Origin of the sequence: Thiothrix caldifontis (assembly GCF_900107695.1) — a bacterium.
Taxonomy (GTDB): Bacteria; Pseudomonadota; Gammaproteobacteria; order Thiotrichales; family Thiotrichaceae; genus Thiothrix; species Thiothrix caldifontis.
In genome coordinates this window covers 1-57,671 of the sequence record NZ_FNQP01000004.1, presented here as the reverse complement: position 1 = coordinate 57,671, position 57,671 = coordinate 1, and the positions used below count along the sequence as shown (strand labels likewise).

Below are 57,671 nucleotides of genomic sequence, written 5' to 3'. Positions count from 1 at the left end.
TATTGGACTCTGGTTTACAGTTTCCATTGAATGCTGCAATGCTCAAATTGTCAGGCGACATTCTCATTTACACCTGTAGCGACAACCTTGCGAAAATTACCCAGTTGGAAGCGGCAGGTGTTAGAATCCGCCGATTTTCCGGCGATAAACTCGTGCTTGCCAATGTCATGACTGCTTTGGTAGACGATGGCATTACCGAAGTTCATGTTGAAGCCGGAGCAACCCTCAGCGGTGCATTAGTGGAACAAGGCTTTGCTGACGAGCTGGTGATCTACCTTGCGCCGCATTTGATGGGGTCTGACGCCCGTGCTTTGTTTAACTTACCGCACCTTACCCAAATGCGTGAATGCATTCCGCTGGAAATTCGTGATATTCGCGCAGTCGGGCAAGATTGGCGTATGATTATCAGCCCCAAAACCAGAGGTTAACCTGCATGTTTACTGGCATTATCGAATCCATCGGCACCATCCGCGATATGCAGCCTATCGGTGGCGATATGCGCCTGACGATTGCTATCGGCAAATTGGATATGCGTGATGTTGCCCTTGGCGATAGCATTGCGGTGAATGGCGTGTGCCTGACCGCGATTGCTTTTGATAGCAGCAGTTTCAGCGCCGACGTTTCCCGCGAAACTTTATCCCTGACCAGCCTTGGTGAGTTGTCACGCGGTTCAAAAGTAAATCTGGAAAAAGCCCTGACCCTGCAAACCCGTTTGGGTGGGCATTTGGTCAGCGGTCACGTCGATGGTTTGGGTGAAATCATTAGCCGTCACGACGATGCGCGGTCGGTGCGTTTCAGCATTCGCGCCCCAGACCACCTTGCCAAATACATTTCGGCGAAAGGCTCAATCACCGTCGATGGTACAAGCCTCACCGTCAACAAGGTGGATGGCAGCACCTTTGAACTCAATATCGTCCCGCACACGCTGGAAGAAACCATCATTGCCGACTACCGCAGCGGCACACAGGTGAATCTGGAAGTCGATGTGATCGCCCGTTACCTCGAACGCCTGTTGCTAGGCGACGAAGCCGCGCATTCGAGCACCAGCGGCAGCAACATTACCGAAGCATTCCTCGCCGAACACGGCTTTATGAAGTGAGAAACCATGCAATTCAACACCACAGAAGAAATTCTTAAAGACCTCGCTGAAGGTAAAATGGTCGTCATCGTGGACGACGAAGACCGCGAAAACGAAGGCGACCTGTTAATGGTTGCCTCGTTAACACGCCCCGAAGACATTAATTTCATGGCGAAAGAAGGGCGTGGTCTGGTGTGCCTGACGCTGACCCGTGAACGCTGCAAGCAGTTAAATCTGCCGCTGATGATTTCCGGAACGGATGAGGCGCACACCACCAACTTCACCATTTCCATCGAAGCGGCAGAAGGCGTGACCACGGGTATTTCCGCGTATGACCGTGCGCACACCATTCGTACCGCTGTTGCACCGAATGCATTGCCTAGCGATATTGAGCAGCCGGGGCATATTTTCCCGCTAATGTCGCAACCAGGGGGGGTATTGACACGGGCAGGGCATACCGAAGCAGGTTGTGATTATGCGCGTTTAGCCGGTTTCGAGCCTGCGGCAACGATTGTAGAAATCCTCAATGAAGACGGCACAATGGCACGTCGCCCCGACCTAGAAATTTTCGCCGAGAAGCACGGCTTGAAAATGGGCAGCATCGAAGACTTAATCCGTTACCGGGTACAGCATGAAAAAAGTATCGAGCGCGTGTTTGAGAAAGACGTGCAAACCGAATACGGTGCGTTCCATCTGGTGGCTTACAAAGAATTAGCCAAACACGATATTCACCTAGCCTTGGTTAACGGTGAAATTGCCGCAGATGATACTGTGATGGTGCGGGTGCATTTGGAAAACGAGTTGTGTGACTTATTGGCCTTGAATGAACCGGGTTGTGGTTGGCCGTTACGCAGTGCCATGCAACGCATCCAAAAGGAAGGCAAGGGTGTTATCGTCATTCTGCGTGAGCCTATCCAAACACAAGATGTATTAAATCGTTTGAAAGGGTTTGAATCTCAGCCAGTTGTGCAGGACAATACTCGTTCATCTCCGGCTGAATTGAAAACCTATGGCATTGGTGCGCAAATCCTTTCGGATTTGGGTGTGCATCGGATGCGTGTCATGAGTGCACCACGCCGTTTACACGGCATTGCCGGTTTCGGGCTGGAAATTGTGGATTATGTTCAGGATTAAGTAACACCTCCCCCCAAGGTTTACCTAATTGTTCTTTAAGTGAGTTTAGGATAGTTCAATGAGTTTCAATGTCATCGAAGGTGATTTTGCCCCGCAAGAAGCCAAATACGGCATCGTGGTTGCGCGTTTCAACAGTTTTATCGTCGAAAGCCTGCTTTCCGGTGCGGTCGATGCGCTCAAGCGTCATGGCGGCGTGAAAGAGGAAGACATCGACGTCGTGCGTGTACCGGGTGCTTATGAACTGGCTTTAGTGGCACAGGCCATGGCGGCTAACGGTGATTACGATGCCATTATCGCATTGGGTGCGGTTATCCGTGGTAGTACGCCTCATTTTGATTATGTAGCGGGTGAAGCCTCCAAAGGGCTGGCGCACGTTGGCCTGACCCATGAGTTACCGGTTATTTTCGGTGTATTAACGACCGATACTATTGAACAATCTATCGAGCGGGCAGGCACTAAAGCAGGTAACAAAGGCGCTGAAGCCGCATTGTCAGCTATCGAAATGGTATCGTTGCTGCGTAAGATCAGGAAACCCGCATAACATGGCAGGACGCAAACCCCTCTCTGAGTCCCAGCAGTTAATTGCCCGTCGTCGCGTAGCGCGGCGGCTGGCGATGCAAGGTGCTTACCAGTGGTTGATCACCGGTAACAGCTTTCAGGACATCTACCTGTATTTTCAAGAAGAACTGGAATTAGCGGCAGATTTTCGCAAATCTGACCCGGCATTTTTCCATAAACTACTGCGCTGTGCGATTGAAGGCGGTGACGAGCTAAACAATCGCATTACCCCGCATCTTGACCGTAGTTTGGTACAAGTTGACCCGATTGAACACGCAGTATTGCGGGTGGCGACGTGTGAGTTATTAAACCACCTCGAAACCCCTTACAAGGTGGTGGTGAATGAGTACGTCAATCTAGCGAAAAAGTACGGTGCTGAACAAGCACACAAGTTTATCAACGGCGTATTAGACAAAGTGGCGACTGACATTCGTCCCTTAGAATCAGCCGCTAACCGCAAATAAGCGTTGCTGCAAAAACCTTCCATCGACTCTACACACTTTCTGCACATTTGCACGTTATGCTTATAAAAGTATTTAGTAATAATGATAAACAGGAGAGTGGCGCAACATGAGTCTTATAATAGAAACTGTCAAATACGATAATAAATCTCCCCTGCTGTTCCGGCAGGGGGGGCGTACTCGGCGCGTGGGATATGTTCCGCAGCTACAGCGTGGCGAACGGGTACAACGTTTTCAGCACCGGCTTGAGCGGTTGTTTGCACGGCAGGTGTATTGATCAAGAGGAAACTGAATACCCGCTACCAATCCGGCTGACCTGGGCTATAATGCAGCCATTCATAGCAACGCATAAGAAACACTAAACGGATGGACAATCGGGTATGATGGATGAATCTTTCCTCGACGGCGAGCACGCCCTTTTTCTTGAACAACTCTACGAGCAATACCAGCAAGATCCGGCAAGTATTGACCCGCAATGGCAAGCCTACTTTCAGCGCTTAGATGCTACATCTGTCTCCCATAAGCCAAGCAGCAGTGGCAACGGTAAAGTGTTGGCACAGCGTAGTGAACAATTACACGTTTCGCGCTTGATCAATGCGTACCGCTATTTGGGGCATCTGGAGGCCAATACTAATCCGTTAGGTGATTACGCCTATACCGTTGGTGTGCCACAGTTAATGCTGGAACATCATGGCTTAGAAAATGTCGACCCTGACACGGTATTTGATCCCGGTACTTTCAATATTATTGCCAAGCCGACTTTGGGCAATATTGTCCATGCGCTACGTGAGACCTATGTGCGGACTATCGGTTTTGAATACATGCATATCTTGGATGTGCAAGAAAAACGCTGGTTACAAAAACGTATCGAACCGGAAATGGGACGCGGCAAACTAACCCACCCTGAACGCCGTAAAATTCTCGAACAACTCACTGCCGCAGAAGGTTTTGAACAATACCTGCATCGCCGTTACGTCGGGCAAAAGCGCTTCGGGCTGGAAGGTGGCGAAAGCTTGATTCCGCTATTGCAAACCCTGATTCACGAAGGTGGCAAACAAGGCTTGCAGGAAATCGTTATCGGCATGGCACACAGGGGGCGTTTAAACGTGCTCACTAATGTGCTGTGCAAGCCAGCAGGCGATTTGTTTGGCGAGTTTGAAGGCAAAATCGACGAGACGTATACGGGTGACGTCAAGTACCACAAAGGTTTTTCTTGTGATGTTAGCACCGAAGGCGGCCCTATGCACTTGGTGTTGGCGTTCAATCCTTCGCATTTGGAAATTGTCAGTCCAGTGATGGAAGGTTCGGTACGCGCTCGCCAAGACCGGCGTGAAGACAAAGACGGCGACCAAGTATTAGGTATTTCCATTCACGGCGATGCGGCGTTTGCAGGGCAGGGCGTGGTGATGGAAACCTTCAATATGGCGCAAACCCGTGGCTACCGCACCCGTGGCACGATTCACATTGTCATCAATAACCAAATTGGTTTCACCACCAGCACGGTGTCGGATAGCCGTTCGACCTATTACCCGACTGACGTGGCGAAAATGATCAATGCGCCGATTTTCCACGTCAATGGCGATGACCCCGAAGCCGTGGTGTATGTCACGCAAGTAGCGCTTGAATACCGTCAGCTATTCCAGAAAGATGTGGTCATCGACTTGGTGTGTTACCGCCGCTTAGGGCATAACGAAGCGGATGAGCCGAACATGACCCAGCCGGTGATGTACAGCATTATCCGCAGTTTGCCCAGCACTCGCGCCAAATACGCGCTGCGGCTTGCCGAAGCGGGGGTGGTGAGTGAAGGTGGGGCAAAAGGCTTAATCGACGCTTACCGCACCAAGTTGTCGAACGGCGGCATTACCTGTTGCAATAGTCAAACGCGTACGGGTTTGCCAGCCGAATTGCAGACGCACTGGAAAGTGTATGTTGGACAACCTTGGCGACAACACATTGACACGACGTGCACCGCAGAACGCATTCAAAGCATTAGCGCTCGCTGGATCAGCAATATTCCCGCCGATTTTGTGGTGCATCCGCGTGTGCTCAAAGTGCTGGAAGCGCGGGCGGCAATGGGGCGCGGTGAACAACTGGCAGACTGGGGTTTCGGCGAAAATCTTGCCTATGCGACTTTGGTGGAGGAAGGTTTCGAGGTACGTTTGTCGGGGCAGGATTGCGGGCGTGGCACATTTTCACACCGTCACGCGGTATTGCATCACCAGCAGCGCCGCGAACAGTGGATTCCATTGCAGCATACTGCTGATTTCCAAGCTAAATTTACGGTGATCGACTCGGTGTTGTCGGAAGAAGCTGTATTGGCGTTTGAATACGGTTACGCTACGGCTGAACCGGATACGCTGGTGATTTGGGAGGCGCAATTCGGCGACTTCGTGAACGGAGCGCAGGTGGTAATTGACCAATTCATCAGTTCCGGCGAACAGAAATGGCAGCGTTTGTGCGGGCTGGTGATGTTCTTGCCACACGGTTTGGAAGGCCAAGGGCCGGAGCACTCGTCAGCACGTCTGGAACGCTTTGTGCAGTTGGCGGCACAGGAAAATATGCATATTTGCATTCCATCCAACCCCGCGCAGGTATTTCATATGCTGCGGCGGCAAATGATGCGCAAGTACCGCAAGCCGTTGATTGTGTTTACGCCGAAAAGTTTGTTGCGCCATCCTCTGGCGGTTAGTCCGCTGGAAGATTTCACGTTAGGACAATTTGAAGTGGTGCTGGATGATGTAGACATCACCGATGTGGACGCAAAAGAGCAGGTGAAGCGGGTGATTTTGTGCAGCGGCAAGGTGTTCTACGATTTGTTGGAAGAGCGCCGCAAACAGGCGTTGACGGATACTGCCATTATTCGCTTGGAACAGCTTTACCCGTTCCCTGCGCAAGAATTGGTGGATGTGATGGAGTATTACCCGAACGTTAAAACCGTGATTTGGTGTCAGGAAGAACCTGTTAATCAAGGCGCGTGGAATGGCATTAAACACCGTTTCGAGGCGTATGATTATACCGAAGTGGTGTGTGTGAGCCGCCCTGCGATGGCAGCGCCTGCGGTAGGGTCGTTGTATATGCACCAGCGCCAGCAGCAGGCGTTGGTGCGGGAAGCGCTGGGGTTGAATGGGGATTAATCACTCTATATGTTCCCTGTAGGAGCCTGCTTGGCTGGCTCCTACAAAAAGTTGTTGACTAACTTAAGCGTTCATTCCGCATCAACAACGCCTGAAAATACGTATCCACCGCCCGTGCCTGCCCCGCTGTACTATCCTGCGCATACATAGCCTGCCGGAACGCATTGCTGTCATGCAGCCCATTGGTATACCAAGCAATATGCTTGCGGGCGATACGACACCCCGAATATTCCCCGTAAAACTGATACAGCTCATCCAAATGTTCCAGCAATACCGCGTGGACTTCGGCAACAGTCGGCGGCGGCAATTCCTCGCCCGTTTGCAAATAATGCGCAATTTCTCGAAAAATCCACGGTCGCCCCTGCGCCGCCCGCCCGATCATAAGCGCATCCGCCCCGGTTGCCTCCAGCACCGCCTTAGCTTTTTGCGGGCTATCAATATCGCCATTGGCAATAATCGGCATAGTGACTTGGCGTTTCACTTCGCGAATCAGCTCATAACGTGCTTCACCTGTATACATTTGCTCACGAGTGCGCCCATGAATCGCCAGTGCCGCAATGCCCGCCTGTTGCGCCATGCCCGCGACCCGCAAAATATTTTCTGCTCCATTGGCATACCCCAAACGGGTTTTCAACGTCACTGGTACATCCACCGCCGACACCACCGCATCCAGAATTCGCTTAACCAAATCCTCATCTTGTAACAGCGCCGAACCCGCCAGCTTGCGGCAAACCTTGCGGGCAGGGCAGCCCATATTGATGTCCACAATCTGCGCCCCATTCGCCACCTGATACCGTGCCGCTTCCGCCAACATTTCCGGTTCAGATCCCGCAATCTGTGCAGAAATGGGGGCAAGTTCCCCATCAAAGTTGGCGCGGTACAGGGATTTTTTTTGTGCATACAAGGTCGCATCCACCGACATCATTTCGCTGACGGCATGACCTGCGCCAAAGTGTTTGCATAGGGTACGGAACGGGCGATCGGTCACGCCCGCCATCGGCGCAACAATCAGGTTGTTATCGAGGGTGTAAGAGCCAATTTTCATCGTGTTCAGAAACGTATCGTGGGTGTGCAGTTTAACACGGCAAAACAGTCCGGTTGTGCTAAAGTATCTGGCCTGTGAGAAACCACCTGTACGGAGATTTAGTGTGCGTTTAACCGTAGAACAATACCGCCAATGGGAACACAAAAAAGTCACGCTGCTGGGCATGTCTGGTGTTGGCAAAACCCATATTTCCAGCATGTTACGTGATCATAACTGGTTTCATTATTCCGGTGATTACCGTATTGGTACGTGCTACTTGGATGAAGACATTCTCGATTTGATCAAAGAACAGGCGATGAAAGTGCCGTTCCTACGCGAATTATTGCGCAATGATTGGATCTACATTCGTAACAATATCCGCGTGAATGATCTTGGGCCGGTGCTGTCATTCGTTGGCAAATTAGGCAATCCCGAACTTGGTGGCGTACCACTGGATGCGTTCATCCAGCGTCAGGCGCAATACCGCGAAGCTGAAATTGCCGCGATGCGTGATGTGCCGGAATTTATTCGTAAAGCGCAAATGATTTACGGCTATTCGCACTTCGTCAATGATGCAGGTGGCAGTTTGTGTGAGTTGGAAGAGCCGGGCGTATTTGATTTGTTGGCAGAAAATACCCTGATTTTGTACATCAAAGTCACCACCAAAGATGAAGAGCAAAAGCTCATCGACCGGGCGCGTAGCGACCCAAAACCACTGTATTACCGCCCGAATTTCCTACGCGAACATTTAGCGGTGTACCTGCAAGAGCAGGGGCTACAATACGCCGCCGAAATGATCCCGGATGATTTTACCCGCTGGGTGTTTCCGCGCTTGTTCCATTCACGTTTGCCGCGTTACGAAGCAATTGCACATGACTACGGCTACACAGTTACGTCTGAGGAAGCCGCACAAGTGCGTAACGAAGCCGATTTCAATGCCTTGATTGAAATGGCAATTGCGCGTCATGCATAAGATTGCCGGGTAAGGGGAGGGATTCCTATGCCATTAGTTGCACATACTGCATTACCGACTTTTGAACGCCTGCGTCAAGAAGGTCAAACAATCCTGAGCGAAGATTATGCTTTTAATCAGGATATTCGCGAGTTGCACATCGGTTTTCTGAACATGATGCCGGATGCAGCATTGGCAGCGACCGAGCGCCAGTTTTTCCGACTGGTGGGCGAATCCAATTTGATTGCTCAATTCCATATCCACCCGTTTACACTGGACAGTTTGCCGCGCAGTGCCAAAGCGCAAGCCTACCTCGACCAGTATTACGAAAAGTTTGCCGATTTGCAGGAACAAGGCTTGGATGCGCTGATCATTACCGGGGCAAACCCGACCGCGCAACATTTGGAAGACGAACCGTTTTGGGATGGTTTGTGCGAGGTGGTGGCTTGGGCGCAGGAAAATGTCACCTCTACGTTGTGTTCATGTTTAGCAAGCCATGCGCTGGTGCAACATTTGTGGGGGATCCGCCGCCGCCCGTTGGGATTTAAGCGTTGGGGCGTGTATAGCCATGCTGTTACCATGCCGGAACATCCGCTGGTCAATGATTTGAATACGCGCTTTGATGTGCCACATTCGCGTTTCAATCAGATTGACCGCGCAGAGCTGGAAGCTGTCGGTGTGCAAATATTGGTGGAAAGTCAAGAGGCGGGCGTGCACATGGCGGTCAGCCCTGATCTGTTTCGCATGATTTTTATGCAAGGCCATCCCGAATACGATCAGGTGAGTTTGTTGAAAGAATACCGCCGCGAAACCATGCGGTGGTTTGACGGGACGCGGGAAGATTACCCGCCCTTTCCCGAAAACTATTTGCGTCCCAAAGCCAAAGCGATTCTCACCGAATACCGCTTGGTACAGGAAGCAGCAAAACGCCAAGGCAAGCCCTTGCCGGAGTTCCCCGAAACGCTGTTGCTACCGATGTTGCACAATACTTGGCGGGATACGGCAAAAGTGTTTTACAGCAACTGGATTGGTAAGGTGTACCAAATTACGAATAACGACCGACGCAAGCCTTTTATGGAGGGTGTTGACCCCAATGACCCGTTGGGGCTGCGTCAAGTGTTGGGAATGGGCTAGACTCAGATGATGAGATTCTGGAATGTTAGTTTGCTACTTGTATCGGTACTGCTGTTAGCTGGTAGTGTTAAGGCATTGCTGGATTATTGGCAATACGACGAAATGGCGGCAGATGTGGCACAGTTAATGCTGCACCAAGTCAGTAGCGAAGCAGTGCAGCAACAAGTGCAGGAAGCGATTGCCAATAACAATCCGGCGGATGCACGGATGTACCTAAGCCTCGCCAACACGTTTGGTTACAATCTTGACCCAGCAGTGTTTGAAGCAGAGTTACAACGCTTGGAATCTCCCCTTAACACGGCGCGTCGTACTGTGAATGATTTCGCTAGTGGTTTTTTAGAGGGTGAAGCCAGCAGTGGTGCTGGGGTGGCGGGTGCACTGACGGCTGATTTTACGGTGGTGGGCGATGCACGGGATTTATGGGAGCAGTACCAACTGTATGCGAAAGGTGAGCCTGTTAACGAACTAATTGTGACGTTAGCAGGCGTTGGCGTTGGTTTGACAGCTGCTACGGTCGCGAGTGCTGGAACCGCCTCAGCCGCCAAAGGGGGGATTTCCACCACAAAATTAGCGGCTCGCAGTGGCAGGTTAACGCCTAGTTTTCAGAGATTTCTGCTCAGGCAGGGTTCAGAGGTGTTCGACTATAAAGGGTTTTTATTGTTGGCGCGTGCTGAAAACAATCTGGATGGCATCAGTAAAGCAGCCCTGAAAGCTTATAATCCACAGGCGCTACGTGCGCTTAAGCAAACGGCTGAGAAGGTGAATACAATTCGTAAGTCCAGTTCTACTGCTGATGTTGTGCAAGTCTTGAAGTATGTCGAACAAGGTGAAGATTTGATTAGACTGGAGAAAATCAGTTTAAAATATGGTACGCAAACCAAAGGAATCATGAAGTTACTGGGAAAAAGTGCCTTAGGTACTATAAGGGTATTACGTAAAACGACTGAACTTGTGCTCAGTATTATTGCCTCACTTGTATCGTTTATCGTGTTTTTGATTTCGCTTAGCGGTATGAAGATTGAAAAACAATCTCATTAATCTACTGTTAAGGATGAAATTTAAGCTAAACTTAGCACCCAGTTACGTTACTATTAATATTATTTTTAGCGCAGTAAAGTCATGGGATTACTTGCTTTTAAAGATGCGGCTCATCTTGTTTCTCGCACCGGTTTAGGTGCGGAATGGGATGTTATTAAGCAGTTAGAAGGCCGCTCTAAGCAGGAAGCTGTTGAATGGGTGTTAAACCCTAAACTGAGTACCTTAAAGTCTGCACCTCCTATGACGCCGTGGTTAAAACTTGAACCTATGCGTTTGACTGACATGAAAAGCCGTAATTCAGCTTGGGCTATTTCACAACGTGAAGGGAAACGCTTACAAGCATGGTGGGTGGAGCAGATGCTGGCAACACGTACCCCTTTTCTCGAACGTATGACTTTATTTTGGCATAACCACTTTACTTCTTCTATTCAGAAAACTTTGCAACCCAGCTTGTTATACCAACAAAATCTGTTGCTGCGTCGCCATGCACTCGGTAGTTTTGCAGAATTACTGCAAGCGATTGCCCGCGATCCCGCCATGTTGGTGTATTTGGATGGTCATCAAAACAGTAAAGATAAACCTAACGAAAACTTCGCCCGTGAATTGCTGGAATTATTCACTATTGGGCGAGGGTATTACCGTGAACCGGATGTGAAAGCGGCTACACAAGCCTTCACCGGTTGGCGTGTTGACTATCAAACAGGCAAGTTTGTGATTCGCCCAGCCGAACATGCAGGAGGGCAACATACTTTTCTGGGGAAAACGGGGAGTTTTACTGGTGATGCCATTATTAAAATATTGTTGGAACATCCCCGTACTGCCGAAAATCTTACCGAAAAGTTTTGGTTAGCGTTTGTCAGTAATCGTCCAGATCAGGTATTGATTCGTACTTGGGCACAACAATTGCGGCAATCGAGTTATGACATCAAAGGCTTAATGCGTACGGTGTTGAACAGTGATGCTTTTTGGATGCCTGCTAATCGGGGGACGTTGGTAAAGTCTCCCGTGGAATTGGTTATCGGTACGGTACGGATGTTGCCTTACCCGCGTGAATCCACTCAAGAAATGCTGAATCTGTGCCGCCTGTTGGGGCAAGAGCTGTTTGACCCGCCAAACGTAAAAGGTTGGAAAGGTGGAGAACACTGGATCAGTACCCAAACCCTGCTGGTACGTAATGCCTTCCTTTCTAAGTTGTCGCGAGGCAATTTAAATGAAAAAGTGGCTAGTGGTGTTGCCATTCCCGATGTGCCAGCAGAACAACTAGTGGAATGGCTATTGCCGGTTAAACCCTTAAAACCGTTGCCAGAAACACCGGGAGCACGCCGTTTAGTGCGCTCTTTATTGCTTGATCCAGCGTTTCAAGTCACCTGATACACTTTATGCGGATGTTGATTACATGAACCGTCGCGAATTTATGGGAATGGCAGCATTGTTGCCGTGGTTGGGGGGTTTTCCCGGAGAAGTGTTGGCAGTGCCTGCGCGTCCACAGCAGCGTATTTTGGTGTTAGTGAAGTTAGCAGGGGGGAATGATGGGTTAAATACCCTGATTCCGCATGCTGACCCGCTGTATTACCAATACCGCCCAAGCATTGGTGTTCCCAAGCATCGAGTGTTGAATATTGGCGAAAACCAGGGTTTAAATCCTTACCTGAAAGCGCTCAAACCTTGGTGGGACAAAGGCAGCATGGCTTGGGTACAAGGTGTTGGGTATCCGCATGGAACGCTGTCTCATTTCCGTTCCAGTGATATTTGGGAAACTGCCGTGGATGCGAGTCAATATACCGATACTGGCTGGTTAGGTGCTTTACTGCCCGAGTGTAAGCCCGGTTTGCACGGGATTGCTATTGGTGAGAATAGCGGCCCGATGGCAGGGAAAAATTGCAATACCATTGCGATGCAAAGCCCGCAATCATTTCTCAGCCAAATCAGTTTATTGGAAGATATTCAGCCAGTTGCCACGAATTCAGTACTGGCGCATGTGACTAATGTGCATCACCAGTTGTATGCGGCAGGTGAACAGTTAAGTAATAAATTACAGCGTCCGGTGACGTTGGGAATCCCTTTTTCCACCAGTAAGTTAGGGCGTGATTTGGAAGCGGTTGCTAAAATGATCCTTACTGGGGTTGATGCCGCTGTGTATATGGTGACTTTGGATGGCTTTGATACGCACAGTAACCAAAATGCGGTACAAAGTAACTTGTTACATCAATTGGCGGGGGCACTGGATTCGTTTGCACAAGCGATGCAACGCGGCGGGCGCTGGAATGATGTCATGCTGATGACTTACTCAGAGTTTGGGCGTCGCGTGCAGGAAAACCACGGTAAAGGTACTGATCACGGTACTGCTGGGGTGCAATTGGTCATGGGAGGCAAGGTTCGTGGTGGTTTGTATGGTGAGCCGCTGGATCTCAGCCATTTAGATAGTGATGGCAATCCGCAACACACGGTTGATTTCCGCACAGTTTATGGTACGGTAGCCCAACGTTGGTTAGGTCAGCCTAACCCATGGAGTCAGTTTGGTACGTTGCCGTTTGTTTAAGTCTGACCGGCTTTCCGGCATAATCCGCCTTCCTAAGTATCATAGAAAGGCATCCTCATGTGGTTCAAAAACCTGTATCTGCTGCGTTTGAGCAGTGATTTTACCCTCACGCCCGAAGCACTACACGAAGCCCTTGAAAGTAAACCCTTTCTAGGGTGTGGTAATGAATTACGGGAAGCCAGCGGTTGGGTATCGCCGTTTGGGCGTAACAGTGAGCAACTGGTACTCGCGGCGAACGATTGTATGCTGCTGACTTTGGCGCATCAGGAAAAGCTGCTTCCGGCTTCGGTGGTGCGTGAAGAACTCGATGCTGTCGTTGCTGAAATTGAGGAAAAGGAATCCCGCAAGATGGGTAAGCGCGAAAAGCAGGATTTACGTGATGAGATTGAGTTTGAGCTATTACCGAAAGCTTTCACGCGCACGAAAAAAATGGATGCCTGGCTTGATCTACCCAATGGTTGGATGATTATTAATAGCTCATCTAATACGCCAGCCGAACGTTTGACGCATTTATTGCGCAATACCTTAGGGAGTTTGCCAGTTACGCCACCGAAAACCGATATGAGTCCAGCCGTGCTCATGACGCAATGGTTAGCCGATGATCATACATTACCCGCACCGTTTACCTTGGGTGAAGAGTGTGAGTTGAAGGGAGCGGGCGAGGAAAAAAGCGTGGCAGTGTTTAAACGTCATGAACTCATGTCTGAAGAGGTGCAGGCGAATCTGGCGGCGGGCAAAACTGTTTCTAAGTTAGGGTTGGTGTGGGCTGACAAAATCAGTTTCATGCTAACTGAGGATCTTGGCGTGCGGCGGGTGCGTTTCCTGGATGTGCTGGTCGACAACCTGAAGGATGCTGACCCGCAATCTCACGCTGAAAAACTGGACATAGAATTCACTCTCATGACTGGGGAAGTCACCCAGTTGTTGGCTGACTTAATGCAGTGCTTTACGACTGTTACAGAAGTTGCAGAGCCTGCTTAACAGTCTCGATCCGCGCTGTCTGGTTTGCCAGTGCAGTCGCGGGCATCCCTCCCAAGGCATACCATTGTTTTAATACGGATAGCGCATGAGTGTTGGGGGCGTGATTATCTTTACGACTGCTCATGATTTCTGCAAGTTGTGACACTTGGTACTTTAAGCGTGCAGCCTGAAATTCGGTGGGGGTTTCTAGCCCTAAGAGAATTTCTAGTTGCAAACAGAGTAACTCACCCGTGCTGCGGTTGCTAATCTGTTCATCAGCACTGGTATCTGCCTGTTTAGTGTGGGTAGATTGTACGGCAAGTGCTTCCAGTTCTGCGCGTTGCTGTTGGTGACGTTCCAGTTCGTATTGACGTTGTTCTTCTATCTGGCGCGCTGTTTCAGCAAGTTGGGCATTACGTTCTTGCTGTTGCTGCTGGCGTTCTTCACGGGCACGAGCAAATAACCTATCCATCGGTTCGCGGAATTGTTTCCACAAGCGTTGTTCATCGGCAGGGCGTGAACTGAGCGTAATGTGCCATTGGGTTTGTAAAACTTTGGCTTGCTCAATGGCTTGGGAGGTATTAGGTGAGTCTAGCAGGGCTTTGGCTTGTTCAACCAATTGGGTGCGTTCCTGCCAGTTACGGTTACGTTCTACTTTGAAGTGTGCTTCGAGTGCATCCATCGCGTTATTAAAGCGTTCGTTGACGCTTTTCCAATCTTTGTGACTGACCGTCCCTGCTACTTTCCATTGTTTGCGACACTCATTCAACGCGGTTTGCAGTGCCCGCCAGTCTGCGTGTTCCCAGTCAGTTGCAGCGTTTAGCGCTTCTAGTTGAGTGCAGATAGTGTTGCGTTGCTCCAGATTGGCGGTACGTTGCTGCGCTTGTTCGGCAAAGTATTGTTTGCTGGGTTCATAGGCAGCCGTGGCGTTGGCATCAAACGCTTTCCAAAGGGTATGTTGTTGACCGGGTTCAAGCTGTGAGAGCTTGCGCCATTCTTCACGCAGGGAATGAATTTTTTTGGCACGTTCTTGCGGGTCAAGTGCATCGTCAGCACGCAAATGTTCAGCAGTTTCGATCAGTTGTTTACGTACTTGGTCGGTACCCCAGCGCCGCCAGTCTTGTATCTCACGTAGGCAAGGTGCCAGCGCTTGCAGACGTCGTTGGAAAAATGCTTGTTCTTTACTGGGGAGGTGCGCGGCATTTTTGAGGTTTTCCCTGAGTGATTTATGCACCTCAATGGCTTCACTGTATTGTTCACTCTCTAGGTGAGCTTCCAGCGTTTTTAATGTGTTATGTAATATCTGTAACGCTTGTTGTTGTTGAGTCTGTTGTTGCTGACGCTGATTACGTGCTGCGGCTTCGCGCTGTTGTTCGCGCTCTCGTTGTTCTTGAACGGCTTGTGCGCGGGCTTCTGCTTGTTGTTGGGCTTCCGCTATGAGGCGGGCTTGTTCAGCAGCTTGTTCGGTAAGTTGTTGTTGTTGCTGGGCTTGTAGCGTTTCCCATGTTTGCAGGCGTTGCTGAAAGTTTGCCAATGCCTGTTGGAAACGTTGTTGTTGAGCCTCGTCAGTGGTTTTACTGAGTTTTTGCCAACGTTGCTCAAGTACTTTTGCGTGTGTTTTGTCTTGTAGCCAGCGTTCGGTTTGACCGAGGTTTTCTGCTTCAACACACAGTGATTCTATGTTGGCTTGTTGTTGCTGGAAACGCTGTGCAGCATCTTCACGCTCTTTAAGGTGTTGACGTAAGCGCTTGTTTTGCTTGCCGTGAATTTTCTCCAAGGTTTTAAGTTTTTCGAGATCGTTGATTTGTGTAGAGGCGATGTACTGGATTTCTTTAGAGGTATCGTTACTGGCAATCGCGAACAATAAATCCTGATCATCAAGCTTAGCAATGGCTTGGTGGCGTAGTTTAATTCCCCGTAATTGGTCACGGGCAATGCTACGCAGTAGTGCTGGATTTTGTAGCCATGCGAATACCTCTGTTAGCAGATGATCATGATGATGATCTGTTGCCGCTAAAGCAATCACGCGTTGGCGGGATCGTTCACCAATAGAGCCAGAAGTATGCCCCAGTTGCACCAATGTCGGGAGGTGCTGTAACCGGGTAATCGCTTCCATGCGTACATCGTTATCAGGATCGCTCTGCGCAATCTTGATTAGTTCCACACTGTTACCTGCAAGGCTGCTCAGTGATTTTAAGCGAACATTGGCATCATGATGTTGCCATTTAGGTTTAAAGAACTTCCCTAACATAATGTTTAATGTCGTCTTATTGTTTGCGTTATTTTACGCGCATTCCAAGTTCTGCACCTGTGTCGGGTGTCAGGATGAATAGATCTTTGCCACCGGGGCCTGCTGCCAATACCATCCCTTCGGAAACGCCAAACCGCATTTTGCGTGGCGCGAGATTAGCAACCATGACGGTGTAGCGGCCTTCCAAGTCGACTGGGTCGTAAGCTGATTTTATCCCAGCAAAGACATTGCGGGTTTCGCCGCCTAGATCAAGGGTCAATTGTACCAGTTTGTCTGCGCCTTTGACGTGCTCTGCTTTAACGATTTTGGCAATGCGTAAGTCAATTTTAGCAAAATCATCGTAGTCAATCGTGGGGCTGATGGGATCAGCGCTTAGATGTTTGCTGTCGCTCCCTTCGGCTTCGCTCAGGGAGCTGCTTTGGTTGCTGAGCGTAGCCGAAGCATTGTCTTCGAGCATCGCCGTGACCATCGCCGGTTCAACGCGGGTCATCAGGGCTTTGAATGTCGTGATTTCGCAGCTAGTCAGGGGAGTAGCCACACTTGCCCAGGTCAGTTCGCCCGCATTAAGGAAGCTTTCTGCGTCGATAGCCAGTTGTGGCAGCACTGGCTTGAGGTAGCCAACAATCGCACGGAACATATTGATGCCTTGGGTGCAAACGCTTTGTACGTCAGCAAGGCGTGCTGGGTCTTTGGCGAGTACCCACGGTTTTTGTTCGTCAACGTATTGGTTGGCTTTGTCGGCTAAGGCCATGATTTCGCGCATGGCTTGACCGTAGCGGCGGGTTTCGTAAAGTTCAGCGATGCGTTCAGAGGCATCGCTGAATTCCTGATATAACGCGGTGTCGGGCAGCGTATCAGCCAGTTTGTTGTCAAAACGCTTGTTGATAAAACCCGCGCAACGTGAAGCAATGTTAACCACTTTACCGACTAAATCGCTGTTCACCCGTGCCACGAAATCTTCGAGGTTAAGGTCGATGTCATCCACGCCATTGCTGAGTTTGCTGGCGAAATAGTAGCGTAACCATTCTGGGTTTAAGTGCTTGAGGTAGCTTTCCGCTTGGATAAATGTGCCGCGTGATTTGGACATTTTCGCGCCATTTACCGTCAAAAAGCCGTGGCAATGTACGGCACTGGGGGTACGGAAGCCCGCACCGTGCAACAGGGCAGGCCAAAACAGCGTATGGAAATAGGCGATGTCTTTACCAATGAAGTGGTACACCTCGGCGGTGGATTCGGGTTTCCAGAAGCTATCGAAATTCAGCCCAATGCGGTCACACAGGTTCTTGAAACTGGCTAAATAACCAATCGGTGCATCCAGCCATACATAAAAATATTTATCGTCGGTATCGGGGATTTTAAAGCCCCAATAAGGTGCATCGCGGGAAACATCCCAATCACTTAGTCCTTGATCGGATTCAAACCATTCCATTTGCTTGTTGGCAATTTCTTTTTGTACCGCGCCACTGGCGAGGAATTCGCGTAAGAACGTTTCAAAATGCCCCAGCTTAAAGAAATAATGTTCAGTTTCTTTTTCAATCGGTGTCGTACCTGAAATCGCTGAAACTGCGTTTTTCAGGTCGGTAGGCGAATAGGTGGCTCCACAGGCTTCGCAGTTATCACCGTATTGGTCTGCTGCACCGCAGCGAGGGCATTCACCTTTGATAAAACGATCGGGCAGGAACATCTGTGCTTGCGAATCATAAGCTTGTTTTATGATTCGCTTTTCAATATGACCGTTATCACGCGCTGCTTTGTAGATGAATTCGGCAAAGTGGCGGTTTTCATCTGAATGCGTGGTGTAGTAGTTGTCAAAGGCAATAGTGAAACCTGCAAAATCACGTTGGTGTTCTGCACCGATGCGGGTAATTAGTTGTTCTGGGGTAATGCCTTCCTGCTGGGCTCGCAGCATGATCGGTGTGCCGTGGGTGTCATCAGCACACACATAGTGGCATTCGTTGCCCCGCAGGCGTTGGAAGCGTGCCCAAATATCAGTCTGAATGTATTCAACCATGTGACCAATATGGATGGGGCCGTTGGCATAGGGCAGGGCGCTGGTGATCAGTATTTTTCTTGGTTGCATGGCTGTCTTTGGCTAGTTCTGATTGGGACGCAATAAAGTAGCAGGTTGTGGGGGTTTGTGCTACTACCGAACCGGATACCCGGTCAATCTAGCCATTAATATATTTGATTAATGTTTTACCCATTAATTGAATATAATATTTGATTGATATCATAAACCAAGATTAATCACTTATATGGAATAAGCCATGGATATGAAGAGAGTGTTGACCGGTGTCGTCATACTATCCGTTTTAACAGGATGTGGCGGTGGAGGTGGTGGATTATCAGCAGAAGATCAAGCTGCACAAGCCGCTGCTGCCGCGCAAACCATTGCTTCTGCTAAAGAGATCATCAGTACGACTGTCCCCAAGGTAACTAAAAGTGCCAGTGACGCGAAAACCGCTAGTATCGCAGTAGCAGCCCTAGCCACACCTGTGGAACAACAAGCCACCACTTATCAAGATCAGGGTGTCATGACTGCGCTGAACGCCTTGAAAGGCTATGTTGCACAAGCGGCTGAAAGTGCTGCACAGGCAGAGACACAGCAAGCCTTGGTCACTAAGTTGCAAGCTGATACACAAGCCTCTCAAGACTTGGCCTTGCTTCAACAAGCGGCGCAGCAAGTACAGCAGGCAGCCTCTTTAGCAGAACAAGCACGTATAACCGCAGAAAAAGCCTTGCAGGATGCACAAACGGCGCTTGCCAGTCTAACAAGTGCGATCAAAGAGGCTGAAGCTGCTAGACGTTACACCAAATTGGATGCCGGTGGTAATACATTGCCAGCATCCGCCCCATCTTGGGCTTGCGTAAAAGACAATACCACCGGTTTAATTTGGGAAATGAAAACCGATGATGGTGGCGCTCGTGATAAGGATTGGCGCTATAAACACATGCATAATTCTGGTGGTTACGCCATTACAACGGATTTATACGGGAAACTGCTTTGCAATGGTGTATTTTCCTGTGACCCCTACAGCTACATTGACATGATGAATCAGCAGGTTGGGCTATGTGGTAAGAATAACTGGCGTCTACCTAAAATGGGCGAATTGGGTTCTATTGCCCAGATTAATGCAGATGAACGCCCACCGCATATTGAAAGAAGTATTTTCAAAGACCTTCCTGATGCGAAAGCGGCTTATTGTTCTGAAAACATGATTACTGATCCAAATCAGTGTGGATACACCTCACTTCCTAACCCTGTCCCCCGTAATCCCGATGGGCGCATCGAGTGTAACTACCAAGGTGTGGATTTTGGTAACGAATTTTTACCAAATCTGCCACATGACCGACCTCACCTCGAACTCAGTATTGCTGTGGCATTACGTCACTACGGTGAAGTGGCTGATGGGAAGGATTATGCTTATGGGGCTGCTAACTGGCTTTGCAGCACTCGGTTGGTGACCCAGTAAATTTGTATACTGTCACTGTAAGGGCGGCCTGTTAACGGGTCGCCCTTTTCATTTTGATTCTGTGCCGTATAGCGGCTCAAACCCGCCAATTAATAAAATTAATGTATTAGTAATAATAAATTTAAATGAAAATGTTGATCGCTAACACATATTAAACCATCTATTGATGATTTAATTATTTCTATCAGAGAAGGTTCTGACCACATAGCCTTGGCTATTTTACCCCAAAGTTTCATTGTTCATCGAGGGATAGCGTAATGAACACAAACCCATTGGTTGTTAATCTATTTAACAGCACGCACCGCAAGCATAGTGTGTTGTTGATGACTAGTATTCTGACTGTATCACTGTTAACAGGTTGCGGAGGAGGTGGTGGTACTTCAACGCAAGCACAAGAAGCAACGCAGTCAACTACCCAAGTTGCAGCTAACGCTTCCACGACTACTGAAACATCTGCTCAGACTGCTGCTAATCAGACGGCAGCAGCGGAGCAAGTAGCCGCAGCACAAGCAGCCGCAGCACAAGCAGCGAATCTGGCTAAGGCTCAGGAGTCGCTTAGTGAAGTCGTTACTAAGGCAGTGAGTGAGGCACAAGCGGCTAAAGAAGCCAATGTTGCCATTACAAATTTGGCTCAACAAGCAGAAACTGCTGCTGCGTCTTATCCGGCAATAGCACAATCGCAGCCAATGACCAATATTAAAAGCTATGTTACGCAAGCTGCTAAGGAAGTGACTAACGCAACCACCCAGCAAACCATCGCTGAGCAAGAAAAAGCTAAGGTGCAAAATTCACAGGATCTGGCTGCCATAGAGCAGGCGACTACAAACGCTGAAGCTGCTGCCACCAAAGCAAAAACGGCTAGACTGGCTACGGAAACAGTTTTGAATAATACATGGGCAGCGGTGTATCAGATAAAAGCAGCCATTGATCTTGAGTCATCCATGGCGACTATTCCTGTAATACCTGCTAATGCTGAGAAGGTGGCAGGGCGTTATGTTAAGTTGGATAATACCGGCAAGCCTCTGGCAGCGACCGCTACGAACTATTCATGCGTTAAAGACACACAAACCAATTTAGTCTGGGAAATCAAAACCAATGACGGTGGTTTGCGGGATAAAGATTGGCGTTATCGGCACTTTCATAACTATAGCGGCTATTGGGGAACCGTGAGCGGTTATGATGGTTCCACATTATGTGCAGTGCTAGGCTCTTGTGATGCGTACAGCTATATGGAAACGATCAATAGCCAAGGTATCTGTGGCAGGAAAGGTACTTGGCGTTTACCCGTGAATGGTGAGTTGGGAAGTATTGCGCAAATCAATACAGGTGGTACTCCCCCGCATATTAATTTGTCAGTTTTTTCTGATACGGCTCAGATTGCCAGAAAGTCAGCTTACTGTTCCATGAATACGAATACTGGTGTGGATGCTGAACATAATTATCAAGGGGTTGATTTCACAATGCCACTGATAGATGGCGTTCAAACGCGCCCTAATCTGGAAAATAGCATTTTAGTTGCCTTAAGGTTGCACGGTGAAGTGCAGGATGGTTTATCCATCTATCCAACTGCAAACTGGGTTTGTTATACCCGTTTGGTGAGTGATAAGTAAGAACACTTCGCTAGGCGCATGAAAAAAGGGCGATTCGTACATTAACGAACCGCCCTTTTTTACGTTAGGTGCAGCGTATTACTGCAATCCACCTTTCACAATGTAATTAGCGGCAAACCCGGTATTGAGTGGGTGTAACAGAATATTGCCCACCAACAAGCTGGTATCGTTACCGGGGCCTGTGAATAGCGTTTTGCCATCAAAGTTTAAGTCAGTAGCCAGATAACCGGACAAAATGTGGTTGGTGTTGCCTTGGAGGTTATCCATACTGGTAATCACCCCACTTAACAGGCTAGTGACATCGTTGCCGGGGCCATTAGCCGTTAGGGTATGGCTACCATTAATGTCACCCGCCCACATCCATGCCAGTTTGCCACTGACGAAGCGTGACTCTTCGCCTCTGACAACGGTTGAGCTGGCAGCAAAGTCGAGCATTTTCGCACTGTTGTCCAAACTGACCGGGCTGGCACTGACAACACCTAAGTGGTTACGGTGGCGCACACTAACGTAGTAGTTACCTGCTTTGATGTTAGCGAAGTGCAGGTTAGGTGAGCCTGTTTGAGCGTCAACCAAATCGCCGTCCCGTTGCAGGATAACAGCACGGCTGGCTACCACACTGCCCGGACTTGTGCGCAATTCAACCAATGCCCAATCCACTACCGCATTATTGCCGGTTGTTTCCTTCAGCATGGTACTGAGGGTTTCAGCCCCCGCATGACCGAATGCTTGGTAGGGGTGTTTGTTCGGTAGTAAGCCGAGAGTGTTCAAGTTTGCTGACATGAGCGCTGTTTTGTTGTCGTAAGGCCCTTGTAATAAGGCACGGACATTAATCACTACGCCATCGTCAGCCGTGTTGTTCACAATCCTGATTTGGAACAGTTTTTTGCTACTCAAGCCACCTTTGTCAGTCACGGTGATTTCTATTTCATAGGTATTGTCACGATTGGCGTCCATCGGCGCATCATAGTCAGGGATAGCACGGAAGCGCAGAATCCCAGTGGTGGCGTTAATCTCAAAATGACTGCTATCCGCACCGCTGCTAATACGGTAAGTTAGTTTGTCACCCACATCAGGGTCTTGCGCTTGAACCATCATGACATCCGCATTACTGTCCTCATTGGTAAGTACCAGTGATGCAGAGGTGATGCTAGGGGCTTCGTTAATATCCATGACGCGTACATTGAGATCACGCACGTATTTCTTGCCATCCGCAGTGGTTGCGGTAATTTGCAATTCATAGACGTTATCCTGATCCTTATCCAGCGGCAACTCATAGTTCCCAGCAGGTGGTAAAGTCCCCGGTAGGGTTGCACGTGCTTCAGCTTCGTTATTATCGCGGGCTGACTTGGTAATAATGACATTGCTGGTCAGGAACTTCACGGTTGCACAATCCAGCGTTGCACCGGGCGTCGGGTTGACTATGGTGAAGAAGTTACCGTCTGCACCGCCACTAATAACGTAAGTAATTGGGTTGCCATTGCTATCTTTGGCTTCTAATAATTGAATAATAGTTGCAGTGTTAGTCTCATCAATCACTATATTGCCCGCCGTGCCGGTAATCAGGCTATCGCACACCTGTGTGGTGATGCCATCTTGGATGCCGGAAAACTCTGAGGTTGAGCCGAACGTGGTAGCGTTGCTTTTCTGTGTGAGTGTCGCACTGATAAATGTGCCTTTGGCAACTGTCATATTGGCATTGAACGTACCTTTGAAATTCAGTGACTCGGTTCCGGGGTGACTGATGTCCTTGCTACCGATAAAGGTTTGCCCTTCACCATGGCCTGAATCATCCTTGTCTGCACTGACGAAGAATTCGAGACGGTAATCACCGGCTGGCACATCTAGGTTAAAGTCGTAGGTCACGATCTTCGTACCATTAACACCGAAGGAATTGACTTTAACCTCAGGGTAGTTAAGCAGGTGATTGGGCCCCTCATCGATATCTTTAGTGTCATTCGTTGTGACACTGCCAATTTCAGTGCCGCCAACCAAATCAATCCCCAGCCCACCGTTGGCGTAGATGCTGTTGCCTAGAATGCTGTTCAGCAGGGTATCTGCTTTTGAGCCTGCAATCGTAATGCCGTTACCGGTGTTGTTGGCAATGATATTGCCATCACCGTTGATAGTACTGCCAATTTTATTAGCGCTGGCGGTATCCAGACGAATCCCTGAACCCGTATTACCGCGTGGAATCCCTGCTGGGGTAATACCGATATAATTGGCGAGTAGGTAATTATTGTCGCTGCCGTTTAAGTAAATACCCGCGCCGCTAAAACCGTTGATTGCCAGTTTGCGCAGGGTGCTGCTGCTGGCTCCAGCACTCAAGGCAAGACCGTTAGCAGCACCACCGGCATTCGTGCCGTTTAGCTCCAATGTTGGGTTGCTGTTAGATCCCTGTGGCAGTGCACCATCGAGTACAATCGGTGCAGTAATTGGGGGCAAAGCACTTTGCAGAGGAATGCTCCAATAACCTGTGTTGTAATTCGGATCGTCGGTAGTGGAGAGTTCCAGAATCGCATTTTCTTTACCTGCGGTGCGCCCGACTTGTGCCAATGAACTATCATCACCCAACACATTGGCGTTGAGGATAAACTGGCGCAAAGAACCTGCTCCACTGTCATTGGTGTTGGTTATGGTGTCGAAGTTGAAGCCGAAACTGACATTGCTGAGGTTGGCATTACTTAACGTAATGGCTTGGCTGAATGCCGTACTCGCGGTACTCACATTGTTCACGCCGTCAGTACGGTAGGTGATCACCCCGCGTTCGGAACCGTTTGAGCCGGAGCGGGTCGAGCGCACGCTGGCATTCACCACTTGCACACTGTATACACCCACTGGAATGTTGGTGAAGGTATAGCTACCGTCGGCTGTCGACGTGGTGGTGGCGAATACGTTATTGCTGGCATCGCGTAGCTCGACGCTGGCACCACTGATACCCGTCATGCCAGCCGTTGCCGCATTGAACGCCCGCCCATTGCCGCCACCGTAATTCACGTCTTCGTAGATTTTACCGGCAACATTGTACGCTTCCAGCAGCAGAACAGTGGGGGAGAATTCTGAAGTGCCGGAATTGCTGAGTGTGGCGGTGGCGGTCATGCTGTCACCCGTTACAAACCCTGCCGGAGTTGGAATGGTGACAGTGAAGGCGTTCATGCCGGTGTGGTTGTTGCCATCCGTGTCGGTGGCAATGGCGCACGTTGCGGTGTCGGTATCGCTGGCGCTGCCTTCCTCAAAGCTGGCAAGGTAGGTTTGGCCTTCGCCGTAATCTTTGGATTTACCGAATTTGTTATCGCCCGGCGTGGCTTTACCGCCAGCACTGACATCGGCTTCAAACAGCTCAATGGTTGCTCCCGCAGGCGCACACCCTTTGAGGGTGAGGCTGCCACCACTTTCAGTGATAGTAGCGAGTATGGGGAAGTTGATCAGGTCGTTAGTACCGGTGTCTGCATCATTGGCATCGTTCACGGTAATACCGTTACCACCGAGGTCAATGCCTAATTTGCCGTTGGCGTAGATCTTGTTGCCTAACATGCTGGTCGCTTTAGTGCCATCTGTGCCGCCGACTTTGATGCCATCCCCGCCGTTGTAGGCAATCAGATTGCCAGCACTACTGCTACCGCCGATTAAGTTTGGTCCTAAGGGGCTAATAACGGTGATGCCGCTATCGCCATTGCCCCGGTTGATAGCACCTGTTGGGTCAGTACCGATGTAGTTTGAGGCAATCAGGTTGTTTTTAGATTGCACCACTTGGATACCCGCCATTTTAAAGCGGTTGATCGCGAAGTATTTCACCGTGCTGCCATTGGTCGCGCCATTTAATGCAAGACCATTGGTGTAGTCTCCGGCGTTGCTGCCATTCAATTCAATGACGGGGCGGTTGGCGAAGGTGAATGTGGGGGCAGTCGTCCGCGCCGGTTGGGTAGAGGCATCGAGGATAATGTCATTACCCAGCGCGGGCAGGGCGCTTTGTACCGCAATGCTCCAGTATTGGTTGGCGGCATTGTAGTTAAGGTCGCTGGTGGATAATTCCAAAATGGCATTGTCTTTGCCAGCGGTGCGCCCGGTTTGTGCCAGTGTGCTGTCGTTGCCTAGCAGGTTGGCGTTGAGGATGAACTGGCGTAATGAACCTTGCCCGCTGTCATTGGTGTTGACCACGGTGTTGAAGTTGAAGCCGAAGTTCGCGCCGGTAATGTCAGTGCTTGCGATCGTTATCGGTTGGACGGATTGTGCCTGACCACCACCAGAGAGGACGAAGGTAGCAGGGTTTAGCGTCTGGTTAGTGGTATTCGCTGTGGCATCAACCAGTGCAGGTTTACGTCCGCCGACTTCATTGTTTACGTCGGTTGTGCCGTCGCTGCGGTGAGTTTGAATGGCGCGTTCTGCCGCCGTAGAACCTGCACGAGTAGAGCGAACGGTGTCATTGACGACACGCACGTAATAATTACCGGCAGCAACATTAGTAAAGCTGTACGGGCCACCATCAGCCGTGGTGGTGCTGGTAACAAATGCCCCGGTTGAATCGTAGAGTTCTACGCGAACGCCTAGAATACCAGCAATACCGGGTGTACTGAGTGGACGCCCTACGCCGCCACCGTAGTTTTTGTCTTCAAACACTTTCCCCGAAATGCTTCTATTGCCCGCAAGATCAAACCCAAAGTTCTGGTTTGCCAAAGTACTGCCTGCTGTTACTGTTTTGTTAGTCAGCGGGTTGGTTGTGCCGATCGTAGAGCCTGCGGGCAGTTCAGTATCGGTCTCATCTACTTGAATCTTGTAAGTCAAGGCAGGATTTACGCTGGCGAAACTGTAAGAACCGTCCGCTGCCGTACTAGTGGTGGCAACACTACTGTTATTTGCTGCATTCAGTAAAGTCACGGTTATAGAAGCAATACCGGACTCTGTGGCAGTATCAAAAGCATCATTATTATTACTATCGGCGTAGACTGTGCCTGAAATAGAACTGACCAATTCATGACAAGAAATACCATCATGTTTTGCAGTATTGTCACTGGTAATAATTTTAGTCTGTACCCCGGTTGTTAAATTAACCCGGAATAAATCACCGCTATCGTTTTTGTAAACATAGAAGTTCCCCTGTTTGTCAAACCATTGCGCACCATAGTTACCTATAAAAGTTGCAGCACCAAAGGAGGTTGACTCGCCTGTTACGGTATTAATCCGCATTAATTTGTCGCTGTTATGGTCAATGGTATACAACATTCCATCTGCTTTATTGTATGCCCAATCAGCAGTGCGTGGAGTACCGCTTGCTGGTGTTAGTGTTTGAGCAATTTGAAGTGGATTGGAAGTTAAGTCGATAACGTATATCGGTTTGTCATTTTCTTTATCTTTAAATAGCATTTTCCCGTTTGGTAAGACTTCACCTGTATTGTAATCACCTATAGGTAAACCACTTACCTGACCAAGGTCAATAAATACACCGTCCGCACCAATTTTAAACATATGCTTATTGGCTTCAAACGAAAGTCCATAGATATGACCGTCAATTGGGTTATATCCATATGATCCATTCTTGTCTCCCAAAGTTTCTGCAATTGTCAGAATAGAAGCAGTGTTACTAGATGGAGTTATTTTCCGTAAAAAGGTTTTGTCGCCTGTTCCATCAACAATGATCTGAAATAGACTATCATCCGTGCTACAACTGAAACTACTCGATCCACTAGGTTTATACCCAAAATCCAGCCCATGGTTGTTCTGCCCGCTATTGCCTGCTGTAAAATTGATGACGGCATTGCCACCACTTACTGTTGCATCCGAATCCCGAATATCCGTTTGGTAATTATTATCGGTTTTGCTGTCAGCGTTTTGTGTGGTTAGAGTGTAAGTATTGAGGCTGGTTTGCGTATTGTTGACGCTCAAGCTACAGCTTTCACCGCTGCCCATGAAGGTGGCATTGCCGCCCGCTTTATTCGAGAAGTAGTATTCGCCTTGTGCATTGGTCGTGGTCGTAGCGTTATCCGTGCCGCAAGTCAGTGTGACGTTGACATTGGCTATGCCTGCTTCGTCTGCGCCTTGAAGGCCGTCTTTATCCGCATCCAGCCATACGCGGTTGCCCACTTCAACAGGGGAAGGATCACACAGCACTTCCAATTCACCCATGCCGGTACTTTTGCCGAGGGTTGACCATGACAGATGATAACTGTTGTCCTTGGCTCCAGTAACATTGTTTAACCACACAATGCCGTTAGAACCCCAGCTATTCGCGTCATAGGACGAAGCTAATACATGCTCCTTACCCGGTGCGAGTGCCAGACCACCAGCCGCAATCTCATTCATGCTCTCCCAAGCATTGTTTGAGGGGCCTAAATCTCCCCAGTAATATTCGTCCGTTGTTTTACTGTTTGCGGGAATGGCAGTAGTACAACCCGGTTCGGAATCACTCAAATAGCCAGTGTCAGTTTTACACAAGCGCAATACATCCCCCATGGTATCGGCGTAATCAATAGTGGGGTCATCACACACGGGTTCGTCATAAGCATTCGTGCCTTTTTGCAGACCTGCACGGTCAATAATGCCCACAATGATTGAACCATCGGTATCAAATTCGAGGTTGCCGACGATGGGGGAATGGAATTGTGGGCGCACGTTCACGGCATCTGCCTGCGGCAACCAGCCTGACCATTCGCTGGCGTTATAGCCATAGCCACTGCGGGGTTGATTGATCGCAAAGTCTTTGACGTGGCTGAAACCAGCCGTTGTATTGGCAGGGTTAAAACGCAGTACATAACCTCTGACTTTACTCAAGTTGTAAGGGTCATTGGCAGCATCACACACACCACCTACGTACACATAACCTCGGTGGTATTTCACTGCCCAAGGGCGGAATGTCCCCGATGTACAAGTGTAAGGGGATGGCAAGTTTATGGCGTAACCACCCAGTACATTTGCCGCAGTAGGGCTTGTGGTTGGGCTAACATTGCTAATGCCATAGAGCTTGCGGTCATTCAGGTTGACCAGCCACAAACGGTTATTGGGTTCGTCGTAGTCGATGTCACCCACGCCAACTTTGCCGACCTTATCCCATGCTGCCACATCACGTGAAGGCGACCAGAGACCAGTAGCAAGATTATTACAACTGTCAGCCGTTACCCGCACATCGTTGCCGGTGTCGATACCAATGGTGCGCAGGTCAACATAAGTGGTTGTTCCCGTATAAGCGGCATTCGGGTAAGTCATATCAACTTTGTAAATACCGCCCGTGCCTAGCGCACCAAAGCCACTGAAACGCCGCATCGTAGCGGAGGCATACAAGGTTTTGGTAGTTTTCTGGTAAGCCAGTCCCCACAAAGCCCCTGTTTGGCTAGTATTCGCTTTAGTGACAGGTAAAGGAGTCTGATTATACGCACCGCCTGTTGCATCGTAAGGGAAGGTAAACAGGCTTGCGTAATTGCCTACCGCTGTAACGTTTGGATTACCATTTACAAAGGTAAACGCTGCAACCGGTGGGACGGCTTGGCAATACTCAATAGGGTCACTGATACCGAAGTTCGCCGCGCAACTGCCACTGACAGTGACAAAACGTACCGTACTGGCCGTATCTGTGCCTGCTGCGCCGGGGTAAAGCCCGCTGGGTAAATTGGTGTATTCCAGCCGGTATTGCGTGCCATTTGTCAGCCCGCTCAAGGTATACCAACCGCGTGCATCCGTGGTGGCAGTAGCCGCTACCGCATTCGCACTGTTGTAAGCCGTTACCGTGATACCCGCAATTCCTTCCTCCTGAGGTTCGCGCATTCCGTTTTGGTTGTAATCGCGGAAAGCGATCCCACCGAACTGACCTGCACTGGCATTACACGCCAAATCAAACCCGAAATTCTGGTTGGCGAGTGCGCTGCCAGCGCTAACAACGAGATCAGCTAATGGATTAGGCGTGCCAATCACCGCACTGGCAGGAAGATCAGCATCGCGGGAATCGACTTCAACCCGATAACGCAGTGTCGGGCTGATACTGGCAAAACTGTAAGCGCCATTGGCGGCGGTACTCGTGGTTGCCATCAAGTTGTCATCGCTGGTCGTAGCGGTTGTACCATTGTTGTCATACAGCGAAACACTGATATTCGCCAAACCGGTTTCCGTTGCCCCGTCGAAAGCATTGTTGCCGTTAGTGTCGGTATACACCGTGCCGGAAATACCGCTAGTGGGGCAGGCGGATGCCAGAGCTATAGTGACATCATCAATGATTAGCTCATTGCCTTTTTTACCCGTTGGGAAACCACCTACCGTACACCAGGGCCCGGAAATGACGGAGTTGGGATCACACCAGCCGCCATCTGTGCCAATATGCCCGTAGTTGACAAAACGAATTGTGGATGATGCACCTGTTGCAGTAAATTCGATGCGGTATTTCTGGATTCCTTCATCTTTGCCCGGTGCTTTGAAGTGTACCGAACCGCTAGGGGTATCCACCCGCATAATGCCGGAATTCCAGTCACCGCCTTCAGGGATGGCGGAGAAGTACAAACGGTAACGTTGCCCCGCCGTTGACGCAAAGGTACGCGATAGCGTGACGGGTTCTGGGCCCCAATGAGATTCATGAATATTGACACCGGGGCTGACATCATCAACATTATCACGCAGTTCTACCGCATCCGGTGGGCTGAGCATTCTACCGTTGCCATCAAATGCCAATACGCCACCGGTATCGGGGTAAAACCGGCGCATCATGCCATTACCAAAGTAAATCGAGCGGCCCTGCGTTGCAGCAAACGGGGAAACTTCCACGGTACGCGCATAGGTATCACTACCACCACCAGTGGCTGTCCAGTTGCGGATCACAAACGGTGTGGCAGACGTATTTGCGCCGAAATATTGTTCGCTGGCTAAATCATCGAAGTTGTCGGTGAAAATGGTGCTGCTACAGGTTTGGTCGTCACCGCGCACGATGGTGACATCGGGGCTATCCGGCGGCACGTCTATTGCCACCGCAATCGGAAAGTCTTCCACTTCACCATTATTGGCATTGTTGGCTGGTGTGCTGGTGGTAACGGCTGGATCAGTCGTCAGGCGCAAGCGGATAAATGTTGTACCCAGCTTAATATCCGTTGGAATACTGTTCCAGGTTAGTGTCACCGTGCCATTGGTGTTATTAGCGACGTTGGCGGAAGCTGCTTCATCCGCATCAAATGTGCCATTCTTGTCAAAATCTATCCAGCCATACAGTTTGCCTGCTGAGCCAGTGGTGTTGGTTGTTCTAATGTCAACACTGTAGCTGGTAGCGGTCATTTTTAAAATCGGGAACAGTGTGATAGTAGGATTATTGTATTGTTTGGGTGCGCCATCCTCATCCACACCATCGCCGCTGGCGTTGTAGGTGTGTTGACCAGTGAGTTCGGCATCTGGACGGTTGTCTCCCAAGAAAATACTGTTCACGATGGTGTGACGGGGGTTGCCATAGCTAGCAGGTGCGTCCCCGAAATCATAGAAAGGTCCAGAAGAAATCGTTAATTTGTGGTCTTCGACTTCACCACTGGTCGCTGCACCAATCGGTGATTCTGCCTCGGCTCTGGTTTGGCTCAAACGCAAGCGTGCATAGGTTGTGCCTGCCGTTGTGCCTGCCGGTACGGTGAATGTCGATTGAACATAACCGTTCCAATAAACGTGTTGGGTATCGGCTTTTTCACCAGCATCAAGAAAATCGCCATCACGGTTAAAGTCGATATAAGCTGTGAGGTAGGCGGTTGAACCGGTCTCGTTTTTGACGTAAGTCGTTAGGGTGTACGTTTGCCCCTGAGTGGTAGGAATAATTGCCGGATTATGCAAGCCATCTTCATCATCCGTGCTGCCATTGTTGTCATCGCCATCCGCATTAACGCTGTGCAGCGCTCCACTCTCGGTATCAACGTGATTGCCAATCATCAGGTTGGGTGTGATGACATGGCTGGGGTTGCCGTATGAGGCAGGCGCATCACCGTAGTCTTGCGTACTGGTCGATACACAAGCAGATTCTAACGCCACCACGACGTTATCAATCATGGGTTCGCTGGTTTTCGGTGTCGTGCTTAAACCATCAACTGTACACCATGCTGTTGTCAGGGGATCACACCAGTTGTCGTCAATCGCTAAGCGGCTGTAGTTGACAAAGCTGATGGTTGAGGTCGCTGCATTGGCAGTGAAATCCACTTGATAGAGGTAAGGACTGCCAGTGCCTGCGGGGGTTTGCAAGTGTACGGAACCGCTGGGCGTATCGACCCGCAGCATCCCGTTACGCCAGCCATTGCCATCATTTTCTGGCAATAATTCGAAATACAACCGATAGCGCTGCCCCACCGTCGTGTTGAGGGTGCGCGAGAGGCTGGGTGGGAATGGGCCCCAGTGTGAATCACCACTGGTTGTGTTGGGTGTTAAGTCATCGGCAATATCGCGCAATTCAAGCGCTGTTGGGGGGGCAGTAATCACGCCGTTACTGTCGACACTGGGCGTATCGGATATGGCTGGAAAAATACGCCGAATGGCTCCGCTATCCATGTAAATAGACGTGCCATGAGTGGCGTTGTGCATGTTATCGGTACGATTGCGGGTGTCTGCCCCACCGCCACTGGCTATCCAGTTACGTATCGGGGTAGCGCCCGGACGGTTTTCTGCAAAATACTGTCCGCCGGTCAAATCATTAAAGTTGTCGCTAAAGACGGTGGTGGTGCACGAGGTCGGTGTTGTACCTTTGGTAACACTGACGCTGGAGCTATTGGGGGGCAGGTTTAATGCAATCGCAATGGGGAAATCTTCCACTTCACCATTGCTGGCACTGCCGGTTGGGGTGCTGGTTGTTACCGCCGTATCCGTGGTCAGGCGCAAGCGGATAAAGCTTGTACCGGGTTTAATATCCGCAGGGATGCTGCTCCAGTTGAGGGTAACGCTGCTGTTGTTAGCGCCGGTGGGAACATTGACCGAAGTGGCCTCATCCGCTTCAAACGTGCCGTTTTTATCGAAGTCGATCCAACCGTAGAGTTTACCTGCGGTTCCCGTGGTATTGGTGACGGCAAACGTGCTGCTGTAGCTGGTATCGGTTTGTTTTAGCAACGGAAAGCGTGTAATGCTGCTATTGGATGGCGCTTTGGGTGCGCCATCTTCATCAGCGCCATCACCACTGGCGTTGTGGGTGGGTTGACTGGCACTTTCTGAATCTGGCGCATTCGTGCCTAATTTAATTCCGGTGACAAGGCTATGGCTGGCATTGCCGTAAGTGGCGGGCGCATCCCCAAAGTCGCTACTGGTTGGTGTGTTAATACAGACCTGTGAATAGGCAACCCCGTCTACCCAGAACAAACTGGCTACCCTTAAAAACCTGACATAACGAACGCCGCCAGCGGGTACAGTGACGGTTATTCGTGCAAGTTTATCCAGAGTGGCAGAACTTCCCAATGTACCGCTTGCGCCATAAGTACCCACTGAGGTAAAGGTGGTGTTGTCCGCTGAAAATAGGATACTGACTTTGCTGGTCGACGTATCTTGGGCGAGTGAAAGTATTAGGCTGGAATTGGCAGGAATCGTTTGACCTAAATCCAGCGTAATGTGTGCGCCGTTTGTGCTTGGTATTTTCGCCGAGTTTGTCGTGGTGGATGCTGTGGTATTGGCGGCCGTTAGTGCGCCAGTCGCTAAGTTGGGTGAAGTGATCGTACCGCTGCTGCTTTTTACTGTTGCCGCATTGCCGGGTACGTCGCTGACGGATTGACCGGGGATTGGACACAAAGGTGCTGCAAAATTTTTGTAACTGGTCGAGCAAGCAGACGGCGCGTCTAACACGATTGGGCGAGCAAATGCGATGCGCTCAATATTGGTTGGTAGCGGCGATTGAACGTCAAAAAATTGCGAACCCGTTTGGGTTTCATCATAAAAATTGATTTTGTCGCTGGCGCTGTTGCCGGTAAAAGCACCTTGATTGCGGGTGTCCCCCGAAAAAATCATCGCGCCGCCACCGGTAAAGGTGCTGTTATTGAAAAAGTCTTTACCTGCAATTTTGGCACTGGAACCGTTGTGGAATGGCTGGTTATTTTGCCATACGCCAGTGGGTGTGCCGGTTGCGGTAGTGATGAGAATAGTGCCCAGATTGTCCATCAGCGGGCTGTTGTTGTTGAATCCACCGTTAGAAACCAAGGCGCAATAGTTACTGACATCCGAATTCGCGTTAATATTCATGAACGCCGTCGCATACACGCGCCCGTAGTTATCGAACTTACCATCGGGGTTGAAGTTACCGTTGACTTCCATGCGGTAATTATTCGTTAACGTTGTACCGTTTTGGGTATTAAAGTCTTGCGATGTGGTGAGCAAACCGTCGTTAATAAACGTAGAGTTATTGCCCAGTTGAAAACTGTTTGCCATCGTCATGGTGGCATTGGCGCGGTTGCGGAATGCCGTTGCGCCGTTGGTATTCAGGCCGCCAGTAAAACTGAGCGTGCCGTAGTTGTCGATAACCGTGCCGCTGTTATAGGAAAATGTCTGTAAATTGGCAGTACCGTAGTTGGTTAAGGTGCCTGCCACATTGTTGAGATTGCCGGGCGTGAACGTCGCCCCTGTTTCCACGCAAATGCTGGCACCGCTGCCGAATTCTACCGTGCCGGTATACGTACCGCTGGCGATTTTGAGTGATTGCCCCGACGTTAGGGTGTAATTGCTGCTGCCGCCCGTACTGGTTTGCGTGTATGTCGCCGTGCAGTTGGCAGCAAATGCTTGCCCTGTCAGCACAGTCAGTAACAATAATGCGAACAAGATTTGTAAGGAAAAACCAAGCGATCCATTGGCATAGCGACGTTTAGGCATTGAAATGTTCATTATTCTAGTTCCGTTATCATTATGATTTTTCGGCTTTAATTGGTTTTTCTAACATAATTTTTATTATTACTTATATTTATTGTAACACCACCATAGTTTTAATCAATAATGATGGTGGCATTTGATGCATCTTTAGGTCTTCCGCGTTTGTTGCATCCCCACTTGCACCCAAGCCAGCATCCCGCTAGATTGCACAGCAACTCAAAAAGGTATTTGAAACCCGATGAAAACTGTCCTGATTTTGTATTACAGCCGTCACGGTGGCGTTTCCAGCATGGCGCAACAACTGGCGCGTGGTGTCGAAAGTATCACCGCCACCCAAGCGCTATTACGCACCGTGCCGGAAATCTCTGAAGTGTGCGAAGCGGTTGCAGACACCATCCCCGCCAGCGGCGCACCCTACGTGACGCTGGAGGATTTGAAGCAGTGCGATGCACTCGCGCTCGGTAGCCCCGGTCGTTTTGGCAATATGGCGGCTCCGTTGAAATATTTCCTCGAAAAAACCAGCAGCTTGTGGTTGTCTGGCACACTCACGGGCAAGCCTGCTGGGGTTTTCACGTCCACTTCCAGCTTGCACGGCGGTCAGGAAAGCACGTTGTTGTCGATGATGTTGCCGCTCTTGCATCACGGAATGCTCATCACTGGGTTGCCGTATTCTGAATCGGATTTAATCAGCACGCAAAGCGGTGGTACGCCGTATGGCCCGACGCATGTGTCCGGCAGTGACAGCAATCGCCCATTGACGGATGAAGAGAAACGCCTGTGCTTTGCCCTTGGCAAGCGTTTGGCGCAACTGGCACACAAACTATGAATAAACTTCCCTTGTGGCGTAATCTGACCTTATTCAGCCTGTTGGGGTTAATCGGTTTGATTGTGGTGTGGAATGGCCTGCTTGCCAGCGTGCAACACGTACCGTTGTGGTTGGAAATTCCGCTGTTACTTGCCCCGTTAGCATTGCTGGTGCGCGGTATTGTGCAGGGCAACGCGCAAACCCATGTATTCGCCGTGTTAATGTCGTTGCTGTATCTGCTGCTGGGCATTTGGGTGGTGTTAGACCCGCAAGAACGCTTGTACGGTTACGCGCTGATTTTCCTCAGCATTGGTTTATACGCGGGGGCATTCATGAGCGCGAAAATTCTCGGCAAACGCAATAAAGGTGAAGTCGCATGATGCGCATTGGGCATGGCTACGATGTACACGCCTTCACGACAGGCGATCATCTGGTGCTGGGCGGCGTCAAGATTCCGCATACGCACGCTTTCAAAGCGCATTCGGATGGGGATGTGTTGTTGCACGCGATTTGTGATGCCTTATTGGGGGCGCTGGCGTTGGGTGATATTGGGCAACATTTCCCCGATACCGCCGCCGAATACGCTAACATTGATAGCCGAATTTTGTTGCGTCACGTCGTCGGACTGGTGCGCAGTCAAGGCTATGGCGTGATCAATCTTGATAGCACGATTATTGCGCAATCGCCCAAAATGGCACCGCATATTTTGACCATGCGCGAACACCTTGCGGCTGATTTGGGCTGTGCGCTGAATCAAGTCAATGTGAAAGCAACGACCACTGAAAAATTAGGTTTTACCGGGCGTAAGGAAGGCATCGCTGCCCATGCCGTGGTGTTATTAGGAGCAAACCATGATTGAAAAATTAAACGATGAAGCGCTGGCAGTTATTTTGGAAGGTTTGCCGGGTTGGGTATTGCGTGACAGCAAGTTACACCGTGTGCTGACCTTTGCCGATTTTGTCGAAGCGTTTGGTTTTATGTCGCAAGTGGCGCTAGTCGCGGAGCGCATGAACCATCACCCGGAATGGTGCAATGTGTACAAAACCTTAGCTATCAGCCTGACCACGCACGATGCTGGCGGCATTACCCACCGCGATATTGAACTGGCGCAAACCATCAATCGCTTGGCGGGCTATCCGGTGTAAGGGTTGCCAATGCATCAGCGGCAACGTCGCGCACCTCGGCTGCCTGATCGTGCAGACGCGCTTGTAAAAATGGCATTGCACGGGCATCGCCACTTAATCCCAAGTAATGACAAGCATCCGAACGAATCGTGACATCGGGGTGTTGGCTTAATTCCCCCAGTGTCGCTACAGCGCTTTTGAGCAATGCTGACCCCGCAAGGTCTTCCATGACCACACCAATGCCGATGCGGGTGCTCAATGCCGTGCTAGGGTTTCCCAGCAATGCCAATACGACTTGCAGCGTGGCGGGTTCGCGTTGGATGCGGGCAGTCACTTCTGCGGCGCGTCCGGTAGCGAGTTGTGCATTAAATTGCAGTTCGATTTCATGCTCTTCAAGCATCCAACGGGGAAAGGTGCGCCAGTGATTGTTTGCCATGTTTATGCCTGTGAAGGTTTGAGGTAATGCATATCCCAATGTGCGATTGCCCAACCCCAACACGCGCTGAGGCTGGAAAACTCGCAAGCATCGGGGCAGGGTTGTTGGAGAAACCGGAGTGCGGCTACCAATGTTTGCAAGCGTTCGCTGGTGTTGAGTGCGGGAGCAAGGTTTTGTTTACTCAGTTTTTGCCCGAATTCGTTTAACACCAATGGCACATGCGCGTAATTCGGTTGCGGTAAACCCAGTAATTGTTGCAGCCAAATTTGCCGGGGGGTGTTATCCAGCAAATCAGCCCCGCGTACCACTTGATTCACCCCCTGAAAAGCATCATCGACTACTACGGCTAATTGGTAAGCAAATAAGCCATCAGCGCGTAGCAACACAAAATCGCCCACATCGCGGCTTAGGCGCTGGCAATAGTTGCCTTGAATGTTGTCAGTGAAGCAAATGGGATCATCCGGCGTGCGCACGCGGATAGCGGGCAAGGTCGGTAAGCCTTTGCGTGAACGGGTGCAGGGGTAAGTGTGTGTTTGCAAGGCGGCAAGTGAGGCACGGTAAGCATCTTGGCGTTGGCTTTGGTAGAGGATGTCGCCATCCCATTCAAACCCATAAGAGCCTAGGGTTTGGATAATGGCATTCGCAGCACCGGATTGTTCTCGGGGTTTATCGATGTCTTCGATACGCAGCAACCATTTCCCTTGCGCCTGCCGTGCCGCCAGATAACTGGCGGTAGCGGCAACCAGTGAGCCAAAATGCAATGGCCCAGTGGGTGAGGGGGCAAATCGGCCAATCGTCAGCAAGGTTTGTAGTGCCTTTAGACAGCCATCTGCTTTTCTTTGATTTCTTGTGTGGTTTTGCAGTCGATGCAAAGTTCAGCAGTGGGGCGAACTTCCAGACGCTGCAAACCAATTTCAACCCCACACGCGTCACAGTAGCCATAATCATCATCGTCCAGACGTGCAATGGTTTTTTCGATTTTACGGATCAGTTTACGTTCGCGATCACGCGCCCGCAGTTCTAAGGCGAACTCTTCTTCCTGAGTAGCACGATCGGCTGGATCAGAAAAGTTAGTGGCGTCTTCTTTCATGTGATCGACCGTGCGATCGACTTCTTCCATCAGGGATTTTTTCCACGCGACGAGAATGTTACGAAAATGCGCGAGTTGCTTTTCGTTCATGTACTCTTCGCCCGGTTCAGGGATATAAGGCTCGATACCATCAACGGGTAGCGCAGCTTTTCTTGTTAGATAGGTTACATTATCAGTTGCCATTGTTATCTCCAACAGTGAGTGGCGATGGTTAGTGGTTTTTGTTGTAGCACTTATCGTTCTAACACTAACCTGCAATTTACGCGGGGCGGATTATAGCGGAATTGATCAGAATAAACAGAAATTTCGTTGATCGTTTAGCTGTTTATTAAAAAAATTATGGTCAAGTGTCCTATTTTTTATTCACATGAAGCGAAATTGAAAACGTACTGCTGTTTCACCGGGGTCAGTAATATTTAGCAATAGCTCATCAGGAACACCAATTTGCATAAGTTCTCCATTAAAATCTTGAATGTACTCTTCTGGTGAAAAGCGGCGCAATGCTAGTACTGCATTATTTTGATCTAAAAAACTGATTTCAATTAATGGGTACGGTTGCGGGAACGCTGCATCATTCTGGATGGCTGCACTGATCGTGAGTACTTTAGGGGTATTAGGGTGTGAATAGATATTTCGGCTCAACAGATTGATTTTGCGTATATCACGCGGTGGAGTGATGGTACAACCCAATAGTTCACAGATTTGGCGAGTTAATGTGGTTGTCACTGGCTGTCTTGCTAACCAATGACGGCTGCTATAGAGCGCTTGTAATAGTAATAAAAGTGCTAGAACGACTACTCCAATGCGCAATAAATAATATCCTAGCGGATGCTGTAACGTTAGGTGTGGTAAACGGATTGTGGGGCGGCGGATGGGTTGGCTTGAGGTATTACTCATTACATCGCTTAAGTCCACGGATACTGCAGTACCTAATTTGGCAAAGCGACGCTCTTCAGGGAGTGTTTGGCTTAGACTTTTCATGGCGTCGAAAATATTGTCACACTCACCGCAACGCAGCAGGCCTTGTGCTGCTGTCAATTCTTTCATGGTGACGCGAAAAATCGCGTTGCAGTGGTTACACTGTGTATACATGACTCCGCGCCATTTGAATAATCGCTTTATTCTAGTTGTTATCGGGCAAAAATGCTTAGCTTAGGCGCTAAAAAGTAACATTTAGTTTGCTGCTGCACAAAAAGTACAGATTAACGGTAAATACCGCTGACACGAATCCAGTCATCTTTTTGTACAATGGAAAAATCCGTGAGGCTGGGTTGGTAAGCGCTTTTGATAGCCTCTGCCTGCTCAGCAAGAATGCCTGAGAGAACTAATTGACCACCGGGGCGTAAGACGCTTAACAATGCTGGTGCAAGCTCTACCAAAGGGCCTGCAAGGATATTCGCCATAACAATATCCCACGTTTGCTGTGGGAGTTTTTCCGGGTAACAAGTCTGTAATTGTGCAGGATTAATGCTGTTACGTTCGGCATTATCGTGCGTTGCTTGCAAAGCTTGCGGGTCTATGTCCGTACCAACCGCCTGCTTTGCGCCTAGTTTGAGCGCAGCAATGGCCAACACGCCAGAACCACAACCGTAATCCAACACTTCTTTGCCAACCATGTCCTGACTATCCAGCCATTCTAGGCAGAGAGCGGTGGTGGGGTGTGTGCCTGTTCCAAACGCAAGGCCTGGGTCGAGAAGCAATTTCACGCTGTCATCATTGGGAATTTCAAACCAGCTTGGGTAAATCCATAGGCGTTTTCCAAAGCACATGGGCTGGAAACTGTCCATCCAAGCACGTTCCCAAGGTTGATCCTCGACAATTTCCAATTGTACCGATGTAATATCCCACGCGCTCTTTTGTGTTTCCAGCAACAAGAGTAGCGCACTGAGATCAGTTTCTTCATTGTACAGCGCAGTGACAACCAGATTGTTCCACAGGCGCATCTCGCCGGGGCGTGGTTCAAGGATGGGGTCATCTTCTGCATCTTGCCAAGTGATGGAAACGGCATCAGCAGCTTCCATCGACTCTACAACTGCTTCTTGATGTTGTGACGTCGTTTGGCAAAGCAGTTGTTGCCAGCTCATTGGTGCATTCCCAACATTTTTTCAAGGTAGTGAATATCAGCACCACCAGCGCGGAAAGCAGGATCTTCCATAATTCGGGTTTGCAGCGGGATATTGGTTTTAATGCCTTCGATGACCATTTCACTGAGTGCGCCGTGCATCCGGTTGATCGCGGTTGCGCGGTCTTGCCCGTGGACAATCAGCTTGCCGATCATGGAGTCGTAGTACGGTGGCACGCTGTAATCCGCGTAAATATGCGAATCCACGCGCACACCTAGGCCCCCCGGTACATGGTAACGGGTGATTTTGCCGGGCGATGGTGCAAACGTTTGTGGATCTTCTGCATTGATACGGCATTCAATGGCGTGACCATTCGGTTTGATGTCTTCCTGACGCAAGGCAAGCACTTCACCGGAAGCAATCAGCAATTGCTGTTTGACCAGATCAACACCGGTAATCAGTTCGGTAACAGGGTGTTCGACCTGTAAGCGGGTATTCATTTCGATGAAATAGAATTCGCCGTCTTCGTACAGAAACTCAAACGTACCTGCGCCACGGTAGCCGATTTTGCGGCAAGCTTCGGCAACACGGTTGCCAATGCGGGCGCGTTGTTCTTCGGTAATGAACGGGGCAGGGGCTTCTTCCACTACTTTTTGGTTACGGCGTTGCATCGAGCAATCGCGCTCGCACAGGTGAATCGCGTTGCCGTGGGAATCCGCCAATACTTGCAGTTCGATGTGACGTGGGCGTTGCAGGAATTTTTCCATGAACACTACATCATTGCCAAAGGCTGCTTTGGCTTCGGCTCGAGTGAGGGTAACGGCTGCTACCAGTTCGTCAGCGGAGTGCACCACACGCATCCCGCGTCCACCACCCCCGCCGGTTGCTTTGACAATCAGGGGATAGCCAATGCGTGTACCCATTTTGAGAATTTCTTCGGGATCTTCGGGTGTGCCGCCTTCTGAGCCGGGTACGCAAGGGACGCCTGCTGCAATCATGGCATCCTTCGCTGAAATTTTGTCACCCATCAAGCGGATGGTTTCAGCGCGAGGGCCGATGAAGATGAAACCACTGGATTCAACCCGTTCGGCAAAATCCGCATTTTCTGACAAAAAGCCGTAGCCGGGGTGAATGGCATCGGCGCCGGTCACTTCTGCTGCACTGATGATGGCAGGGACATTTAGGTAGCTATCAATAGAGCGCGGCGGGCCAATGCACACCGATTCATCTGCTAAACGCACGTGTTTAAGGTCGCGGTCAGCAGTGGAATGTACCGCCACGGTTTTTATGCCAAGTTCACGGCAGGCACGCAAAATACGCAGAGCGATTTCGCCCCGGTTTGCGATTAGTACTTTATTTAACATGTTGTCACCTCGAAGGTGTTAGCCAATCGCAACGATTATTCAATGATGAACAGCGGCTGCCCGAATTCGACAGGTTGTTCATTCTCAACCAGAATGGCTTTGATGACACCAGATGCGTCGGATTGAATCTGGTTAAGCATTTTCATGGCTTCGATAATGCACAAAGTGTCACCGACTTTCACACTTTGCCCGACTTCGGCAAAGGCTTTGGCCGTTGGTGAAGAGGCTCGGTAGAACGTACCGACCATTGGTGATTCGACAACATGACCTGAAGGTGTTGAGGCAGCAACAGGTTCAGCCGCTGCCAGTGCAGGTGCAGCAACCGGTGCTGTCATCATCGGTGCTGGATGTGGTGCATAGTGTTGCAGTGGTGCACTGGCTAAGGTCATGCCAGAATTGACACGGCTGATGCGTACCGAGTCTTCGCCTTCTTTGATTTCGATTTCGGCGACATCGCTGCCTTCCAGCAAGCTGATTAGTTTTTGTATTTTACGAACGTCCATCATGGGTTAATGCTCTGTCGTGTTTGTTGAGTTTCTGTATAGCGGCATACAGTGCGAGTTCATAGCCCAATGTACCCAAACCTAAAATGACGCCTTCGGCTATATCAGACAGATAAGAGTGATGGCGAAAAGGTTCACGGCGATGCACATTGGATAAGTGTATTTCGATAAAGGGAATGGCAACACCCAGCAAGGCATCCCGTAGGGCTATGCTGGTATGGGTGTAAGCGCCGGGGTTGATTAGAATGAAATCAATCTGTTCATCCAATGCTTGGTGAATACGGTCAACCAAAGCCCCTTCAGCATTATGTTGGTAGCACAGCAAGGTTTGTTGTTGCTGATGAGCCAGTGCAGTTAGGCGTGCTTCAATATCGGGCAAGCTCATGCTGCCATAGTGTCCTGGTTCACGTTTGCCTAGCAGGTTTAAGTTTGGCCCATTGAGCAGAAGAATGCTTGCCATTAGAATCTGCCTTTGCTCTCAAATACCGTAAAAGTACGGCATTCTACACCGAAATGTGCCGATATGCAGCAATCCGGTGTGAAAATGCCAGCGTTTTACCTACGATTACTCAGCGCCCTTTAAACAAGGAGCCGAGTAGACCGCGCACGATTTGCGTTCCTATGCGTCGCCCTGCGCTGGAAGTAGCCGCTTTCACCGCATTTTTCACGAACGCTTCTCCAAGCCCGCCGAGTAAGCTTTCAGGTTCTGGGTTAGCACGTCGACTGGAACTGCTAGTGCGGCGAGCGGCTTTTTGTGCGGCAGCTTCTGCTTCCATAGCCGCAGCTTCCTCAGCAGCGGTTTCCGCACGTTTTTGTAGCATCTCGTAAGCCGATTCGCGGTCAATTGTCGTATCGTAACGACCTGCAAAGGGGCTGGTGCGTAACAGTTCGGCGCGTTCAGCGTCAGTGAGTGGACCAATACGTGATTGTGGGGGGCGAATTAAGGTGTGTTGTACAATAGTCGGCGTACCCTTGTCATCGAGTACCGATACTAACGCTTCACCCACGCCCATGTGCATGATGGTTTCAGCAGTATTGATCGTAGGGTTTTGCCGGAAGGTTTCGGCAGCGGTACGCACGGCTTTTTGATCACGCGGTGTAAAGGCACGTAAGGCGTGTTGAATGCGGTTGCCGAGTTGCCCCAACACGGATTCGGGTACATCCAGCGGGGTTTGGGTGATGAAGTAAATACCAACGCCTTTGGAACGAATCAATTTGACGACTTGTTCAACTTTTTCCACCAAGGCTTTAGGTGCGCCATTGAATAATAAATGGGCTTCGTCAAAGAAAAAGACGAGGCGAGGTTTATCGAGGTCGCCGACTTCAGGTAGATCTTCAAACAGTTCAGAGAGCAGCCACAGCAGGAAAGTAGAATACAGGCGCGGGGTATTGATCAGGCGGTCTGCGGCGAGAATGTTGACGTTACCATAGCCACCTGTACCGGTGCGCATGAAGTCCCATAAATCCAGTGCTGGTTCACCGAAAAACTGGTCAGCACCTTGTTGTTCCAATACCAGCAATTGCCGTTGAATCGCACCGATAGAAGCGGAGCTGACATTGCCGTAAGCATTGCTAAATTCTCTGCTATTTTCACCTAGGTATTGAAGTATCGAGCGTAAGTCTTTGAGATCAAGCAATAACATGCCTTGATCATCCGCAAACTTAAACGCAATATTCAACACGCCTTCCTGAGTATCATTCAGATCAAGCAGACGTGCCAGCAGTAGTGGGCCCATGTCAGAAATGGTGGCACGCACTGGATGCCCGCGTTCGCCGGATAAATCCCAGATAACCGTCGGGCAACCTTCAAACTGGAAATTGTCGATGCCGATCTTGGCAACACGCTCGTCTACTTTAGGGTGAGGTTTGCCGGGGGTGCTGATACCGGTCAGATCACCTTTTACGTCCGCCATGAAGACAGGTACACCAATTCGTGAGAATCCTTCCGCTAACACTTGCAGGGAAATGGTTTTACCCGTGCCAGTAGCACCTGCAATAAGGCCATGGCGGTTAGCAAAACGCGGATTCAGGAAAACCTGATGTTCGCCTTTGCCGATCAGGATTCCGCTCTGTTCTGACATGATGACTCCTTGATTCTAGTATTTTTAAATTCGCCACAGTTTAGCAGGAAACTCGCGCAAGTCTCTATTGAAGCTGCAATTTTTGCAGTGTCTCTAGGGTGATAGCACCGCTGGCAAGATTGTTATCTTCCTGAAAGCGCGTCAGTGCTGTACGGGTTTTAGTGCCGAGTTCTCCATCGGGAGTTTCTGGGTAATACCCCCGTTGTTGCAGAGAGGTTTGTAAGCGTTGGATGGTTTCTGGGGAAATTGCTGCCTCACAGAGTGCAGGCATAGTGACTAGGCGCTCTGGGCGCAGAGTTTGCTGTATCGGAATGCTTTGTGTTTTGGCGGTTTGTTGGGATGTGGTGATTTTGGCAGGCTGTTCGACCCGCGCAATTTTTATGGTCGTGTAAACAGCAGGAATTTCCTTACGCACAATTTTTGCTGGTTCTAACAAGACTTTACGGGTGATGGTTTCGGTACGTGCAGGAATAACTTTTTTAACCGTGCGAGCAGGTGTATCAATGACCTCGCGGGTAACATTAGTGTATTCCGCAGGGACTTCTAGCAAGCAATTTTCCGGTAAATTACCTTGTTCAGCTAAGAAAGCTGGGCAGTTAGGGTTCCAACGCTTGGTGGCCTCTTTTATTTTGAGGCGCTTGGTTTCAGTGCGGTAAGTGGCAGGTAGCGTTTCAATTTCAACCCGTTCACGTTCAACTTCAATAGTTTCGGTGACTTCACCGAATTTAGCGGGAATGATGGTGTATTCTAGGTAAGCGTCCGCTACTTTTACTTTGCTTTCTCCATAGCCCATCTGGAGGGGGGTAGTAGTGTAGCGGGTACTGGGTTCGTGAACGATGACATTTTCACTGCTAGGGCGAAATTGCGCCGGTGACAATACTTGTGACTGGCAGACAGCATCTGTTTGGGCTGCGGCTGTCTGCGTGATGAGACCCACTGACAAGGTCAATACCGCCAAAAAATGAGAACAATAAGTGATTTTCATGGGTTTAGTTTGTGTGTGAGCAAGCACTTGGGTTAATTTAAGCGGCGATTCTAAACAAAAATCACCTAAAAAGCCTAATATGCTAGTATTTTTCTTTTGACTCTATTGAATAATACCTATGCAAGTTCGCGCTGAACAGATTGAAGATCATCTTCGCCATACGCTAGCCCCCGTTTACTTGATTAGCGGGGATGAACCGCTGCAAGTGATGGAAACCGCTGATGCTATCCGTAAAGCGGCGGCAGGAAGAGGATTTAGTGAACGAGATGTGCTGATGGTGGATGCGCAATTTGATTGGGGAACGTTATACGATGCCGCAGGAGCGCTGTCATTGTTTGCGGATAAAAAATTGCTGGATGTGCGGATGTCTACCTGTAAAGCAGGACAGTCAGGTACTAAAGCCTTACAGCATTACCTTGATTACCTGCCCGCTGACAGAGTACTGCTGCTTCAGACCGGACGCTTAGATAAAGCGTGTAAAAGTACCGCATGGGTCAAAAAAGTTGAGCAATTGGGGGTGAGTGTGCAAGTGTGGGATTTATCCCCTGCACAAACCTTAGCGTGGATCGCCCGGCGTATGAAGCAGGCTGGATTGCAGCCCGATAATGAAGCGGTACGTTATCTGACCGAACGGGTAGAAGGTAATTTATTAGCGGCAGTGCAGGAAATTGGCAAGCTGGTGTTACTTTACGGTAGCCGCCCCATGACAGCTGCGAGCATCATGGCAGTCGTGGAAGACAACTCTCGGTTTAGCGTATTTGATCTTGCTGAGGCAATACTTTCCGAAGATGCCCGCCGCATTCGTCATATTATGTTGGTATTGCAGGAAGAGGATACCGCAACCCCGTTATTGGTTTGGGCGTTAGCCGATCTACTTCGCCAGCTTTATGCGGGGTGTGAAAACATCCGCAATAATGTCTCTAACCAAGCCTTGTTGCTGCGAATGCCTAAAGCTCGCCAAGGCTTATTTCAAACGGCATTGCGGCGCATGTTAGCCGCAGATTGGCAGCGTTTGTTTGCACTGGCTGCGCGACTAGACCAGCATAGCAAAGGGGTAGGACAAGATGTATCGCGTCACCCGCAACGGCTGTGGGATGAAATGCTGGAATTCGCTTTATTGTTAGGGGGGCGGGAATTATCAGTCTGATACGGGGGTATCATTCCACGGTCACTCCGTGACTGGCATACCAACTCCGGTCAATTTCCCATTCAACGTCTTTGATTCCGGGTTGTGCTTTGGCAATTTCGGCTGCTTTTTCCTGTACTTGTGCCAGTTCTTTTTGTGCAGCAATCATTGTTGGGCTATCAGGGTTGTCGGTATCCAGATGCGGTTTGACTATCTGCAAGAATTGCAATACTGAGACTTGTGGCGAGCGTGGGCTAGTAAGGGTGGCAACACCGTTTTCAATTTTGATGGTACGGAACGTATAAGGGTAGGTTTGTAAAACCGTGTCGCTTTTCAGAGCAGTATTGAGATGGTTTAAAGCGGGGTCTTGCTTGAGAAACCAGAGTAAAACTAACCCACAGAGTAGGGCGATAACGATAACAAGTTGTTGTTTGTTGGACATTCAATAAAAACCTCTTGACAATTACCTTGCTTTGTTGTGATATGTGTATTAGTATTTAGTTATATTCTAATCATTAAAATATATGAATATTATTATGAACCAATATTCCTTCAATAGCGACCAACTAGTTACCTCGTCAGAATGATATAAGCAGCACTTTATGTCTTAAACAGGTGATGGTTATATCCTCCTAGCGGTTGGGCATCCTTCGGGATGCCCTTTTTTATGCCCGACTCATGCCTAACTGTACAGCAAGTTGAATGGCTTCACGTAAACTGCCCGTTTCAGCTTTGCCTGTGCCTGCCAAATCCAGTGCAGTACCATGATCGACAGAGGTGCGAATAATCGGCAATCCTAAGGTAATATTGATAGCTTTCCCAAAACCAGCGTATTTGAGCACCGGTAAGCCTTGATCGTGATACATAGCGAGTACGGCATCGGCTCCTTGTAAGTGCCGAGGAGTGAATAAGGTGTCAGCCGGTAATGGCCCGGTCAATTTCATGCCTTGTTGCTGCAAGCGTTGGATGGCAGGCGTGATCACTTCAATTTCTTCCATGCCTAAATGCCCGCCTTCACCCGCATGAGGGTTTAAGCCGCAAACAAGAATATGTGGGTTGGCAATGCCGAATTGCGTTTGCAAATCGTGATGCAGGATAGTTAGTACTTCTTCCAGTAATGCTTGCGTAATCAAGAAACTCACCATGCTCAGCGGAACATGGGTTGTTGCCAATGCTACCCGCAATGTGCCAGCGGTTAGCATCATGACCGGTAACGCAGCATCAGTCAGTTCTGCTAAGAACTCGGTATGTCCTGTAAAGGGGATTCCTGCATCATTAATCACACCTTTGTGTAAGGGAGCGGTGACCATTGCAGCAAACTCGCCCGTCAGACAACCCGTGACCGCCCGACGCAGGGTTTGCAGCACGTACTCTGCATTCGCCGGATTGAGAACACCCGTCGTGACAGGTGCTGCACAGGCAACAGGTAAAATGAAACACTCACCCGCTACGCAAGGGCGTTGTATTTCATCAGGTGCATAAGGGCGTAGACGTAGTTGAATTCCTAGTTGTTGAGCGCGTTCGCGTAATACCGCCGGGTCGGCAATGACAATTAAATCAGCCGCCCACTGCTGTTGTTGCAAGAGAGTCAGAATAATGTCAGGGCCGATGCCCGCCGGTTCACCAGCAGTGATCGCGATACGTAGCTTGTTGGTTGTCATCGTGTTTGCCTATTGTAGCGTCAGGCCGCTACGTTCCACCGGAATGCGGTATTCCACGTAAGCTTCGTTGCGCAATTCTTGTAACCATGCCTGAAATTGCTCCTCTGCTTGCGTGCCAGCGGCTTCGGCGGACGTGGCTTGTACCCGACGTTCTACTTCACGTTTACGTAAAGCGTCTGCCATCAATTTGCGACGTGTTTGTTCGCGGAATTCTGCATAGTCGATGCCTTCTTGTTGCAGAGCTTGTTGAAAAGCGGGCAGACTCAGTTGGTTACGTTGGGCGATACCGGCAATGGTTTTGTTCAGGGTGACATCATCGATCTGGATACCAGCCGCATCGGCTTGCTGAATTTGCAGTTTTTCAAGGATCAGGTTGTCGACTGCTTGTTTCAGGAGGACGGGTGCTGCAAGGCTTGCCGCCGCTTGACTGGAAGAGCGCAGGATTTGGGCGCGTTGCTGGGCTTCGCTCATCATGACGACATCACTGTTGACGACTGCCGCAATTTGGTCAAGTGGGGTTGCGGTGTTATCAGCTTGGACGGGGTGGACGGTGAGTAGCAAAGCCAAGGCCGTCGCGCTAAGTAAGGGGGAAAGCGTTAGTTTATTCATATCCATGCACACGATTTTGCAGCAGGTCACGAGTACCACTGCCGAAGTTGCCCAGTCCTTTCAGCTCAAATTCGACAAACACGGCATTGTCACGGGTAGTGTTGTCCGGGAGCAGGTAATTGCGGCTGGCGACGCGGGTTTTCCAGCAGCAACTTTCATATTCTGCACCGATTACGGTTTCGAGGTCACGATCATTTTGCAGGTCATGTTCCCATGCGCCGACAGCTTTCCAATTTTGGTTGACGGGTACTGCGAAAGATAGGTTGACGGACTCAAAATTGTCTTTACGTTGCGCATAACCGACGTTAAGTAGGCGTTTCTTATCATCTTTATAGTTAATACGCACTTCCCCGGCATTAACGGTATTTTCCTTGCTATCCCAATAAGCAGTGGTACTTAGACGTGTGCGTGGGTTGATCTCCCCCGCCGCTTCCAAAATGAGTTCGGAACGGTTGCCTTGCAGGGGGGCTTCATCAGGGAGGGTGACTTTGCGCTCATCAAAATGGTACATCTGACCAATGCTGGCACGGAACAATTCGCGCCCATCTTCGGGTGATTGGATACGGGTGGAAACGGATGCTGTAAGACGGTTGGCATCCCCGATGCGATCCTTACCCGTAAAGCGGTTTTCAGCAAACAATTGATTGTAACTCAAACTGCGTGCCGAGGAGTCAAATACGGGGATATTGCTTTGATCACGATAGGGCGTGTAGGTGTAGAACAAACGCGGTTCCAGCGTTTGGATATAGCGCCCTTGCTTGATATTACGTTCAAAAAACAATCCAGTATCGAGACTGGCACTGGGCAACGAGCGGCTAATGTGCGTGTTGTCGGTATCATCAAGGTGGTACTCAGTATGCCGCAATGTCAGTGATGGTTTGATGTAGGCAGACTCGGTGACAAAGGGTTTGCTGGCACGTGTCACAAAATCCCAGCGTGTGCCATTGGTTTCGGTGGTGCTGCCGCTAAATTGGGTGTATTCGGTTTCTGCATCCAGATTTAAGCCGTTACCTTTACGGGGTGGGTGATAGCGTAGTAGCAATTGCGGTAGTTTTGCATGAGGCGCAATGCCGCCATCCAGCACTTGATAATCTTGTAATAGGCTGGAAAATGACCAATTATCGCTGGCAGTTCGGTATTCTAGGCGTCGTTCTAGATTGACCACACTGGTGGCTTCTAGGGAGTTACCCAGATCCACGAAATATTGGTCATCAGAAACCCCTTCTGCCTTTAATTGTAAACTAGAGGTTGCGCCTAGGCGGGTGTCGTTATGGACATTAAAGTAGTAACGATTGTTTTTGTCACTGGCGTTGTCATTAGGTAAAAGGACGTAATTGACTTCACCGTGATGTTTTTCTGTTAGATAACGTACTTCGGTGCCTAATTGTAAACCACGCCTGCCTAATAGCGTAGGGGTTAGCGTCAGGTCGTAGTTAGGTGCAAAATTCCAATAGTAAGGTGCACTGAGTTGTAGCCCAGAACGTTCGTTGGTGCTAATAGTCGGCCAGAGAAAGCCAGATTTACGCGCATCGGTTAGTGGGAAAGAGAAGTACGGTAAATATAAAATCGGTAAGCCTCTGATTTTTAAAGTGGCATTGCGGGCTGTGCCACGTTCCTGAGTATGATCCAGTTTGATCGTGCTGGCATTCAAGCTCCAATCGGCTTGGTTCACTGGACACGTTGTGTAGGTGGAGTCGTCTAGCCGGGTTAGGTTGGGTGATTCTTGTACGACACGTTTGCTGACGCCTTGACCATTAGCTTGCGGTAAGTAGTATTCTGCCGCTAACATTTCACCTGTATTTTGGGGCAGGTTGTAGTGGAGTTCCCGACTACGGACTTGCATATTGTCACTACTAAAGCTGACTTCACCAGAACCCGTGATAATACCCGCTGGCTGTTCATAACTTGCTTGGTCGGCTTGTAAGGTTTTGTTTGCTTGAGAAATATGTACATTTCCGCTCATGGTGGAAATGCCTTGGCTGCGAAACAATGCAGAGTCTGCTTCAATATAAACCGCTTGGGGAGGCAAGTGGCTAGGGCGCTGAATTTCATGCGCAGCATCCGCTGTGGGTACAGGGCAAGCCATCCATCCTGTTTGGGCAAGTGCAATGGCAGGACTACTACTACACGCTACGCCTGTGAGTGTGCTAAGCAAGAAACGCTGGGGTAATTTGATTCTCATGCTTTCCATGCAGCATTTAAAGCGCCCTAACATCGCATACTCTGTCTCTAGACTCAATGATAAATATTCTGTAGTGATATGCTTTTTAATTGAAACGGTAACAAAAAAAAGTGTAACCTATTCACACTTGCGACAGATCAATTTATAGCAGTAACAGTATTTGTGACTACTAATGTATTTATTAAACAATTTGATTGGATAATTTTATTTATTTTTGAATAAGTTTCCAATATCATCTTGAAATGTTGAATATTTATTCAGATAATAATTCATCGACAGTCAGTATCAAGCAACAACTTATGTGTTCTTGTGAGGGAGAAACAGTGAGAACTGCGGATTATATGAACGGAATGCCCAGCATGACGACGCTACCAAACAATAGCCAAGACAATGAAATAGGTCAGACATCACATGCAGACAGACGATTTGCTTAATAAACGTGGCAGAGGACGCCCAAAAGGTGCAACATCCAGTACGCTTGCTGACGTGAGAACACAAGCAGCGGAAGAAAAGCGCAAAATTAGGGAAGAACTGACACATAAAATTAATCAATTACGGAGCCAGCTTGAAGAGCTGGATACGAATTATAAAGAAGAGGTTCGTGAGTTGCGTGAAGCATTACGAGCCAGTGAGCAGCGTGAAGCCTTTTTTCGAGCAGCTTTAGAGGATCGCTTACAGGTAGTGGCTGAACACATTCACAAAAGTCTAACAGAGTGGGCAACCGCAGAGTTAGAAGAAGGTCAGATCACCCAGCGTAAACGTGGGCGACCTCGTAAAACCTTCAAATAATGTTGCACTAAAGCCCAGTTAAAAAGGTGTCGGGAACTTATCCCGGCACATTTTTCACGAGTAGATGCTCTAGAATTTTCTGGTAAATAACCGTTAATGCATCCAAATCCACTATAGCAACGCATTCATTTATTTTGTGAATAGTCTTATTGACCGGCCCTAACTCCATTACTTGAGCGCCGGTGGGTGCGATGAAGCGCCCATCAGATGTCCCACCTGCAGTCGATAACTCCGTGGTTTGCCCACTCACTGCTTGAATCGCGGCGACACTCGCATCGATTAGTTCCCCGCGTGTTGTCAAAAAAGGATTCCCTGAAAGCGTCCACTTTAATTCATACTTCAGCCCGTGGCGGTTGAAGATTGCCTCCACCTGTTCGCGCAATCCCCTTTCAGTTTGTTGCGTCGAAAAACGGAAGTTAAATTCCACGTGCAGTGTCCCCGGAATCACATTGTTTGCACCCGTCCCGCCCTTGATATTGGAAATTTGGAAGCTGGTCGGCGGGAAAAACTCGTTACCCTTGTCCCATTCAATGCTTACCAGTTCTGCCAACGCAGGCGCGGCGCGATGAATGGGGTTGTCTGCTAAATGCGGGTACGCCACATGCCCTTGTTGCCCGATCACGGTTAGTACGCCATTGAGTGAGCCACGCCGCCCGTTTTTCACCACGTCACCCACGCAGCAAGTGCTGGAAGGTTCGCCGACCAAGCACCAGTCGATTTTCTCGTTGCGCTGCTCCAGCACTTCCACGACCTTGACTGTGCCATTGATGGAAGGGCCTTCTTCGTCGCTGGTGATCAAAAACGCAATCGAACCTTGATGCTCTGGATTTTCGCGCACGAAGTTTTCGCAAGCAATCGTGAATGCGGCAATGCTGCCTTTCATATCTGCCGCGCCACGCCCATAGAGCATTCCGTCACGGATTTCCGGTTGGAATGGAGGGCTATCCCACGCGTCCAGCGGGCCGGAGGGAACAACATCGGTATGCCCTGCAAAGCAAAACACGGGGGAGGTCGTGCCACGACGCAGCCAAATATTATTCACATCGCCAAAGCGCAGGTACTCGGCAACAAAGCCCAGCGGCGCAAGGCGGTCAGCCAGCAATTGCTGGCAACCTTCATCCAATGGGGTGATGGAGGGGCGTGAAATCAGGTCGATAGCAAGATCGAGAGTAGCGGACATCAAAGAATCTCGTGTTTTAATTTTGAAAAAGCTGGCGGTAAGCATCCGGCGAAAAGCCCACCACATGCCGCGATCCCGTATCGAGCAGCGGACGTTTAATGATCGACGGCAATTCTTCCATCACTGCCAAAGCAATGGCTTCATCCATGTTTTCGCGGGTTTCTTCCGGCAGTTTGCGCCAAGTCGTGCCTTTGCGGTTTACCAGCGTTTCCCAGCCGAATTCTGCTACCCATGCGCGTAACCAGACCGGATTTACGCCATCCTTACGAAAATCGTGGAAAGTGTATTCAATACTGCGTTCACCGAGCCAGGCACGGGCTTTTTTTACGGTGTCGCAATTGGGGATGCCGTACATAATCGTCATTTGTCGTACCACTTGTGGTAAGAACGGCGTTTACCGTTGGGTGGTCGATAACTGCCCGCCGAACGTTGGGTAATCACGCCTTCGATGCGCTTCATGCCGCTGATTTCGATGGCTTCGTAGTCGTCATTAAGGGCAACGAGGATGTACTTGCCTTCGACAATGCGCAACTGGCGGAAAATGTATTCGTCTTTGTCGTCAATCGCGAACACATACGCGCCATCACGCACAATCCCGGTCGGGTCAATCACGATCACACAACCTTTGGCGAATTCCGGCTCCATGCTGTCGTCAATAACCTGCATGGCGTAGGGTTCGTTTTCGGAGCAACTGCCTTCGGAACTCATGTTGTGCTTGAAATCTTGCCCCGTGGCATTCAAGTTTTGTTTGAAGGTTTCAACGTTGATACGGGTTTCAGACATGGCTTATACCTCCACAGGGGCGACAGGGTGATCGAGGCTGAATTCGCTGGCAATGACGTGGCGTTGCGGTTCGTACCAGTGCAATTTGCTATGCAAATTAACCACTTCACCGACGATGGTGAGGGTGGGGGCGCGAACGCCGCTATCTTTCACCAATTGCGGTAAGGTGGCAATCGTGCCGATGTGGACGCGCTGATTGCGGGTTGTGCCTTGCTCGACCAATGCCGCTGGCGTGTCGCCGGAACGTCCGAAGGCTTGCAATTGCTGGCTGATCACTTCGATGCCGGTCAAGCCCATGTAGAATACCACGGTTTGATTCGGCTGCGACAATTGCGCCCAATTCAAGTCGATGCTGCCATCTTTCAAATGCCCGGTGGCAAAAGTGCAGGATTGCGCGTAATCGCGATGGGTGAGCGGAATCCCCGCATAAGACGAACAGCCAGAAGCCGCCGTAATGCCAGGGACAACTTGGAACGGCACACCATTTTCTGCCAGCGTTTCGATTTCTTCGCCGCCGCGCCCGAAGATGAATGGGTCGCCGCCTTTCAGACGCAATACGCGCTTGCCTTGCTTGGCGAGTTTCACCAGCAAGTCGTTGATTTGGTCTTGCGGCACGGCGTGGCTGGCTTTTTCTTTGCCAACGTAAATGCGTTCGGCGCGTTGGTTAGCCATGTCCAAAATCGACTTGGAGACGAGGCGGTCGTACACCATCACATCCGCTTGTTGCATTAGGCGCAAGGCTTTAAATGTCAGCAAGTCAGGGTCGCCGGGGCCTGCGCCGACCAAATACACTTCGCCCATCGTTTGCCCATCAGGGTAGCTGGCGAGCATCTCATCCAGCAAACGCCGCGCATCATCGACGTGACCTGCGTAAACCAATTCGGCAAACGGCCCTTTTAAAGCTTTTTCCCAGAAGGTTTTGCGCTGTGCTTCGGGCAGGTGCTTTTTCACAATATCGCGGTATTCTTCGGTGATACCTGCCAGTTCGCCGCATTGCGGGGGAATCATGGTTTCCAGCTTCATGCGCAATTGCCGAGCCAACACCGGGGATGCACCGCCTGTGGATACCGCAACCATCACGGGGGAGCGATCCACGACAGAGGGAATAATGAAATTGCCGACGGTTGCATCATCCACCACATTTACCAGCATATTGCGTGCGTCTGCCATGCGGGCAATCCGTGCATTTATGCTGGGATTATTAGTTGCCGCAATCACCAGAAATTGCCCGTCAATGTCGCTGTCTTCAAATGGGCGCGTATGATGTTTGACCTTATAACCGTTGATGGTACTCGCCATTTCTGAGGTGATGAACGGCGATACCAACGTCACGGTTGCACCGGCTTTGAGCAGGCTGTCTACTTTGCGTTCGGCTACTTTGCCACCGCCAACCACAAGGCACTGACGGTTATGCAGGTCAAGAAAAACGGGGAAACGATCCATTTGTCACCTAAAACTGGGTATGTTTACTTGCCACGTTTGGGGCGGCTTTCGTAGTGGACGACACCTTTGACGAGTTCGCCATACGGGAAATCGGCAATGTTAGCGTATTTTGAGAGCGCGATGTTGATCAATGCGTAGATGTCTTGCGTGGTTTTTTCGGTTGCTTGCTCAGGAAAAAGGTGCTGTTGCAGGGCTAAGGTGCCACCTGCTTGCACTTTGAGTTCCTTATTGTGCGGCAATGGACCATCAATCAGGGTTTCACGCAGGGCAAAGCGGGATTTTTCACGCAATGTGTCTAAAAAAACCGTGCAATTGGCGAGGCTGGCTTCTGATTTACAGCCCACTGCTTCACGGGTTGCCAGCAGGAAACGCTCGTGGCGACTGCAATCGCAACGCCGATTATTTAACGCTTTCTCGAATACGCAACGGTTGGCGTTAACTTCGCGGTAAACCGTGCGGTATTGGTCTTCATCCATACGTGATGCTTACTTTTCCCATTCCATCAGGATGGGTTTTTCGCGGACTTCGTGCAGGTTTTCTTCGGCTTCCAATTGGCTGGCGGCGAAGACGATTTTGACGATGGTTTTGTCACCCGGTTCTTGTTGTGCACGTAAGCTGCGAGCCAGTTCACGGGCTTCTGGATAAGTTTCACAGGCTTGCTGCAGATCCAGATTTTTGATCATTGGGTTGGGTTGAGTGATGTTGAACACGTAGTAGGGCATGGTGTACTTACCTATTTCAGTAAAAGGGTGGTTTGCGCCAGCAAGGGTTTGATCAAGGGTTCGAGGCGTTTACGCATCACTGAACCGACCGAGTCGTTGCCGCCAAAATATGGAATGAGAGAATCTTCCCCCATTTGCGCGAGTATTAACATAGCCTTAAATAGGGGCAAGGTATCAGGATTCAAGGTATCACGCAGCGTTTTTACGTCAGGGGGGCAGTCGGCATGGCAAAATTGTTCGGCGCGTGTCACCGCCGTATCGAGTTCCCGCACGCCTCTGAATTCGGGAAGCGGGAGCGCGAAGTGTTTGCCAATGGCGATAAACAGTGAGATCACCACATCCTGATCCACGGGTTTTTCTAAAGCGAATTGCAGGGTGCGTAGCCAATTTTGCCCATTGGGGCTGAGAATATCGCAAAATGCCTGTGTGTAAAGGTTGCCACTGGTGTTGAGGCTTGCCAGTTGGGCTGTCACTTCAGGGTATTGACGGTGTGGTTTGACCGGCAGCGGAATATAAGCCGGATCAGCGTGCAAAAAGCCGATGTAGAACGGATTTTTGCGTTTGGCGCGTTCCCAGAGTTTGCTGCGCTCACTGGGGGATATGAGTTCACCTTGCAAGCAGAGGCGCACGGTATCTACTACGTCGAGCTGGACTTCTTCAAAGGGCAGGAATTCGAGCAGGTAAGCGGTGAGTTCTTTGCCGAGTTCGCCCGCGACGACTTCGGGGTTTTCTAACAGGCAACGGGCATTGGTGGCGCTGGGGCTTGCCCACCATGCGCGTTTTGCGATGTCGTGGCTTAAACCGGGGGTGTAGACTACGGCAGCGACGGCTTCGGGTTCGCCAAGGAGCAGCATTTGGTCGAGGCTGTTACGGGCGTGACCCATGCGCGTCCAACGTTTCAGGAAAATCGGGTAGCCACCGGGGGAGCCGGTGACTTTCATGGAGAGTAATTCGCGTACCCAGCGCAGGTATTGCTCGTCTCGCGCTGTGGGGTTGAGGCGCACTTTCGCTTCACCCCGCTCGGTGAGGGCATGGACGGTCATGGTGGACTCGTTGATGCGCACGGCTTGCAGCGGTTGGGCAAGCAGGACGTTGAGCCGCAGGTTGTCTTCGTTGGAAAGCTGCAAGGTGTGTGTACCTATTTCCCAGATAATGAGTCAAGATTATCGGGGTAGGGCGGTGCGATGCCAATAACCCTGTTGTGGTAGGTACAGAGGCGTGAATGCGCCTAAATAGTCATAAAAACTGCATATTCACTGCAAATTTATTTTTTAAAATGGTGGGTAATCAATGAGGAGTTAAACACTTAATGAAAACGACTTGCCGCAGTTTGTATACTTGGTTGGAGTTCAGCGCTGTGTTGGGGTTCTTGGGTATTGTTGCCATATTTTTGTTACCCGAAATACCGCAGATTCCTGTGCAAGGTGCAAGCGCCAAAGATTGGAACCCAAAGTCCTTTTGGTATTACCCGTGGGGGCGTTCCGGTACACACAAAGGCATCGACATTTTTGCCAAAGAAGGCACACCCGTGCAGGCAAGTACCGCAGGGTTGGTAGTCCGCAGTGGAGTGGATAGTTTGGGTGGTAATGTGGTGGCTGTTTTGGGGGCAAAATGGCGTATCCACTATTACGCACACTTGCAAACCATCAAGGTCAACAACGGGCAATGGGTAACTGTGGGGGCAAACATTGGTACGGTGGGTACGAGTGGTAACGCGCAAGGCAAGCCACCGCATTTGCATTACGACATTCGCACCTTATATCCGCAACCGTGGTTATACGACTCCAGCCGTCAGCAGGCGTGGCGGCGCATGTTTTTTGTTGACCCTAATTCTTTCCTTGGCTTCTGATCTAGTGGAGTAAGAGACAGGGCGTAGTCGGGCTATTTCCCTGCCTCTCCTCCCCGAACCGGACGTGCACCTTTCAGCGCATCCGGCTCTCCATTCAAGCAGGGCTGAAAGCTCTGGCAACATCGGGATAGCGGGAAGTGAACGTGTTACGCTCTTCTGTCCTCAGGTAGGGATTGCCATTGGGCAGCCGCCAACGGAACAGCTTCTTTGGCCTGCCCACCAAGCGCAGCAGTTCAATCCCGCAGCATTGCCCACGGTTGCTTTTGCCGAACAGCACCCAGGTTTTGGCCTGTGTGCCTGCCGGGCGTTTGCACCATTGGCGCAGCAGCGGTTTGATACGCGAGCGGTATTTGTGGGCGAGCCAATGCGCCAGTTTCCAGAAAGCTACCCGGTCAATATGGCTGAAGACCTTCGCCTTGAAGTCGACGAACTGGTAGAAATCTGCCCAGCCCTTCAGCTTCTGATTGAGCTTTTCCACCTTGTCGATCTTGCTGTCACCGTAATCGCCCGATAGCATTTGGGTCAGGGAGGCGGCAAAGTTGCGGGCTTTTTCCTTGGGGATGCCCGTGACCACCCGCATCGTGCCGTAACGGCTGCGTTTGCGGATAATCCGGTGTCCAAGGAATGTGAAGCCGTCGTTCACATGGGTGATTTTGGTCTTGTCCATGTTCAGGGTCAGCTTCAGGCCGTCTTCGAGTACCTGCCTGCATTCTTCCCGGATGGCTTCAGCCTGTGCCTTCGCGCCTTTGACGATCAGCAGAA

The 57,671-nt window shown here is 50.0% G+C and carries 48 protein-coding genes (1 of these 48 running past the window's edge); 22 read left to right on the top strand and 26 right to left on the bottom strand.

The genetic code is table 11. The features are described from left to right. From ribD to BLV87_RS04120, 7 genes are all read left to right on the top strand, one after another. Nucleotides 1-428, top strand: partial view of a bifunctional diaminohydroxyphosphoribosylaminopyrimidine deaminase/5-amino-6-(5-phosphoribosylamino)uracil reductase RibD gene (gene ribD, locus BLV87_RS04145; protein ID WP_217629933.1) — the 3' end only. Its footprint begins 688 nt before the window's first position; the window shows 428 of its 1,116 coding nt (coding positions 689-1,116); the start codon falls outside the window, past its left edge; it ends in the stop codon at nucleotides 426-428. A gap of 5 nt (nucleotides 429-433) precedes the next feature. Beyond that, nucleotides 434-1,099, top strand: a complete 666-nt coding sequence (locus BLV87_RS04140) for a riboflavin synthase (protein ID WP_093065690.1) — start codon at nucleotides 434-436, stop codon at nucleotides 1,097-1,099. Between the two features lie 6 nt (nucleotides 1,100-1,105). Then, nucleotides 1,106-2,212 (top strand): bifunctional 3,4-dihydroxy-2-butanone-4-phosphate synthase/GTP cyclohydrolase II, encoded by a 1,107-nt coding sequence (gene ribBA / locus BLV87_RS04135; protein WP_093065688.1) that lies wholly within the window; start codon nucleotides 1,106-1,108, stop codon nucleotides 2,210-2,212. A gap of 58 nt (nucleotides 2,213-2,270) precedes the next feature. Continuing rightward, nucleotides 2,271-2,753 (top strand): 6,7-dimethyl-8-ribityllumazine synthase, encoded by a 483-nt coding sequence (ribH, locus tag BLV87_RS04130; protein ID WP_093065686.1) that lies wholly within the window; start codon nucleotides 2,271-2,273, stop codon nucleotides 2,751-2,753. Nucleotide 2,754: 1 nt separating this feature from the next. Further along, entirely contained in the window at nucleotides 2,755-3,234 is a 480-nt protein-coding gene (gene nusB, locus BLV87_RS04125) for a transcription antitermination factor NusB (protein ID WP_093065685.1), read from the top strand. A 106-nt stretch (nucleotides 3,235-3,340) separates the two neighbouring features. Then, entirely contained in the window at nucleotides 3,341-3,508 is a 168-nt protein-coding gene (locus tag BLV87_RS19240; protein ID WP_175517836.1) for a hypothetical protein, read from the top strand. Nucleotides 3,509-3,611: 103 nt separating this feature from the next. Beyond that, entirely contained in the window at nucleotides 3,612-6,365 is a 2,754-nt protein-coding gene (locus BLV87_RS04120; protein ID WP_093065684.1) for a 2-oxoglutarate dehydrogenase E1 component, read from the top strand. Between the two features lie 58 nt (nucleotides 6,366-6,423). Here the strand turns inward: BLV87_RS04120 and dusB are convergent, their stop codons facing one another. After that, nucleotides 6,424-7,410, bottom strand: a complete 987-nt coding sequence (dusB, locus tag BLV87_RS04115; RefSeq protein ID WP_093065683.1) for a tRNA dihydrouridine synthase DusB — start codon at nucleotides 7,408-7,410, stop codon at nucleotides 6,424-6,426. 103 nt (nucleotides 7,411-7,513) lie between these two features. On the opposite strand from dusB, the gene BLV87_RS04110 reads away from it, so the two are divergent. From BLV87_RS04110 to BLV87_RS04085, 6 genes are all read left to right on the top strand, one after another. Next, nucleotides 7,514-8,362 carry an ATPase gene (locus BLV87_RS04110; RefSeq protein WP_093065682.1) on the top strand — a complete coding sequence of 283 codons (849 nt, stop codon included), beginning with the start codon at nucleotides 7,514-7,516 and terminating at the stop codon, nucleotides 8,360-8,362. 27 nt (nucleotides 8,363-8,389) lie between these two features. Continuing rightward, complete coding sequence (gene metA, locus BLV87_RS04105; protein WP_093065681.1) at nucleotides 8,390-9,475, top strand: homoserine O-succinyltransferase MetA; 1,086 nt, start codon at nucleotides 8,390-8,392, stop codon at nucleotides 9,473-9,475. A 30-nt stretch (nucleotides 9,476-9,505) separates the two neighbouring features. Then, nucleotides 9,506-10,513, top strand: coding sequence for a hypothetical protein (locus BLV87_RS04100; protein ID WP_245706911.1), 1,008 nt, complete (start codon nucleotides 9,506-9,508; stop codon nucleotides 10,511-10,513). 81 nt (nucleotides 10,514-10,594) lie between these two features. Then, on the top strand, nucleotides 10,595-11,884 hold the full coding sequence (locus BLV87_RS04095; RefSeq protein ID WP_093065680.1) for a DUF1800 domain-containing protein: 1,290 nt from the start codon (nucleotides 10,595-10,597) through the stop codon (nucleotides 11,882-11,884). Between the two features lie 25 nt (nucleotides 11,885-11,909). Beyond that, nucleotides 11,910-13,052 (top strand): DUF1501 domain-containing protein, encoded by a 1,143-nt coding sequence (locus BLV87_RS04090; protein ID WP_245706910.1) that lies wholly within the window; start codon nucleotides 11,910-11,912, stop codon nucleotides 13,050-13,052. Nucleotides 13,053-13,109: 57 nt separating this feature from the next. Next, nucleotides 13,110-14,033, top strand: a complete 924-nt coding sequence (locus tag BLV87_RS04085) for a recombination-associated protein RdgC (protein ID WP_093065679.1) — start codon at nucleotides 13,110-13,112, stop codon at nucleotides 14,031-14,033. On the opposite strand, the gene BLV87_RS04080 is transcribed toward BLV87_RS04085, so the two are convergent. Both BLV87_RS04080 and metG read right to left on the bottom strand, forming a co-directional pair. Then, the gene (locus BLV87_RS04080; protein WP_175517835.1) at nucleotides 14,008-16,176 is read right to left on the bottom strand and encodes a DUF349 domain-containing protein; all 2,169 of its coding nucleotides are present in this window, start codon (nucleotides 16,174-16,176) and stop codon (nucleotides 14,008-14,010) included. The genes BLV87_RS04085 and BLV87_RS04080 overlap by 26 nt on opposite strands. A 115-nt stretch (nucleotides 16,177-16,291) precedes the next feature. Further along, nucleotides 16,292-18,343 carry a methionine--tRNA ligase gene (gene metG / locus BLV87_RS04075; RefSeq protein WP_093065677.1) on the bottom strand — a complete coding sequence of 684 codons (2,052 nt, stop codon included), beginning with the start codon at nucleotides 18,341-18,343 and terminating at the stop codon, nucleotides 16,292-16,294. 187 nt (nucleotides 18,344-18,530) lie between these two features. Between metG and BLV87_RS04070 the strand changes: the two genes are divergently transcribed. After that, nucleotides 18,531-19,736 carry an Lcl domain-containing protein gene (locus BLV87_RS04070; protein WP_093065676.1) on the top strand — a complete coding sequence of 402 codons (1,206 nt, stop codon included), beginning with the start codon at nucleotides 18,531-18,533 and terminating at the stop codon, nucleotides 19,734-19,736. A 257-nt stretch (nucleotides 19,737-19,993) separates the two neighbouring features. Next, nucleotides 19,994-21,346 (top strand): Lcl domain-containing protein, encoded by a 1,353-nt coding sequence (locus BLV87_RS04065; RefSeq protein ID WP_093065675.1) that lies wholly within the window; start codon nucleotides 19,994-19,996, stop codon nucleotides 21,344-21,346. Between the two features lie 78 nt (nucleotides 21,347-21,424). Here the strand turns inward: BLV87_RS04065 and BLV87_RS04060 are convergent, their stop codons facing one another. Next, nucleotides 21,425-34,117 (bottom strand): SdrD B-like domain-containing protein, encoded by a 12,693-nt coding sequence (locus BLV87_RS04060; RefSeq protein WP_175517834.1) that lies wholly within the window; start codon nucleotides 34,115-34,117, stop codon nucleotides 21,425-21,427. 235 nt (nucleotides 34,118-34,352) lie between these two features. Here BLV87_RS04060 and wrbA point away from each other — a divergent pair, with 235 nt between their 5' ends. Genes wrbA through BLV87_RS04040 form a run of 4 tightly spaced genes read left to right on the top strand, consistent with a single transcriptional unit; the run spans nucleotide 34,353 to nucleotide 36,064 of the window. Beyond that, nucleotides 34,353-34,940, top strand: coding sequence for an NAD(P)H:quinone oxidoreductase (gene wrbA, locus BLV87_RS04055; RefSeq protein ID WP_093065673.1), 588 nt, complete (start codon nucleotides 34,353-34,355; stop codon nucleotides 34,938-34,940). Then, nucleotides 34,937-35,299: a DUF2069 domain-containing protein gene (locus BLV87_RS04050; RefSeq protein WP_093065672.1), complete on the top strand. Its 363-nt coding sequence runs from the start codon at nucleotides 34,937-34,939 to the stop codon at nucleotides 35,297-35,299. Before wrbA ends, BLV87_RS04050 begins: the two co-directional genes overlap by 4 nt. After that, nucleotides 35,299-35,778 (top strand): 2-C-methyl-D-erythritol 2,4-cyclodiphosphate synthase, encoded by a 480-nt coding sequence (ispF, locus tag BLV87_RS04045; RefSeq protein ID WP_093066031.1) that lies wholly within the window; start codon nucleotides 35,299-35,301, stop codon nucleotides 35,776-35,778. The genes BLV87_RS04050 and ispF overlap by 1 nt, the downstream gene beginning before the upstream one ends. Beyond that, on the top strand, nucleotides 35,771-36,064 hold the full coding sequence (locus BLV87_RS04040; RefSeq protein ID WP_093065671.1) for a 4a-hydroxytetrahydrobiopterin dehydratase: 294 nt from the start codon (nucleotides 35,771-35,773) through the stop codon (nucleotides 36,062-36,064). The genes ispF and BLV87_RS04040 overlap by 8 nt, the downstream gene beginning before the upstream one ends. On the opposite strand, the gene BLV87_RS04035 is transcribed toward BLV87_RS04040, so the two are convergent. The 10 genes from BLV87_RS04035 to BLV87_RS03990 form a co-directional block, all read right to left on the bottom strand. Continuing rightward, nucleotides 36,036-36,479 carry a HEAT repeat domain-containing protein gene (locus BLV87_RS04035; RefSeq protein WP_093065670.1) on the bottom strand — a complete coding sequence of 148 codons (444 nt, stop codon included), beginning with the start codon at nucleotides 36,477-36,479 and terminating at the stop codon, nucleotides 36,036-36,038. The genes BLV87_RS04040 and BLV87_RS04035 overlap by 29 nt on opposite strands. A gap of 2 nt (nucleotides 36,480-36,481) precedes the next feature. Next, nucleotides 36,482-37,282: a glutamyl-Q tRNA(Asp) synthetase gene (locus tag BLV87_RS04030; RefSeq protein WP_175517832.1), complete on the bottom strand. Its 801-nt coding sequence runs from the start codon at nucleotides 37,280-37,282 to the stop codon at nucleotides 36,482-36,484. 14 nt (nucleotides 37,283-37,296) lie between these two features. Further along, the gene (gene dksA, locus BLV87_RS04025) at nucleotides 37,297-37,752 is read right to left on the bottom strand and encodes an RNA polymerase-binding protein DksA (RefSeq protein WP_093065669.1); all 456 of its coding nucleotides are present in this window, start codon (nucleotides 37,750-37,752) and stop codon (nucleotides 37,297-37,299) included. A 180-nt stretch (nucleotides 37,753-37,932) separates the two neighbouring features. Beyond that, a complete protein-coding gene (locus BLV87_RS04020; RefSeq protein ID WP_093066027.1) occupies nucleotides 37,933-38,661 on the bottom strand; it encodes a zinc-ribbon and DUF3426 domain-containing protein in 729 nt (242 codons plus the stop codon). A gap of 110 nt (nucleotides 38,662-38,771) precedes the next feature. After that, entirely contained in the window at nucleotides 38,772-39,653 is an 882-nt protein-coding gene (gene prmA, locus BLV87_RS04015) for a 50S ribosomal protein L11 methyltransferase (RefSeq protein ID WP_093065668.1), read from the bottom strand. Then, the gene (accC, locus tag BLV87_RS04010; protein ID WP_093065667.1) at nucleotides 39,650-40,996 is read right to left on the bottom strand and encodes an acetyl-CoA carboxylase biotin carboxylase subunit; all 1,347 of its coding nucleotides are present in this window, start codon (nucleotides 40,994-40,996) and stop codon (nucleotides 39,650-39,652) included. The genes prmA and accC overlap by 4 nt, the downstream gene beginning before the upstream one ends. Nucleotides 40,997-41,031: 35 nt before the next feature. Then, on the bottom strand, nucleotides 41,032-41,502 hold the full coding sequence (gene accB, locus BLV87_RS04005) for an acetyl-CoA carboxylase biotin carboxyl carrier protein (RefSeq protein ID WP_425441519.1): 471 nt from the start codon (nucleotides 41,500-41,502) through the stop codon (nucleotides 41,032-41,034). Beyond that, nucleotides 41,486-41,959, bottom strand: coding sequence for a type II 3-dehydroquinate dehydratase (gene aroQ, locus BLV87_RS04000; RefSeq protein WP_093065666.1), 474 nt, complete (start codon nucleotides 41,957-41,959; stop codon nucleotides 41,486-41,488). The genes accB and aroQ overlap by 17 nt, the downstream gene beginning before the upstream one ends. A gap of 109 nt (nucleotides 41,960-42,068) precedes the next feature. Further along, nucleotides 42,069-43,580, bottom strand: a complete 1,512-nt coding sequence (locus tag BLV87_RS03995; protein ID WP_093065665.1) for a helicase HerA-like domain-containing protein — start codon at nucleotides 43,578-43,580, stop codon at nucleotides 42,069-42,071. A 64-nt stretch (nucleotides 43,581-43,644) separates the two neighbouring features. Beyond that, the gene (locus tag BLV87_RS03990) at nucleotides 43,645-44,565 is read right to left on the bottom strand and encodes a peptidoglycan-binding domain-containing protein (RefSeq protein ID WP_093065664.1); all 921 of its coding nucleotides are present in this window, start codon (nucleotides 44,563-44,565) and stop codon (nucleotides 43,645-43,647) included. Nucleotides 44,566-44,683: 118 nt separating this feature from the next. Between BLV87_RS03990 and holA the strand changes: the two genes are divergently transcribed. Then, entirely contained in the window at nucleotides 44,684-45,712 is a 1,029-nt protein-coding gene (gene holA, locus BLV87_RS03985; RefSeq protein WP_093065662.1) for a DNA polymerase III subunit delta, read from the top strand. 10 nt (nucleotides 45,713-45,722) lie between these two features. Here holA and BLV87_RS03980 read toward each other — a convergent pair whose 3' ends face one another. The 4 genes from BLV87_RS03980 to BLV87_RS03965 all read right to left on the bottom strand — a co-directional run bounded on the left by BLV87_RS03980 (nucleotide 45,723) and on the right by BLV87_RS03965 (nucleotide 50,143). Continuing rightward, entirely contained in the window at nucleotides 45,723-46,133 is a 411-nt protein-coding gene (locus BLV87_RS03980) for a hypothetical protein (RefSeq protein WP_093065660.1), read from the bottom strand. A 223-nt stretch (nucleotides 46,134-46,356) separates the two neighbouring features. Continuing rightward, nucleotides 46,357-47,352, bottom strand: coding sequence for a 4-hydroxythreonine-4-phosphate dehydrogenase PdxA (pdxA, locus tag BLV87_RS03975; protein WP_093065658.1), 996 nt, complete (start codon nucleotides 47,350-47,352; stop codon nucleotides 46,357-46,359). Nucleotides 47,353-47,361: 9 nt separating this feature from the next. Further along, nucleotides 47,362-47,967 carry a SurA N-terminal domain-containing protein gene (locus tag BLV87_RS03970; protein WP_093065656.1) on the bottom strand — a complete coding sequence of 202 codons (606 nt, stop codon included), beginning with the start codon at nucleotides 47,965-47,967 and terminating at the stop codon, nucleotides 47,362-47,364. Further along, entirely contained in the window at nucleotides 47,954-50,143 is a 2,190-nt protein-coding gene (locus tag BLV87_RS03965; RefSeq protein ID WP_093066023.1) for an LPS-assembly protein LptD, read from the bottom strand. The genes BLV87_RS03970 and BLV87_RS03965 overlap by 14 nt, the downstream gene beginning before the upstream one ends. Before the next feature lie 411 nt (nucleotides 50,144-50,554). Here BLV87_RS03965 and BLV87_RS03960 point away from each other — a divergent pair, with 411 nt between their 5' ends. Further along, entirely contained in the window at nucleotides 50,555-50,932 is a 378-nt protein-coding gene (locus BLV87_RS03960) for a DNA-binding protein (RefSeq protein WP_093065654.1), read from the top strand. 37 nt (nucleotides 50,933-50,969) lie between these two features. Here the strand turns inward: BLV87_RS03960 and dapE are convergent, their stop codons facing one another. From dapE to BLV87_RS03925, 7 genes are read right to left on the bottom strand one after another with little or no spacing between them, the layout of a single operon-like run. Next, nucleotides 50,970-52,112, bottom strand: a complete 1,143-nt coding sequence (dapE, locus tag BLV87_RS03955) for a succinyl-diaminopimelate desuccinylase (protein ID WP_093065652.1) — start codon at nucleotides 52,110-52,112, stop codon at nucleotides 50,970-50,972. A 16-nt stretch (nucleotides 52,113-52,128) separates the two neighbouring features. Beyond that, the gene (locus BLV87_RS03950; RefSeq protein WP_093065650.1) at nucleotides 52,129-52,476 is read right to left on the bottom strand and encodes an ArsC family reductase; all 348 of its coding nucleotides are present in this window, start codon (nucleotides 52,474-52,476) and stop codon (nucleotides 52,129-52,131) included. Next, on the bottom strand, nucleotides 52,473-52,895 hold the full coding sequence (locus tag BLV87_RS03945; RefSeq protein WP_093065648.1) for a S24 family peptidase: 423 nt from the start codon (nucleotides 52,893-52,895) through the stop codon (nucleotides 52,473-52,475). Before BLV87_RS03945 ends, BLV87_RS03950 begins: the two co-directional genes overlap by 4 nt. Nucleotides 52,896-52,898: 3 nt before the next feature. Further along, the gene (cysG, locus tag BLV87_RS03940; RefSeq protein WP_093065646.1) at nucleotides 52,899-54,338 is read right to left on the bottom strand and encodes a siroheme synthase CysG; all 1,440 of its coding nucleotides are present in this window, start codon (nucleotides 54,336-54,338) and stop codon (nucleotides 52,899-52,901) included. Nucleotides 54,339-54,361: 23 nt separating this feature from the next. After that, the gene (locus BLV87_RS03935) at nucleotides 54,362-54,814 is read right to left on the bottom strand and encodes a hypothetical protein (protein WP_093065644.1); all 453 of its coding nucleotides are present in this window, start codon (nucleotides 54,812-54,814) and stop codon (nucleotides 54,362-54,364) included. A gap of 9 nt (nucleotides 54,815-54,823) precedes the next feature. Next, nucleotides 54,824-55,060: a hypothetical protein gene (locus tag BLV87_RS03930; RefSeq protein ID WP_093065642.1), complete on the bottom strand. Its 237-nt coding sequence runs from the start codon at nucleotides 55,058-55,060 to the stop codon at nucleotides 54,824-54,826. A gap of 11 nt (nucleotides 55,061-55,071) precedes the next feature. Continuing rightward, nucleotides 55,072-56,187, bottom strand: coding sequence for a hypothetical protein (locus BLV87_RS03925; protein ID WP_093065640.1), 1,116 nt, complete (start codon nucleotides 56,185-56,187; stop codon nucleotides 55,072-55,074). A gap of 182 nt (nucleotides 56,188-56,369) precedes the next feature. Here BLV87_RS03925 and BLV87_RS03920 point away from each other — a divergent pair, with 182 nt between their 5' ends. Next, on the top strand, nucleotides 56,370-56,909 hold the full coding sequence (locus BLV87_RS03920) for a M23 family metallopeptidase (RefSeq protein WP_093065638.1): 540 nt from the start codon (nucleotides 56,370-56,372) through the stop codon (nucleotides 56,907-56,909). A gap of 94 nt (nucleotides 56,910-57,003) precedes the next feature. On the opposite strand, the gene BLV87_RS03915 is transcribed toward BLV87_RS03920, so the two are convergent. Further along, on the bottom strand, nucleotides 57,004-57,671 hold a 668-nt coding region (locus BLV87_RS03915), incomplete at its 5' end, for a group II intron maturase-specific domain-containing protein (RefSeq protein WP_281241306.1).

What these genes read in the sequence shown, in the direction of transcription:
- BLV87_RS03980 (WP_093065660.1), bottom strand. Translation starts at nt 46,133, where the DNA reads ATGTCCAACAAACAACAACTTGTTATCGTTATCGCCCTACTCTGTGGG.
- accB (WP_425441519.1), bottom strand. Translation starts at nt 41,502, where the DNA reads ATGATGGACGTTCGTAAAATACAAAAACTAATCAGCTTGCTGGAAGGC.
- BLV87_RS03945 (WP_093065648.1), bottom strand. Translation starts at nt 52,895, where the DNA reads ATGTCTGAAACCCGTATCAACGTTGAAACCTTCAAACAAAACTTGAAT.
- BLV87_RS19240 (WP_175517836.1), top strand. Translation starts at nt 3,341, where the DNA reads ATGAGTCTTATAATAGAAACTGTCAAATACGATAATAAATCTCCCCTG.
- BLV87_RS04085 (WP_093065679.1), top strand. Translation starts at nt 13,110, where the DNA reads ATGTGGTTCAAAAACCTGTATCTGCTGCGTTTGAGCAGTGATTTTACC.
- BLV87_RS03970 (WP_093065656.1), bottom strand. Translation starts at nt 47,967, where the DNA reads ATGGATATGAATAAACTAACGCTTTCCCCCTTACTTAGCGCGACGGCC.
- BLV87_RS04040 (WP_093065671.1), top strand. Translation starts at nt 35,771, where the DNA reads ATGATTGAAAAATTAAACGATGAAGCGCTGGCAGTTATTTTGGAAGGT.
- BLV87_RS04065 (WP_093065675.1), top strand. Translation starts at nt 19,994, where the DNA reads ATGAACACAAACCCATTGGTTGTTAATCTATTTAACAGCACGCACCGC.
- BLV87_RS04020 (WP_093066027.1), bottom strand. Translation starts at nt 38,661, where the DNA reads ATGTATACACAGTGTAACCACTGCAACGCGATTTTTCGCGTCACCATG.
- dusB (WP_093065683.1), bottom strand. Translation starts at nt 7,410, where the DNA reads ATGAAAATTGGCTCTTACACCCTCGATAACAACCTGATTGTTGCGCCG.
- BLV87_RS03950 (WP_093065650.1), bottom strand. Translation starts at nt 52,476, where the DNA reads ATGACGATTATGTACGGCATCCCCAATTGCGACACCGTAAAAAAAGCC.
- cysG (WP_093065646.1), bottom strand. Translation starts at nt 54,338, where the DNA reads ATGGATCGTTTCCCCGTTTTTCTTGACCTGCATAACCGTCAGTGCCTT.
- BLV87_RS03995 (WP_093065665.1), bottom strand. Translation starts at nt 43,580, where the DNA reads ATGTCAGAACAGAGCGGAATCCTGATCGGCAAAGGCGAACATCAGGTT.
- BLV87_RS03990 (WP_093065664.1), bottom strand. Translation starts at nt 44,565, where the DNA reads ATGAAAATCACTTATTGTTCTCATTTTTTGGCGGTATTGACCTTGTCA.
- accC (WP_093065667.1), bottom strand. Translation starts at nt 40,996, where the DNA reads ATGTTAAATAAAGTACTAATCGCAAACCGGGGCGAAATCGCTCTGCGT.
- ispF (WP_093066031.1), top strand. Translation starts at nt 35,299, where the DNA reads ATGCGCATTGGGCATGGCTACGATGTACACGCCTTCACGACAGGCGAT.
- ribH (WP_093065686.1), top strand. Translation starts at nt 2,271, where the DNA reads ATGAGTTTCAATGTCATCGAAGGTGATTTTGCCCCGCAAGAAGCCAAA.
- dapE (WP_093065652.1), bottom strand. Translation starts at nt 52,112, where the DNA reads ATGTCCGCTACTCTCGATCTTGCTATCGACCTGATTTCACGCCCCTCC.
- wrbA (WP_093065673.1), top strand. Translation starts at nt 34,353, where the DNA reads ATGAAAACTGTCCTGATTTTGTATTACAGCCGTCACGGTGGCGTTTCC.
- BLV87_RS04050 (WP_093065672.1), top strand. Translation starts at nt 34,937, where the DNA reads ATGAATAAACTTCCCTTGTGGCGTAATCTGACCTTATTCAGCCTGTTG.
- BLV87_RS03920 (WP_093065638.1), top strand. Translation starts at nt 56,370, where the DNA reads ATGAAAACGACTTGCCGCAGTTTGTATACTTGGTTGGAGTTCAGCGCT.
- BLV87_RS03960 (WP_093065654.1), top strand. Translation starts at nt 50,555, where the DNA reads ATGCAGACAGACGATTTGCTTAATAAACGTGGCAGAGGACGCCCAAAA.
- BLV87_RS04090 (WP_245706910.1), top strand. Translation starts at nt 11,910, where the DNA reads ATGAACCGTCGCGAATTTATGGGAATGGCAGCATTGTTGCCGTGGTTG.
- prmA (WP_093065668.1), bottom strand. Translation starts at nt 39,653, where the DNA reads ATGAGCTGGCAACAACTGCTTTGCCAAACGACGTCACAACATCAAGAA.
- BLV87_RS04035 (WP_093065670.1), bottom strand. Translation starts at nt 36,479, where the DNA reads ATGGCAAACAATCACTGGCGCACCTTTCCCCGTTGGATGCTTGAAGAG.
- pdxA (WP_093065658.1), bottom strand. Translation starts at nt 47,352, where the DNA reads ATGACAACCAACAAGCTACGTATCGCGATCACTGCTGGTGAACCGGCG.
- dksA (WP_093065669.1), bottom strand. Translation starts at nt 37,752, where the DNA reads ATGGCAACTGATAATGTAACCTATCTAACAAGAAAAGCTGCGCTACCC.
- BLV87_RS04140 (WP_093065690.1), top strand. Translation starts at nt 434, where the DNA reads ATGTTTACTGGCATTATCGAATCCATCGGCACCATCCGCGATATGCAG.
- BLV87_RS04120 (WP_093065684.1), top strand. Translation starts at nt 3,612, where the DNA reads ATGATGGATGAATCTTTCCTCGACGGCGAGCACGCCCTTTTTCTTGAA.
- BLV87_RS04070 (WP_093065676.1), top strand. Translation starts at nt 18,531, where the DNA reads ATGGATATGAAGAGAGTGTTGACCGGTGTCGTCATACTATCCGTTTTA.
- nusB (WP_093065685.1), top strand. Translation starts at nt 2,755, where the DNA reads ATGGCAGGACGCAAACCCCTCTCTGAGTCCCAGCAGTTAATTGCCCGT.
- BLV87_RS03965 (WP_093066023.1), bottom strand. Translation starts at nt 50,143, where the DNA reads ATGAGAATCAAATTACCCCAGCGTTTCTTGCTTAGCACACTCACAGGC.
- aroQ (WP_093065666.1), bottom strand. Translation starts at nt 41,959, where the DNA reads ATGGCAAGCATTCTTCTGCTCAATGGGCCAAACTTAAACCTGCTAGGC.
- BLV87_RS03935 (WP_093065644.1), bottom strand. Translation starts at nt 54,814, where the DNA reads ATGGATGAAGACCAATACCGCACGGTTTACCGCGAAGTTAACGCCAAC.
- BLV87_RS04095 (WP_093065680.1), top strand. Translation starts at nt 10,595, where the DNA reads ATGGGATTACTTGCTTTTAAAGATGCGGCTCATCTTGTTTCTCGCACC.
- metG (WP_093065677.1), bottom strand. Translation starts at nt 18,343, where the DNA reads ATGCAACCAAGAAAAATACTGATCACCAGCGCCCTGCCCTATGCCAAC.
- holA (WP_093065662.1), top strand. Translation starts at nt 44,684, where the DNA reads ATGCAAGTTCGCGCTGAACAGATTGAAGATCATCTTCGCCATACGCTA.
- metA (WP_093065681.1), top strand. Translation starts at nt 8,390, where the DNA reads ATGCCATTAGTTGCACATACTGCATTACCGACTTTTGAACGCCTGCGT.
- BLV87_RS03930 (WP_093065642.1), bottom strand. Translation starts at nt 55,060, where the DNA reads ATGCCCTACTACGTGTTCAACATCACTCAACCCAACCCAATGATCAAA.
- BLV87_RS04060 (WP_175517834.1), bottom strand. Translation starts at nt 34,117, where the DNA reads ATGCCTAAACGTCGCTATGCCAATGGATCGCTTGGTTTTTCCTTACAA.
- ribBA (WP_093065688.1), top strand. Translation starts at nt 1,106, where the DNA reads ATGCAATTCAACACCACAGAAGAAATTCTTAAAGACCTCGCTGAAGGT.